The organism is Haloarcula sp. Atlit-47R, assembly GCF_003665985.1.
Lineage (GTDB): Archaea > Halobacteriota > Halobacteria > Halobacteriales > Haloarculaceae > Haloarcula > Haloarcula taiwanensis.
This window is the reverse complement of record NZ_QPLQ01000001.1, coordinates 1,328,199-1,382,041: the sequence shown is the minus strand read 5'-3', so window position 1 is coordinate 1,382,041 and position 53,843 is coordinate 1,328,199. Positions and strand designations below refer to the sequence as shown.

61 protein-coding genes (2 of these 61 cut by a window edge) are annotated in these 53,843 nt (G+C 65.0%); 29 read left to right on the top strand and 32 right to left on the bottom strand.

Translation table 11 applies throughout. From position 1 onward, the window contains the following. On the bottom strand, positions 1-248 hold the start of the coding sequence (locus tag DVK00_RS07220) for an ABC transporter ATP-binding protein (protein WP_121577493.1). The gene continues 844 nt to the left of window position 1, outside the view; only the first 248 of its 1,092 coding nucleotides appear in the window; it begins with the start codon at positions 246-248; the stop codon falls past the left edge of the window. Then, complete coding sequence (locus DVK00_RS07215) at positions 248-1,315, bottom strand: PotD/PotF family extracellular solute-binding protein (protein ID WP_232794500.1); 1,068 nt, start codon at positions 1,313-1,315, stop codon at positions 248-250. The genes DVK00_RS07220 and DVK00_RS07215 overlap by 1 nt, the downstream gene beginning before the upstream one ends. Before the next feature lie 96 nt (positions 1,316-1,411). Between DVK00_RS07215 and DVK00_RS07210 the strand changes: the two genes are divergently transcribed. Then, positions 1,412-2,878: an MATE family efflux transporter gene (locus tag DVK00_RS07210; RefSeq protein ID WP_121536058.1), complete on the top strand. Its 1,467-nt coding sequence runs from the start codon at positions 1,412-1,414 to the stop codon at positions 2,876-2,878. Positions 2,879-2,902: 24 nt separating this feature from the next. Here the strand turns inward: DVK00_RS07210 and DVK00_RS07205 are convergent, their stop codons facing one another. After that, complete coding sequence (locus DVK00_RS07205) at positions 2,903-3,289, bottom strand: RidA family protein (protein WP_101348939.1); 387 nt, start codon at positions 3,287-3,289, stop codon at positions 2,903-2,905. 167 nt (positions 3,290-3,456) lie between these two features. On the opposite strand from DVK00_RS07205, the gene DVK00_RS07200 reads away from it, so the two are divergent. After that, positions 3,457-4,242 (top strand): hypothetical protein, encoded by a 786-nt coding sequence (locus DVK00_RS07200; protein ID WP_121512044.1) that lies wholly within the window; start codon positions 3,457-3,459, stop codon positions 4,240-4,242. 26 nt (positions 4,243-4,268) lie between these two features. Here DVK00_RS07200 and DVK00_RS07195 read toward each other — a convergent pair whose 3' ends face one another. After that, positions 4,269-5,396 carry an ORC1-type DNA replication protein gene (locus DVK00_RS07195; RefSeq protein ID WP_101348936.1) on the bottom strand — a complete coding sequence of 376 codons (1,128 nt, stop codon included), beginning with the start codon at positions 5,394-5,396 and terminating at the stop codon, positions 4,269-4,271. A gap of 93 nt (positions 5,397-5,489) precedes the next feature. Continuing rightward, a complete protein-coding gene (locus DVK00_RS07190) occupies positions 5,490-7,532 on the bottom strand; it encodes a helix-hairpin-helix domain-containing protein (protein WP_121577492.1) in 2,043 nt (680 codons plus the stop codon). A 139-nt stretch (positions 7,533-7,671) separates the two neighbouring features. Between DVK00_RS07190 and larE the strand changes: the two genes are divergently transcribed. Together larE and DVK00_RS07180 are read left to right on the top strand one after the other, a co-directional pair. Then, positions 7,672-8,553 (top strand): ATP-dependent sacrificial sulfur transferase LarE, encoded by an 882-nt coding sequence (gene larE, locus DVK00_RS07185; protein ID WP_101348934.1) that lies wholly within the window; start codon positions 7,672-7,674, stop codon positions 8,551-8,553. 242 nt (positions 8,554-8,795) lie between these two features. Beyond that, positions 8,796-9,062, top strand: a complete 267-nt coding sequence (locus tag DVK00_RS07180; protein ID WP_050037359.1) for a hypothetical protein — start codon at positions 8,796-8,798, stop codon at positions 9,060-9,062. A gap of 116 nt (positions 9,063-9,178) precedes the next feature. Here the strand turns inward: DVK00_RS07180 and DVK00_RS07175 are convergent, their stop codons facing one another. Both DVK00_RS07175 and DVK00_RS07170 read right to left on the bottom strand, forming a co-directional pair. Continuing rightward, positions 9,179-9,808, bottom strand: a complete 630-nt coding sequence (locus DVK00_RS07175) for a histidine phosphatase family protein (RefSeq protein WP_121577491.1) — start codon at positions 9,806-9,808, stop codon at positions 9,179-9,181. Position 9,809: 1 nt separating this feature from the next. Continuing rightward, positions 9,810-11,426 carry a twin-arginine translocase subunit TatC gene (locus DVK00_RS07170; RefSeq protein ID WP_121577490.1) on the bottom strand — a complete coding sequence of 539 codons (1,617 nt, stop codon included), beginning with the start codon at positions 11,424-11,426 and terminating at the stop codon, positions 9,810-9,812. A gap of 104 nt (positions 11,427-11,530) precedes the next feature. On the opposite strand from DVK00_RS07170, the gene DVK00_RS07165 reads away from it, so the two are divergent. The 3 genes from DVK00_RS07165 to DVK00_RS07155 all read left to right on the top strand — a co-directional run bounded on the left by DVK00_RS07165 (position 11,531) and on the right by DVK00_RS07155 (position 14,914). Beyond that, on the top strand, positions 11,531-13,720 hold the full coding sequence (locus tag DVK00_RS07165; RefSeq protein ID WP_121536043.1) for a twin-arginine translocase subunit TatC: 2,190 nt from the start codon (positions 11,531-11,533) through the stop codon (positions 13,718-13,720). Between the two features lie 329 nt (positions 13,721-14,049). Further along, positions 14,050-14,226 carry a ribbon-helix-helix domain-containing protein gene (locus DVK00_RS07160; protein WP_101348929.1) on the top strand — a complete coding sequence of 59 codons (177 nt, stop codon included), beginning with the start codon at positions 14,050-14,052 and terminating at the stop codon, positions 14,224-14,226. Next, positions 14,216-14,914, top strand: coding sequence for a queuosine precursor transporter (locus tag DVK00_RS07155; protein WP_101348928.1), 699 nt, complete (start codon positions 14,216-14,218; stop codon positions 14,912-14,914). The genes DVK00_RS07160 and DVK00_RS07155 overlap by 11 nt, the downstream gene beginning before the upstream one ends. Positions 14,915-14,931: 17 nt before the next feature. Here DVK00_RS07155 and DVK00_RS07150 read toward each other — a convergent pair whose 3' ends face one another. Continuing rightward, positions 14,932-15,723, bottom strand: coding sequence for a 23S rRNA (uridine(2552)-2'-O)-methyltransferase (locus DVK00_RS07150; protein WP_101348927.1), 792 nt, complete (start codon positions 15,721-15,723; stop codon positions 14,932-14,934). A gap of 306 nt (positions 15,724-16,029) precedes the next feature. Between DVK00_RS07150 and nirK the strand changes: the two genes are divergently transcribed. The 4 genes from nirK (at position 16,030) to DVK00_RS07130 (ending at position 19,565) form a co-directional block, all read left to right on the top strand. Next, positions 16,030-17,115 carry a copper-containing nitrite reductase gene (gene nirK / locus DVK00_RS07145; RefSeq protein ID WP_121577489.1) on the top strand — a complete coding sequence of 362 codons (1,086 nt, stop codon included), beginning with the start codon at positions 16,030-16,032 and terminating at the stop codon, positions 17,113-17,115. A gap of 155 nt (positions 17,116-17,270) precedes the next feature. Continuing rightward, positions 17,271-18,014, top strand: a complete 744-nt coding sequence (locus DVK00_RS07140) for a DNA polymerase sliding clamp (RefSeq protein WP_004516027.1) — start codon at positions 17,271-17,273, stop codon at positions 18,012-18,014. A gap of 6 nt (positions 18,015-18,020) precedes the next feature. Further along, positions 18,021-18,917, top strand: coding sequence for an alpha/beta fold hydrolase (locus DVK00_RS07135; RefSeq protein WP_101348925.1), 897 nt, complete (start codon positions 18,021-18,023; stop codon positions 18,915-18,917). A gap of 36 nt (positions 18,918-18,953) precedes the next feature. Next, positions 18,954-19,565 (top strand): hypothetical protein, encoded by a 612-nt coding sequence (locus DVK00_RS07130; RefSeq protein ID WP_121577488.1) that lies wholly within the window; start codon positions 18,954-18,956, stop codon positions 19,563-19,565. A 13-nt stretch (positions 19,566-19,578) separates the two neighbouring features. Here DVK00_RS07130 and DVK00_RS07125 read toward each other — a convergent pair whose 3' ends face one another. Continuing rightward, a complete protein-coding gene (locus DVK00_RS07125) occupies positions 19,579-20,505 on the bottom strand; it encodes a DUF4382 domain-containing protein (RefSeq protein ID WP_198560207.1) in 927 nt (308 codons plus the stop codon). A 194-nt stretch (positions 20,506-20,699) separates the two neighbouring features. On the opposite strand from DVK00_RS07125, the gene hjc reads away from it, so the two are divergent. Beyond that, positions 20,700-21,218 carry a Holliday junction resolvase Hjc gene (hjc, locus tag DVK00_RS07120; RefSeq protein ID WP_101348923.1) on the top strand — a complete coding sequence of 173 codons (519 nt, stop codon included), beginning with the start codon at positions 20,700-20,702 and terminating at the stop codon, positions 21,216-21,218. 18 nt (positions 21,219-21,236) lie between these two features. Here hjc and DVK00_RS07115 read toward each other — a convergent pair whose 3' ends face one another. Beyond that, complete coding sequence (locus tag DVK00_RS07115; RefSeq protein WP_101348922.1) at positions 21,237-21,884, bottom strand: SWIM zinc finger family protein; 648 nt, start codon at positions 21,882-21,884, stop codon at positions 21,237-21,239. A 129-nt stretch (positions 21,885-22,013) separates the two neighbouring features. Here DVK00_RS07115 and DVK00_RS07110 point away from each other — a divergent pair, with 129 nt between their 5' ends. Further along, positions 22,014-22,223 carry a hypothetical protein gene (locus tag DVK00_RS07110; RefSeq protein WP_101348921.1) on the top strand — a complete coding sequence of 70 codons (210 nt, stop codon included), beginning with the start codon at positions 22,014-22,016 and terminating at the stop codon, positions 22,221-22,223. Here the strand turns inward: DVK00_RS07110 and priL are convergent. After that, the gene (gene priL / locus DVK00_RS07105) at positions 22,220-23,296 is read right to left on the bottom strand and encodes a DNA primase regulatory subunit PriL (protein WP_101348920.1); all 1,077 of its coding nucleotides are present in this window, start codon (positions 23,294-23,296) and stop codon (positions 22,220-22,222) included. The two genes, DVK00_RS07110 and priL, sit on opposite strands and share 4 nt — an antisense overlap. A gap of 291 nt (positions 23,297-23,587) precedes the next feature. On the opposite strand from priL, the gene DVK00_RS21630 reads away from it, so the two are divergent. Then, complete coding sequence (locus DVK00_RS21630; RefSeq protein WP_198560206.1) at positions 23,588-23,740, top strand: hypothetical protein; 153 nt, start codon at positions 23,588-23,590, stop codon at positions 23,738-23,740. 160 nt (positions 23,741-23,900) lie between these two features. On the opposite strand, the gene DVK00_RS07100 is transcribed toward DVK00_RS21630, so the two are convergent. The 4 genes from DVK00_RS07100 to DVK00_RS07085 form a co-directional block, all read right to left on the bottom strand. Then, entirely contained in the window at positions 23,901-24,356 is a 456-nt protein-coding gene (locus DVK00_RS07100) for a DapH/DapD/GlmU-related protein (RefSeq protein WP_101348919.1), read from the bottom strand. Between the two features lie 362 nt (positions 24,357-24,718). Beyond that, positions 24,719-25,996, bottom strand: coding sequence for an adenosylhomocysteinase (locus DVK00_RS07095; protein WP_121536037.1), 1,278 nt, complete (start codon positions 25,994-25,996; stop codon positions 24,719-24,721). Positions 25,997-26,040: 44 nt separating this feature from the next. After that, positions 26,041-27,111: a hypothetical protein gene (locus DVK00_RS07090; RefSeq protein WP_121577487.1), complete on the bottom strand. Its 1,071-nt coding sequence runs from the start codon at positions 27,109-27,111 to the stop codon at positions 26,041-26,043. Positions 27,112-27,261: 150 nt separating this feature from the next. Beyond that, a complete protein-coding gene (locus DVK00_RS07085; protein ID WP_121577486.1) occupies positions 27,262-28,560 on the bottom strand; it encodes an amidohydrolase in 1,299 nt (432 codons plus the stop codon). Between the two features lie 213 nt (positions 28,561-28,773). Here DVK00_RS07085 and DVK00_RS07080 point away from each other — a divergent pair, with 213 nt between their 5' ends. Further along, entirely contained in the window at positions 28,774-29,916 is a 1,143-nt protein-coding gene (locus DVK00_RS07080) for an MFS transporter (protein ID WP_101351378.1), read from the top strand. 69 nt (positions 29,917-29,985) lie between these two features. Next, positions 29,986-30,834 (top strand): ATP phosphoribosyltransferase, encoded by an 849-nt coding sequence (gene hisG / locus DVK00_RS07075; RefSeq protein ID WP_121536028.1) that lies wholly within the window; start codon positions 29,986-29,988, stop codon positions 30,832-30,834. Positions 30,835-31,032: 198 nt separating this feature from the next. Here hisG and DVK00_RS07070 read toward each other — a convergent pair whose 3' ends face one another. Then, complete coding sequence (locus DVK00_RS07070; RefSeq protein WP_121577485.1) at positions 31,033-31,422, bottom strand: hypothetical protein; 390 nt, start codon at positions 31,420-31,422, stop codon at positions 31,033-31,035. 87 nt (positions 31,423-31,509) lie between these two features. On the opposite strand from DVK00_RS07070, the gene DVK00_RS07065 reads away from it, so the two are divergent. Together DVK00_RS07065 and DVK00_RS07060 are read left to right on the top strand one after the other, a co-directional pair. After that, positions 31,510-32,541 carry a TIGR01177 family methyltransferase gene (locus tag DVK00_RS07065; protein ID WP_121512104.1) on the top strand — a complete coding sequence of 344 codons (1,032 nt, stop codon included), beginning with the start codon at positions 31,510-31,512 and terminating at the stop codon, positions 32,539-32,541. An 89-nt stretch (positions 32,542-32,630) separates the two neighbouring features. Next, the gene (locus tag DVK00_RS07060) at positions 32,631-32,786 is read left to right on the top strand and encodes a rubrerythrin-like domain-containing protein (RefSeq protein WP_121512028.1); all 156 of its coding nucleotides are present in this window, start codon (positions 32,631-32,633) and stop codon (positions 32,784-32,786) included. Positions 32,787-32,808: 22 nt separating this feature from the next. Here DVK00_RS07060 and DVK00_RS07055 read toward each other — a convergent pair whose 3' ends face one another. The 5 genes from DVK00_RS07055 to DVK00_RS07035 are packed head-to-tail and all read right to left on the bottom strand — an operon-like array spanning position 32,809 to position 35,735. Continuing rightward, positions 32,809-33,348, bottom strand: coding sequence for a GTP-dependent dephospho-CoA kinase family protein (locus DVK00_RS07055; protein WP_101348913.1), 540 nt, complete (start codon positions 33,346-33,348; stop codon positions 32,809-32,811). Between the two features lies 1 nt (position 33,349). Further along, positions 33,350-33,547, bottom strand: a complete 198-nt coding sequence (spt4, locus tag DVK00_RS07050) for a transcription elongation factor subunit Spt4 (RefSeq protein WP_080508795.1) — start codon at positions 33,545-33,547, stop codon at positions 33,350-33,352. Then, the gene (locus DVK00_RS07045) at positions 33,547-34,125 is read right to left on the bottom strand and encodes a DNA-directed RNA polymerase (RefSeq protein ID WP_004516007.1); all 579 of its coding nucleotides are present in this window, start codon (positions 34,123-34,125) and stop codon (positions 33,547-33,549) included. Before DVK00_RS07045 ends, spt4 begins: the two co-directional genes overlap by 1 nt. A 3-nt stretch (positions 34,126-34,128) precedes the next feature. After that, the gene (locus tag DVK00_RS07040; protein ID WP_101348912.1) at positions 34,129-34,506 is read right to left on the bottom strand and encodes a DUF188 domain-containing protein; all 378 of its coding nucleotides are present in this window, start codon (positions 34,504-34,506) and stop codon (positions 34,129-34,131) included. Then, positions 34,506-35,735 (bottom strand): translation initiation factor IF-2 subunit gamma, encoded by a 1,230-nt coding sequence (locus tag DVK00_RS07035; protein ID WP_101348911.1) that lies wholly within the window; start codon positions 35,733-35,735, stop codon positions 34,506-34,508. The genes DVK00_RS07040 and DVK00_RS07035 overlap by 1 nt, the downstream gene beginning before the upstream one ends. A 231-nt stretch (positions 35,736-35,966) precedes the next feature. On the opposite strand from DVK00_RS07035, the gene DVK00_RS07030 reads away from it, so the two are divergent. Further along, positions 35,967-36,917, top strand: coding sequence for a DUF5787 family protein (locus DVK00_RS07030; protein WP_121536022.1), 951 nt, complete (start codon positions 35,967-35,969; stop codon positions 36,915-36,917). Between the two features lie 15 nt (positions 36,918-36,932). Here the strand turns inward: DVK00_RS07030 and DVK00_RS07025 are convergent, their stop codons facing one another. The 4 genes from DVK00_RS07025 to DVK00_RS07010 all read right to left on the bottom strand — a co-directional run bounded on the left by DVK00_RS07025 (position 36,933) and on the right by DVK00_RS07010 (position 39,916). Next, positions 36,933-37,226 carry a hypothetical protein gene (locus DVK00_RS07025; protein ID WP_101348909.1) on the bottom strand — a complete coding sequence of 98 codons (294 nt, stop codon included), beginning with the start codon at positions 37,224-37,226 and terminating at the stop codon, positions 36,933-36,935. Positions 37,227-37,288: 62 nt separating this feature from the next. Further along, entirely contained in the window at positions 37,289-38,164 is an 876-nt protein-coding gene (locus tag DVK00_RS07020) for an MBL fold metallo-hydrolase (RefSeq protein ID WP_101348908.1), read from the bottom strand. Positions 38,165-38,208: 44 nt separating this feature from the next. Further along, the gene (locus DVK00_RS07015; protein ID WP_233560768.1) at positions 38,209-38,421 is read right to left on the bottom strand and encodes a hypothetical protein; all 213 of its coding nucleotides are present in this window, start codon (positions 38,419-38,421) and stop codon (positions 38,209-38,211) included. Between the two features lie 145 nt (positions 38,422-38,566). Continuing rightward, the gene (locus DVK00_RS07010; protein ID WP_101348906.1) at positions 38,567-39,916 is read right to left on the bottom strand and encodes an ATP-binding protein; all 1,350 of its coding nucleotides are present in this window, start codon (positions 39,914-39,916) and stop codon (positions 38,567-38,569) included. Between the two features lie 180 nt (positions 39,917-40,096). Between DVK00_RS07010 and DVK00_RS21965 the strand changes: the two genes are divergently transcribed. The 4 genes from DVK00_RS21965 to DVK00_RS06995 all read left to right on the top strand — a co-directional run bounded on the left by DVK00_RS21965 (position 40,097) and on the right by DVK00_RS06995 (position 42,570). Then, positions 40,097-40,474, top strand: coding sequence for a hypothetical protein (locus tag DVK00_RS21965; protein ID WP_233560767.1), 378 nt, complete (start codon positions 40,097-40,099; stop codon positions 40,472-40,474). 134 nt (positions 40,475-40,608) lie between these two features. After that, entirely contained in the window at positions 40,609-40,767 is a 159-nt protein-coding gene (locus DVK00_RS21960; protein ID WP_232794497.1) for a YegP family protein, read from the top strand. A gap of 88 nt (positions 40,768-40,855) precedes the next feature. After that, positions 40,856-41,326 carry a pyridoxamine 5'-phosphate oxidase family protein gene (locus DVK00_RS07000; RefSeq protein ID WP_101348905.1) on the top strand — a complete coding sequence of 157 codons (471 nt, stop codon included), beginning with the start codon at positions 40,856-40,858 and terminating at the stop codon, positions 41,324-41,326. A 110-nt stretch (positions 41,327-41,436) separates the two neighbouring features. Further along, a complete protein-coding gene (locus tag DVK00_RS06995) occupies positions 41,437-42,570 on the top strand; it encodes a thiolase family protein (RefSeq protein WP_121577484.1) in 1,134 nt (377 codons plus the stop codon). 111 nt (positions 42,571-42,681) lie between these two features. Here DVK00_RS06995 and DVK00_RS06990 read toward each other — a convergent pair whose 3' ends face one another. Further along, the gene (locus DVK00_RS06990; protein WP_101348903.1) at positions 42,682-43,149 is read right to left on the bottom strand and encodes an NUDIX domain-containing protein; all 468 of its coding nucleotides are present in this window, start codon (positions 43,147-43,149) and stop codon (positions 42,682-42,684) included. A 197-nt stretch (positions 43,150-43,346) separates the two neighbouring features. Between DVK00_RS06990 and DVK00_RS06985 the strand changes: the two genes are divergently transcribed. Continuing rightward, positions 43,347-43,799: a PaaI family thioesterase gene (locus DVK00_RS06985; RefSeq protein WP_101348902.1), complete on the top strand. Its 453-nt coding sequence runs from the start codon at positions 43,347-43,349 to the stop codon at positions 43,797-43,799. Here DVK00_RS06985 and DVK00_RS06980 read toward each other — a convergent pair. Both DVK00_RS06980 and DVK00_RS06975 read right to left on the bottom strand, forming a co-directional pair. Next, entirely contained in the window at positions 43,796-45,700 is a 1,905-nt protein-coding gene (locus DVK00_RS06980; RefSeq protein ID WP_101348901.1) for a cation:proton antiporter, read from the bottom strand. The two genes, DVK00_RS06985 and DVK00_RS06980, sit on opposite strands and share 4 nt — an antisense overlap. Positions 45,701-45,807: 107 nt before the next feature. Beyond that, positions 45,808-46,716, bottom strand: coding sequence for an MBL fold metallo-hydrolase (locus DVK00_RS06975; RefSeq protein WP_121577483.1), 909 nt, complete (start codon positions 46,714-46,716; stop codon positions 45,808-45,810). Between the two features lie 107 nt (positions 46,717-46,823). Here DVK00_RS06975 and DVK00_RS06970 point away from each other — a divergent pair, with 107 nt between their 5' ends. The 3 genes from DVK00_RS06970 (at position 46,824) to DVK00_RS06960 (ending at position 49,548) form a co-directional block, all read left to right on the top strand. Continuing rightward, on the top strand, positions 46,824-47,267 hold the full coding sequence (locus DVK00_RS06970; RefSeq protein WP_101348899.1) for a universal stress protein: 444 nt from the start codon (positions 46,824-46,826) through the stop codon (positions 47,265-47,267). 76 nt (positions 47,268-47,343) lie between these two features. After that, a complete protein-coding gene (gene serS / locus DVK00_RS06965) occupies positions 47,344-48,726 on the top strand; it encodes a serine--tRNA ligase (RefSeq protein WP_101348898.1) in 1,383 nt (460 codons plus the stop codon). A gap of 111 nt (positions 48,727-48,837) precedes the next feature. Further along, on the top strand, positions 48,838-49,548 hold the full coding sequence (locus tag DVK00_RS06960; protein WP_101348897.1) for a bifunctional 2-polyprenyl-6-hydroxyphenol methylase/3-demethylubiquinol 3-O-methyltransferase UbiG: 711 nt from the start codon (positions 48,838-48,840) through the stop codon (positions 49,546-49,548). A 26-nt stretch (positions 49,549-49,574) separates the two neighbouring features. Here DVK00_RS06960 and DVK00_RS06955 read toward each other — a convergent pair whose 3' ends face one another. Together DVK00_RS06955 and DVK00_RS06950 are read right to left on the bottom strand one after the other, a co-directional pair. Further along, positions 49,575-49,955 carry a nuclear transport factor 2 family protein gene (locus tag DVK00_RS06955; RefSeq protein ID WP_101348896.1) on the bottom strand — a complete coding sequence of 127 codons (381 nt, stop codon included), beginning with the start codon at positions 49,953-49,955 and terminating at the stop codon, positions 49,575-49,577. Beyond that, positions 49,952-51,598: a redoxin domain-containing protein gene (locus DVK00_RS06950; RefSeq protein WP_121536007.1), complete on the bottom strand. Its 1,647-nt coding sequence runs from the start codon at positions 51,596-51,598 to the stop codon at positions 49,952-49,954. Before DVK00_RS06950 ends, DVK00_RS06955 begins: the two co-directional genes overlap by 4 nt. A gap of 87 nt (positions 51,599-51,685) precedes the next feature. Here DVK00_RS06950 and DVK00_RS06945 point away from each other — a divergent pair, with 87 nt between their 5' ends. Further along, entirely contained in the window at positions 51,686-52,201 is a 516-nt protein-coding gene (locus tag DVK00_RS06945; RefSeq protein ID WP_101348894.1) for a DUF367 family protein, read from the top strand. A 169-nt stretch (positions 52,202-52,370) separates the two neighbouring features. On the opposite strand, the gene DVK00_RS06940 is transcribed toward DVK00_RS06945, so the two are convergent. After that, complete coding sequence (locus DVK00_RS06940) at positions 52,371-53,444, bottom strand: hypothetical protein (protein WP_121577482.1); 1,074 nt, start codon at positions 53,442-53,444, stop codon at positions 52,371-52,373. A gap of 198 nt (positions 53,445-53,642) precedes the next feature. On the opposite strand from DVK00_RS06940, the gene DVK00_RS06935 reads away from it, so the two are divergent. Continuing rightward, a complete protein-coding gene (locus DVK00_RS06935) occupies positions 53,643-53,792 on the top strand; it encodes a 50S ribosomal protein L40e (RefSeq protein ID WP_004515982.1) in 150 nt (49 codons plus the stop codon). Between the two features lie 50 nt (positions 53,793-53,842). Here DVK00_RS06935 and DVK00_RS06930 read toward each other — a convergent pair whose 3' ends face one another. Then, a protein-coding gene (locus DVK00_RS06930; protein ID WP_101348892.1) for a hypothetical protein crosses the window boundary here: on the bottom strand, position 53,843 shows a 1-nt sliver of it. It continues 905 nt past the right edge of the window; a 1-nt sliver of its 906-nt coding sequence is all that appears in the window; its start codon lies off the right edge, out of view — the gene reads right to left on this strand; only part of the stop codon is in view: it crosses the right edge, with 1 base visible at position 53,843.

Genomic DNA, 53,843 nt, shown 5'->3' with positions numbered 1-53,843 from the left:
TCCTGAAACACCATGTTCGTCGCCCGCTCGCGGGCGGGCCGGTCCGTCACGTCCTGCCCGTTGAGCAGCACCCGCCCTGAATCCGGCGTGAGGAGGCCGGCGAGCATTCGGAGCGTCGTCGTCTTGCCGCAGCCGGACGGTCCGATGAGCGAGAAGAACTTCCCCTGCTCGACAGTCAGCGAGACATCGTCGACAGCAGGCGCTCCGTCGAAGGTTTTCGTGAGACCGTCGACAGCGAGCGCATTCACTACAGATCAGCCTCCGTCTTTGCCCGGTTCCACGTCTCGGTGTACTGCTCGATGAGCGACTGTGGCTTCGGTTCCTCGTAGATGAACTGGTCCGGGTCGTCGAGTCCGTACGCCGCCATCTCGACATCGTGTTCGGAGAACACCTGCTCGTTCGGGACGGCGATGTTGCTCGGTTTCATCAGCGACTTGTAGCCCATCTGCGTGTGCCACTCCTGAATGAAGGTGTGTGCCAGTTCTGGGTTCTCCGCACCGTCCCGGATACAGTGCTGGATGAACCACGCTTTCGTTCCTTCGGAGGGGTAGACTCGCTCGACGGGGAGACCATCCGACTGCATCGACTGGATGACGTAGTTCCAGACCGGCTGGACGCCGACCTCCTCACTGCGGAGGAGTTGCTCTGACTCGCCCCCGTTGTTCCAGAGACCGGCGGTGAGTTCCAGCCGGTCGATAAGGTCGGCACGGAGCGAGTCGAAGTCCACGTCGTCGGCACTTGCCGGGTTGAGTGGCTCGCCTTTCGCCGCGTTTCGGTACAGGACCTGCAGGCGCGCGTCGTCGCGACCGCCGACGACACCGGCCAGTGGTTCGGTCCAGAGGTCAGCCAGCGCGGTGACATCCTGCTCAACGATGTCGGTATTGACGGCGAGCGGCGTCTGCCCAAAGCTCCGTGGAATCCCGTACACCTCGCCGTCCTGTTCGAAGTACTCCGCTTTCAGGAAGTCGAACACGTCGTCGTATGCCGGGACCTGATCGAGGTCGAGCGGCTGGAGATAGCCCTCTTCCATCGCCGGCGTCACCGCGTAGTTGCCAAGCGGCACCAGGTCGTAATCGGCGCGACCGGCCCGCAGCTGCGCGAGGGTTTCGGCCGATCCCTGTGCGGCCTGTCGCTCCACCGTTACCCCGTGGCGCTCCTCGAAGGCTTCGATGACGCCGTTACTGTAGACGTACCCCCAGTCAATCATCGTTAGCGTCTGGTCCCCGATCCCGAGGCCAGTACACCCAGCAATCCCAGCGGTGGCAGCAGCCCCAGCGCCGGCCAAAAACGACCGCCTAGAGGGTATTTGATCCATATCTACAGGTAGGGATTTGCATAGATAAGCGCTGTGTGCAACTCTACAGGGGCACGGAGTCGTAAGCTACGTTTGCCTGCCCGCCGTGACACAACTGTGCTCGGCGACGCCCTCCGCCGGCTGGTACGCACCGTCCCAGTCGCGCTCTCCAGATTGGATGCTGTCGACCGGGACCGGGCCATCGAGGCGACAGACCTGGCCGCGCCGGTGATGGTCACCGGAGGTCTGCGAATCCTGTTGCGGCTTGCGGACTTTCTGATGGTCGGTCTGGCGCTGGGTGACGCCGCACTGGCCGGTCTCGAGCTGGGGTTTCAGTACTACTTCGTGGGATTCGGACTTGCGCTCGCTGTCTCCTCCGGGACAATAAGCGTCGTCTCTCGCCTGCAGGGGAGCGGCGAGCCGGAGCGAGCAAATCTGGCTGTCAAGCAGTCGCTGTGGCTCGCAATCGTGCTATCGTTGCCACTGACTGCTATCGCGTGGGTGTATCCGACTGCACTGCTCGATAGTCTCTCCAATGACCCGGCCGCGATCCAGTACGGCGCGACGTATCTCGCAATTGTGATGCTGTCGATGGTGCCGCGGTTCTGGAGTATGGTCGCCGCACGCGCCCTCGCGGGGAGCGCCGACACGCGGACGCCGATGTACGTCCGGTTGCTGACTGTGCCGACCAACGTCGGGCTCAACGGTGTGCTGATATTCGGCCTGGGGCCGGTTGCACCGATGGGAATCGCGGGAGCCGCCTGGGGGACTGTCGCAGCGAACACGCTCGCTGCAGTCATCTTTTTCGTGCTGTTGGCCTCCGGTCGGTACGCGACGGCGCTGCCGCTCGGTGGCAAACAGTTCGACCTCGGACTACTCGCCGAACTCGTCCGTGTCGCACTTCCGCTGTCGGGAATGCGCCTGCTCCAGACCTTTGGCCGGTTTCCGTTTCTGTTCATTCTCGGCGTACTCGGCACCCCGACACTCGCGGCGTACGCCATCGGTCGCCGGGTCATGCTACTCGCGCTGATGCCAGCGTGGGGCTATGCGACCGCCGCGTCGACACTGGTTGGGCAGTCGCTGGGCGCAGATGACCCGAAAGAGGCGACGGCGTACGGCTGGCAGTCGCTCGGGGTTGCACTCGCGGTCCAGCTCACTGTCGCACTACTTCTCGTGGTGTTCGCCCGGCCGATCGTTGCTCTGTTCGGGACCGCCTACCCGGACCTGGCGGCGACGTTTGTCCGCGTCTTCGGGCTGCTCGTCGCCGGCTTCTCCGTGTCGCGGACGATGCGCGGAAGCCTTCGCGGTGCTGGTGACACCCGGTGGCCGCTGTACGGAACGATACTCGGAAGCTACTGTTACCGCCTGCCGGTCGCAGCGCTCGCGTTACCGACGGCGTTCGTCATACCGATCCCCGTGACTGGCGTTTCGTTCTCCCCGGGACTGGGACTCGGCCTTCCGGCTATCTTCGCCGCGCTAATCGGGGATTTCTATTTGAAAGCCGCTGTCAATGTGGGTCGGTTCCGCTCCGGAAAGTGGCGTGCCGTCGCCCACCGTGCGGGTGTCGGCAGGACTGACAAGTAATCAAGACGGCACCCCGGCCCAGCATCACTCGACCTGCGCGACGGCTTCGACCTCGACGGCGGCCTCTGGTGTTGCCAGCCCACTCACCTCGACCATCGTCGCCACGGGACGGACGTCGCCGAAGAATTCGCTGTGGGCCTCGCCGACCTGTTCCTGATCGTCGATGTCAGTGACGTACATTCGGGTCTGGACGACGTCCTCGATGTCGGCGTCGAGAGTCGTCAGTGCATCCGCGACGATACCGAAGGCGTGTTTCGTCTGTTCGTACGGGTCACCCGGCGCGACGACCTCGCCGTCGTCGTCCGTGGCGATGGTGCCGGCAACACGAACAGTGTCACCCGCACGTATCGCCCGCGAGTACCCGACCTGCTGCTCCCAGGCAGTGCCTGTCGAGGTGCGTTCGCGGCGCATACTCGACGAACGCTGTGGACCCAGAAAATCGTTTCTCAAGTTTTAATGTCTGGCCCGGGATACTCATTGACATGAGCAAGGCCACGAAAATCGTCCTCGGAACAATCGGCGTGTCAGCACTGCTGTCGATCGGCATCGTCATCAACCTCGTCCTGTTCTCGGCGTAGATGTTCACCGAGCGTTCACTGACCGGCGAATTGCCGGCAGTACGTGAGGCCTACGCCCCGGAGGCGCTCGTACTGAACTGCGACCGCGACTTCGAGACACTGGACCCCGCAGTCGCCGAAGAACTCCTGCTGGTGACCGACAGCCTCGATCAGATCTCCTACGACGGTGCGTGGCTTCCGACCACAGCGCCAGAGGTGCTACAGGAGTACATCGGTAACAGCCTCACCATCGGGATGCCCGGCGACGGCGGCGTCGCCTGGACGCGCCAGACGGTCCCGCCCTGCGTGTTCGTCAAGCCGCGGCTGGAGACCTCACCGGACGGTTTCGTCTCGTTTCTCGTCGCGGAGGCGCTCGTCGAAGTGAGCCTCGACGAACCCGAGCATTTTCTGGGCTTTTTTGCCGAGCAGTACCCGGCGTTCGTAGCTGCTACAGAGGACCATCTCGATGCAAACGCCCGATACCAGCTCGCAGCTGCCCTCTACGCCGCGTATCTCGGGCTCCAGACCCGTTCGGCGTTTGCCGGCTGGGCCGACGACTTCCCGGACCTGTACGCGGCATGGGACGACGCCGGCGAGCGCCTGCAACCCCGCCTCGAAGACCTCCCCAGCGAAATTGCACAGGGCCAGACGGAGTTCGCTGCGGCCGCCGAACTCGCCTGTAGTGGCGTCAAACACGGTCTGGACTTGCCCGCGCCCTTTGCCGCACTCGACACCGACGCGTATCTGGAGTACGGCGCTGACTACGCCGTCCAGTGGGCCGAGACGACCTTCGAGAAGATGGAATGAGCGCGTAGACGTTTTGATGCGCTGTATTACAGCCGTTCCAGCACCGCGTCAGCGTCGTAGTTGAGCGTCAGCTCCCGCGAGCGGCCCCGGCCCTCGACATCGGTGTACTCGGCATCGATGATGTCAAGCTGGTCGAGCTTGTTGATTATCTCGGAGTAGCGGGTGTACCCCAGGTCCGTCTGCTCGGAGAAGGCGTCGTAGATGTCGCCGGCCTGCTGGCCGTCGTGGGCGGCGATGACCTCCACGAGCGCAGTCTCGGAGTCGGACAGTTCCCGCAGCCGGCGGGACAGGTGAACGTATTTAGACTTGTCGTACGCCGCCTCGACGTCCTCGGTCTCGACGGAGCGGGAGGCGCGCCGTTCGGCGTTCATTCCAGCCCGGCGCAGGAGGTCGATACCGACCCGGAGGTCGCCGCCCTGTTCCTCGGTCAGTTCGGCGACGCGGTCGAGCACCGTGGGACCGACGACGCCTTCGTTGAACCCCCGGTCAGCGCGCTCGCCCAAGATATCTGCGATTTCGGCCTGTCCGTAAGGGTTGAAATACACCTCCTCGGGCCGGAACACGGACTGGACGCGGGTATCGAGCGCGTCGATGACGTCGAGCTCGAGATCAGAGGAGACGCAGATGACGCCGATTTTCGCGCCCGAGTGGGCTTCGTGGGCGCGCAACAGCGAGTACAGCGTGTCGCTGGCCTCGCTCTCGTAGAACAGGTAGTTCACGTCGTCAAGGGCGACGACGAGCACCTCGTCTTCCTCGACCAGTTTGTTGGTGATCTGTGAGAACAATTTCTTGAACGATATTCCAGAGGACGGCGGCTCGTAGTCGAATATCTCGGCGAACAGCCGCGAGAAGACGGCGTAGCGCGTCGAGTCCATCTGGCAGTTCACCCGGACGGTTTTCACGTCCGTCTGTGCGGTGAGTTCGTCGAACAGAATCTGGACGGCCGTCGTCTTCCCCGTCCCCGGCGGCCCGCGGGCGATGACGTTGAGCGGGCGCGACCCCCGGACGGCCGGCCGGAGCGCGTACTTCAGCGTCTCCATCTGTGTGTCCCGGTGTTTGAACGTCTCCGGGAGCCAGTCGATTTCGAAGACGTGTTCGTCCCGAAAGACGGACTCGTCCCAGCCGAGCATCCGGTCCTCGGGGTCGTCGCTCATCACTTTCACCGAGCTTCGCGGCGCACTTAACCATTTGCCACAGCTTCACGAGCAGTGACAGGTGCGCGAGGGGCGCGGTTTCGCCGGCCGTCGCTACTCGAACTTTTCGAGCAGGTCGCCGTAGAAGCCGTCCTTGGTTCCGTCGTCGGCGAGCTTCTCAACGATGAGCTCCGGCGTCGAGCGGGCGAGCTTGCCCTTGACCGGCGAGCGCTCGACGCGCAGTTCGCCGTCCTCCAGCCCCTTTGCCTCGATACCGTCGATGCTGATGTCGGTGTCGGCGGCCTCGCGGATGTCGCGGGCGAGATGCGAGACGAAGATGGCCGTCGCCTGCCGTTCGCCCAGCGCTTCGAGGATACCGGCCATAATCTTCGCGCTGGCCCCCGGCTCAGTTATCGATTCAAGTTCGTCGACCAACACCATCACCGGGCGGTTGTCGGTCCCGGCTACTGGTCCATCAGTATCGCCACCGGCGTCTGGTTCTGAGTTGCGGTGGTCCACGTCCGCGACGAGGTCGCCAAACTCCCGAAGCGTCGCTTCGAACGCGCCGGCGTCGAGCGTCCCCTGCGTCTTGGCGTGGTAGTGGAGTTCAGAAATCCGCCCGACACGGGCTGACTCTGCCGGGACGGGCAGGCCCATGTGGGACAGCGTCGTCACGAGTGCGACGAGGTCCAGCGTCGAGGTCTTCCCGCCGCTGTTGACGCCTGAAAGGACGGTCACACCGTCGACAGCGTAGTCGACTGGCTCGACGGCCTCAAAGGACACGTCGAGCAGTGGCGAGCGTCCGCCCTCGATTGCGACCCCCTCGGACTCGGTAACGTCTGGCATCGTGCAATCGAAATCGTCGGCAAAGCGCGCGATGGCAAGCTCTACGTCGAGTTCCAGCGCGGCGTCGACCAGCGCCGCGGCGTCCTCGCGCATCTCGGCGAGGTCGTCGGCCAGTTCCCGCTTCCGGCGGGTCGCGCGCTGGTCGCGCGCGGCGGTCAGTTCCTCGCGGAGACGGGCGACGACGTCTTCGCTGTGTTCGACGGGATAGGCGGGCTCGTCGGGGAAGGCCCGGCGCGCCGTCGCCTCCATGTCCCGGAGCGCCAGGGCATCGACGAGGTGGTCGCGGGCCTTCTCGACAGCCGCGGCGTACTCGTTGGCGAGTTCACGCTGGAGGAGCGAGTCGACGCCCGCGCCGCGCTCAACCAGCGACAGCAGGTCCGTCCCCTCGATGGTCACATCCTGCTCCTCAATGGCCTCTCGGAGGTGGTCGTTGGCGACGCTCTCGGCGGTTGAGACCGCGGCATCGAGGTCGTCGACCGCAGTGGTCAGGCGGTCGAGTTCCTCGTCACCGCTGACGCCCCCGTCCTCGTCGAGCTGCTCCAGCGCCGACAGGAGCGTCTCCAGGTCACACGGCGCGTTGAGGTCGGCGACGCGGTGGACCTCGGCGGCGGCCCGTATCCGGTCGCAGTTGCGGGCAAAGAAGGTGAGGACTCGCTCGGGCACAACGGATTCGGGCTCCTCCAGTGCGGTCGGCTCCACGCGCACGTCGCCCTCGATGTCGACGCCGGCGAATGCTTCATCCAGCGCGATGACCGTCGAGTACGAACGGGCGAGTTCGGCCAGCTGACGGGCGTCGTCGACGACCTCGACGCTGACCTCCGGAATCGCGGCCTGCGCGTCGGCGTAGCGCTCGGCGTCGCGGGTCGCCAGACACCGGTCCCGCACCCGCACATCGCCGGGTTCGGCAAGCGGTTCGACGGCAGAGAGAGCGTCGAGAACCGCTGGGTCTGGGTCGCGGGTCATCGCCGACTCGGCGAACGAGCGGACTTCCTCGATACGGCTGCGGACGCCACTGGGGTAAATCGTTTCCAGGCGCTTCGCGGCGTAGTCAGTCACTGTCCGGTCAGTCAGCAGCGCCAGCGCGTCCGCGTAGACCTCGCGGGCGCGTTTCGTCGCGGTGAACCCACCGGGGTCGTCGTGTTCAGCCCGGATCGCACCGCGAGCGATGCGGGCGGCCCGGCCCTCGCTGATACCCGGTGCGCGTGCGAGCGACGCCACGTCGCCGTCCCGGAGTGCCGCCTCCGGATCGTCTAATTCCCGGAGCGCCGCGGCTGTTTTCGCCCCGACGCCCGGAACCGATTCGAGCTCCATCTGCCCGCCCATTCGACGCCAGCGAGAAAAAACCCGTTGCCAGCGGCTCCGGCGGCAGCGGAGCGGTCAACCGCCCCGGCTCAGTCAGTCGAACACCGAACGCGAAGGCGTTTTTGTGCTCCACCGAGAAAGACGTTCCATGTCTGCTGTTTCGGAGAAGCTAGCGGCCGCCCGCGAAGACCTCAAGTCGCGAGACGGCGTGCTGATCGCCTTCTCCGGTGGTGTCGATTCGAGTGTCGTCGCCGCGCTGGCGCACGACGCCCTCGGCGACGACGCCATCGCCTGTACCGCCAAGTCTGAGACGCTCCCCGCCGCCGAGCTTACCGACGCCACCCGCGTCGCCGAGGAGATCGGCATCCGACACGAGATCGTGGAGTTCTCCGAGCTCGACAGCGAGGAGTTCATACAGAACGACGACATGCGGTGTTACCACTGCCGGTCGATGCGCCTGGGCGCGATGTACGACCGCGCCCGCGAACTCGGTATTGACGTGGTGTGTGATGGGACGAACGCCTCAGACGTGGGCGAGGGCCACCGGCCCGGCCTCCGTGCCGTCGAGGAACTTGACGCCTACTCCCCGCTGCTGGAACACGACATCGAGAAAGAGGAGGTCCGAGAGATCGCCCGCGAGTATGACCTCTCCGTGGCCGACAAGCCCTCGATGGCGTGTCTCTCCTCGCGGATTCCGACTGGCCTCGAAGTGACGGAGGAACGCCTCTCCCGCGTCGAGAAGGCTGAGCGTCTCCTGCGAACGTGGGGCTTCGAGCAGTTCCGTGTGCGCGACCACGACGGCCTCGCCCGCATCGAGGTCGGCGAAGAAGAACTCGAAACCGCGCTCGACCCCGACTTCGTCCGCACCGCCCGCGACCACATCGAGGACTGTGGCTTCGACCACGTGACGCTCGACCTCCACGGGTACGAAACCGGCAGTGTGAGCCCAGAAACGGAGGAGCCAGCGGAAGAAGAGACGGAGGACGTGGTCAGCAACGTCTTCGACGCCGACTACCCGTCCGTCGACTGACGACGCTATCTTCTCTGACGAGTACGTCAGTCAGCCATCGTTGCTCCGCGAGACGATCAGGCACGTAGAGTGGCACTTTCATTGTGATTGGGAGTGTACGATAACACACAAGTACTGGGATGCCGTCGAGGTGAGTGTCTCAGACGGCAGCAGACCGCGGCAGGTCTGGAATCGATTCGGAACCAGTTTCGGCCATCCGTGCGGCCAGCTACCCAAACACCGCAGGTATACCACGCTACCACATGGAACTCGCCCTCCTCATTGATTCGGCGCTTCTCGTACTCGGTGTCGGCTCGTTGCTCGCTATCCCGTGGGTTCTCGCACAATCGACCGAAGACGCGGAATCCGAGTACAAGTTGGAGCGTATTGCACCACTATTGATTGTTATTGCGTACGTGCTCTCGAAACTCGTTCCGGGACGGTTCGTTACGGTGACACCGGCCGTTGACAGTGCTATCGGGGCAGTAGTACTGACACTCGTTGCCCTCTATCTTCTGTTAATAAGATAATCAGAGCCACGGCGCGTCGACCATCCGCAGTCGCTGGTACTTGCAGTGGTCACCGGTGGGAGCACAGAATGATACTTCTGGTCGGGATAGCATCGAGAAACGGCGACACCACGCAGTCAGTCAAGCAGCGCCTGCCAGCCGGTCAGTTCCTCGCCGACCAGTTCCGGCTCGTCACCGTCGAGCCGAATCTCGTTGACGGCGCAGTTCAGCTGTGAGTCCTCGGCCAGCGCCGCGTCGGGGTCTCTGTCCGTGAGCTTCGCCAGCAAGACCTTGATGACGCCGCCGTGGGTAACCACCAGCGTCGTCTCGCCAGCATCGGTCGTCGCGATTGCCCGGTCCCAGGCCGACTCGACCCGTCCGCGGAAGGTCGGGATGCCCTCGCCGCCTTCCGGGGCCGCATCGAGTGAGATGACGCTCGCGTCCCGGTCGTGGTCGGGGAACTCATCGAGCAGTTCGTCGGCGTACAGGCCCTGCATGATTCCGAAGCCGCGCTCGCGCCAGTCGGTGTCGAACGCGCAGTCGGGCAGGCCGCCGTAGCCGTCACCGACCGCAGCGGCCGTCTCGCGGGTGCGCCGGAGGTCCGAGGCGAAGACGCGGTCGACGCCGTAGCGCTCATCGAGCCATGTTCCGAGCGCCGTGGCCTGCTTCTGTCCTTGGTCGGTCAGCCGACTCGGGGCCCACCCCTGAATACGACCGTCGCGGTTCCAGGTGGTCTCCCCGTGCCGGGCGACAAGTAGGGTCCTCATCTTATTCACCCCGGTTTCGCCAGCGCGCGACGGCGATGGTCCCCTCGTAGAGGAGGACAAGGCCGGCGGCGGCGGCGATGGCGGCGTTTCGCGGGAGGCTGAACTGGTTCACGAGCCGGAACAGCGTCGGGTCAGGGCTGCCGAGGTAGCCGACGACGATGGCGACAGCCCACACCGGCAGGCGGGCGGCCCGGAACCCGCGCCAGAGCTTGACCGAGCCGTAGTAGTTCTTGTTCACGTAGGCTAGCGCCTCGAACAGGACGATCATCCCGCCGCCGACGAGCATCGGCGTGGCGTTGCCGAGGCCGACGGCTGCGAGCGTCTCAGTCACTGTGGCTGGCAATTGCTCGTAGTAGCCCGTCGGGACCGGTGCGGGGCTGAGGATGTAGCCGGCGATGCCGGCTGTCAGCCACGCGGCCGGACGGCGCGCGGCGAGGTCGTCCGCCGTCGGGACCGGTGACGTGCTGCCGGTCCACCGCAGGAGCAACAGGGTCCCCTCGAACAGGCCGATCATCGTCACCGCGACCATCAGCGGGGCCATCCCGGTCGGGTCGGGACTGAACAGGAACGCCACGGCGGCGAAGCCACCCCAGAAGTACAGCCGCCGGTCCTGAAGCCACTGGCGCGTCGTCACGCCCATCATCACCGCGAGCATCACGAACAGCGGAATCTGGAAGATGAGCGCGAACAGCCCGAGCATCAGGATGATGAGGTTGAACGTCTCGCTGAGGCCAAAGGCGAGGTCGGCCGCGCGGTCGGAGTAGGTGATGAAGTAATCGAACATCGCCCGCAGGACCGCGAAGTACGCGAAGCCGACGCCGACGGCCGCGAGCACGAGACTCGTCGGGACCGCCGCGAGGTAGTAGCGCCGCTCGCGGGGGTACAGCCCCGGTCGCATGAACAGGTACGTCTGGTAGACGAACACCGGGAGCGCGACGATAAAGCCGACCAGTGACGACACTTTCAGCCGCGCCAAGATGAGCGCGAGCGGATTGTATACGTTCGGGCAGTCCGCACCCTCGACGACGCTGCCCTCGGCGTTGGTCGCGACCTGTCCGCAGGCCTCAGCCGGCCCGTCGAGGAAGGAGTACCACAGGAAGTTGATGAGTTCGTCGGAGTACGGCAGGGCGATGACGGCGACGACGGCCATCACGCCGACGACGACGAACAGCCGCATCGCCATCTCCTCGACGTGGTCGGCGAGGGGCATCTCCTCGTCGTCGGGCGCGCCCTCGTCGACGATGTCCTCATCCGGGTCGTAGGTGGGCGCGTTCCCGCCGCCGTGGGTCGGTGTGGCACTGCCACCAGCCGGTGACGGCGTCGACTTGCCCCAGTCGGTCGGAACGTCCGCCGGGACGGCGGCGGCGATATCCGACGCATCCCGGTCGAACAGCCCATCGCTGGATTCGGCTTCGGTCGGCGCGGCGTGCGAGCCAACAGTGTCCTCGTCACCGCCGGCCGGCGCGGGACCCGGGCCTGTCACCTCGGCCGTCTCCCGGTTGGCATCGGCCTCGGCCACCGGGTCGGTGGGGACCGCCGACTCGTCGGCCTCGTCGTCGGACGGTAGTGGCGGCTCATCGGGCCTGCGCCGCTCGTCGTCTGCGTCACCGTCCTCCATCTGTCCCCGGCTTAGACGGTGGGTGTTGTAAACTTTCTTTTCGAGCAGTGGCTGTCACCGGGATGAATAAATTGATAACGCCCACTGGGCTAGGCACAGAGAAGATGGCGAGTGCTATCGACGAGGACACCGTCCAGACGGTCCAGAGCGGGCGGGCGACGCTCGGTGCGATGCTTCGCTCGGCGCAGGTGCACCTCCAGAAGGTGTTCGTCGTCTTCGTCATCGGGATGATCGGCACGATCATGGGACTGCAGTACGGCGTCTGGGACACGCTGCGCGCCGATCTCCTGTACTCGCAGATGGACCTCACCACGCAGGAAGCCACGAGTATCGTCGCGGTCACACCGTTCGATGTCATCCTCCTGCAGGTGAAAATCGGAGCCGTCATCGGAATTCTCATGTCGCTGCCGCTGTTGATATACTTCGGCCGCGATGGGCTCCGCCAGCGGGGCTGGTGGCCGGCCGAGCACATCCCGACCTGGAAGGGCGCGCTGTTCGTCACGATCAGCTTAGGGCTGTTTTTCGGCGGTGTCGCCTACGCCTACGAGCTGTTCTTCCCGCTGATGTTCAACTTCCTCGCCGGGGACGCGTTCAAGGCCGGCTTCACGCCACAGTACTCCATCGTCAAGTGGTTTCAGTTCGTCTTTCTGCTGGCCATCTCTTTCGGCCTCGCCGCCCAGCTGCCGCTCGTGATGACGGTGCTTTCATACACCGAAATCGTCCCCTACGAGACGTTCCGTGACAAGTGGCGCTACGCGGTGATGGGTATCTTCGCCTTCGGCGCGCTGTTCTCGCCGCCGGACCCGTTCACCCAGATTATGTGGGCCGCGCCGCTGTGTGGCCTCTACGGTATCAGCCTCGCGCTGGCGAAGCTTGCAATGTTGGTCAGACGCTCCGGTGACCTCGTCAGTACCAGTGCCGTCGCCCGAGAGCACTGGAACACGATTCTCGGCGGTGCAGTGCTTGGCGGCGGTGTGGTGTACTACGTCCTAGCGACGCCGGCGTTCCAGTACATCCAGCAGTTCGCTGAAGTGTTCCCGTCCGACCGGCTCACTGGTGACATCCAGCCGCCGGCACTATTCGGCCTCCCGGTCGAGAGTACAGCAGTACTTCTCGCCGTCGGGTTCGGTGTCATCGGTGCTGTCGTCGTCCTGTACTACCACGTCCTGACCGCGCTCTCGGAGAAGGCCGGTCCCGGTCAGGTGGGCGACCCGACGGCCATCGACATCAGCGAACTCAACGCCTCGGCCGTCGAGGTCGCACCGCCCGAAGTGTTCGAGGAGATGAGCGAGGACGAGGCGCTTGCCCACGCCGACCGCGCGCTTGCGGACGACAACAAGGAGAAAGCGCAGGCCGTCCTCGACCGCTGGGACATGGCCCACGAAGACGACCCGGGAAGCGAGACCGGCGATACCGCGGACGGGGCCGCTGAATCGGAGGAAGAAGCGGGCGTGTTCACCTCGACGACCGCTGGCATGGTCGACGCGTTCACCGAGGACGAAACAACCGAAGACGAGATCGGCGGCTACTACTACGACATCCAGTTCATCCTCAGCGCCTTAGCCTCCCGGGCGTTCGTGATTCTGGGCATCTTCGGGGCGGTGCTTGCCGCCGCGTTCCTGTTCCTCTATCAGGGTGGCATCGGGACGATTCAGCGGACGTTCGTTAGCCGGCTCCCGCCGGAGATGGCCGCCGACGTGAGCATCGTCACGCTCCACCCCGTGGAGCACCTCGTGTTCATCGTCAAGTTCTCGACGATACTCGGGGCCGTTGCAGTCATTCCCGTGGTGCTGTACTTCGCGTGGCCGGCGATGCGCGAGCGCGGCCTGGTCATCGGGAACCGCAACATCCTGGGTATCTGGGGCGGGACGCTGTTTGCCGCACTCATCGGCGGAAGCCTGCTCGGGTTCCTCTACGTGGCCCCGATGACCATCTCCTGGATCGCCTACGACCAATTGAACTCGAACATGGTCATCGCCTATCGGGTGAGCAACTTCGGCTGGCTCGTGTTCTTCCTCACCATCGGCATCGGCCTGCTGGCCGAGATTCCAGTGACGATGTTCCTCTTCCACAAGGGCGGTATCATTCCGTTCCGGCTGATGTACGAGCGCTGGCGAGAGGTCGTCATCGCCATCGTCGCCCTCTCGGCGATCCTCTCGCCCAGCGGCATCTTCACGATGTTCATCGTCGGTATTCCAACCGCGCTTGCGTACCTGCTCGGACTCGGCGTCCTCTGGGTGTACACGCTCGGCGGCCGGCGGACGTCGAACCGCCGCAGCGAACCCGCCGACTGAGAGTCGTACTCAGCTACAGGTCACGGGACGTTATTCGACGATATTTGTGCCACCGTCGCGGTCGTCAACTGCGCGTCTGTCGCACTGCGACGCTCGGTCGGCGGTATCGTCTTGGTCAGCACCGTTCTCACTGCTACAGCCCGACATCTCGAGTGCCAGCGGAACGCTCAAAGTACGGTACGTCGTTTCAATGTATTCATATTTCAGATATTAAATGAGAGGATGAAAATATATCAGGTAGTTGTCTCGGTATATATTATCTACGGAGGGCGATACGCCCGGTCGGCAAACCACAGTGGCTAAGCATATGCTCGATATATTCTCCAGATATGCCCAAGATAAGCGTCGAAGTCCCGGCCGAGCTGCTGAACGACATCGACAAGCACGTCGGCGAAGACGGGAAGTTCGTCAACCGGAGCGAGGCTATCCGCGCTTCGGTGCGAAAGACGCTTGACATGCTCGACGACATCGATGAACGGCAGGGACGACTCGACGATGACCAGTGAGCGGTCGGAGGCGGTGCGCGTCGGTCTCGTCGCGCTGTTCGTGACGGCGCTGGTCACCTCGCAGGTGACCGCCTCGAAGCTTCTGGCGTTCTCGCTGCCGTTTTCGCTCCCGCTTGCGGGGTCGACGCTCGTCCTGCCGGGGGCCGCGCTGGCGTACGCGCTGACGTTCTTCGCTTCTGACTGCTACGCCGAACTGTACGGCCGGCGGGCCGCGACGGTCGTCGTCAACGTCGGGTTCGCGATGAACTTCGTCCTGCTGGCGCTGGTCTGGAGCACCATCTTCGCGCCCGGCCTCCCGCAGTCGGCACAGCCAGTCGACCTCGCGGCCTTCCGGAACGTCCTCGGGGCCAGCACAGCCATCGTCGTTGCCAGCCTGTCGGCCTACGTCGTGAGCCAGAACTGGGACGTGTTCGTCTTCCACTGGCTTCGGGACCGAACCGACGGCGAGAAGCTCTGGCTCCGCAACATCGGTTCGACGGCCTCCAGCCAGCTTATCGATACGGTCATCTTCGTCGGCGTCGGCTTCGTCCTGTTTCAGGGCGTCCCACCGGCCGAGGCGCTGGCGCTCATCGTCGGCCAGTACCTGTTAAAGCTCGCTATCGCTGTCGTCGACACGCCGTTCGTCTACGCTGTCGTCGGCTTCGCCCGCCGAAACGACGTCGTTACGGCCCCGGCGAGCGCCGACTGAAAACAGCTGCAAGCGGCTTATTCGACCGGTTCAGCGAACGCGTACCGGGGCTTCACGTCGTCGATGCGGACCTCGACTGTTTCGCCCTCTTCGACACCGCTGACGAAGACGGTGAAGTTCTCGACTTTGGCGATACCGTCGCCCTCCTCGCCGATGTCGTCGATGGTGACGTCGATGATATCACCCTCGCGGACCGGCCCGGTCAGGCGGTGTTTCGCCACCAGATACAGCTCCGAGGAGGAGTCCCGCGAGGCGTCGGGACGGACCTCGCGGACGTACTCGAACTCCGGTTCGATGTCGGCGATGAGGTCGTCTAGGTCCTGCCCGTCGAACACTTTCGCACAGAAGTCCCCGCCGGCATCGAGCAGGTCCGTCGCGACCTCGAAGGCCTGCCGGACCAGATGGACGGACCGGGCGTGGTCGAGGTCGTACTGCCCGGTCATGTTCGGAGCCATGTCGGAGATGACCACGTCGACCGGGCCGCCCTCGCCGTCGCTCTCGCCGACTATGTCCCGGATTTCGTCTTTCGTGCTGTCCTCAGTCATGTCGCCGCGGACGTACTCGACGGTCGGTTCGGGGTCCTCCAAATCGTCGATGGTCTGGCGGTCGACACCGACCAGCGTCCCGCGCTCGCCGATGCGCTCGGCCGCGACCTGCATCCAGCCGCCCGGGGCGGCCCCGAGGTCGACGACGGTCCGTCCCTCGCCGAGCAGGCCGGCCGTGTCGTCCAGTTGCTGGAGCTTGTAGGCTGACCGCGCGCGATACCCCTCCTGCTTCGCTCTGTTGTAGTAGTCGTCTTTGCCCGACATGGTTACCACACATCGCGTGCGTCTCGACCGTCGAAAGATGGCGAAATCGCAGTCATAGTACCACGGAAGCGGTCAGCGCTCAAATGGATGCCGACTCGGAGTTTTCGGTCACCACTGCACGACGGCCGCTATCAGTTGCTCGGAAGCGGACCGGGATGTCGGCAGTTTCCGGGACTACATTACCACCAACCCGAACACGTTCAGTGCCGTTCTTACCGCATAAGAACGCGTCTCAACGGCTGAGATTCGCCGGCCCCATATATACAGGTCACGCGCCGAGTCCCATCTGTAGGAAGTGACCCCCCGATGTCAACTATTCCGACGGCGACGCGGAGGCGGGTGTTAGAAGCCCTGGGCGTCGGCACGGCCGCCCTTGCGGGCTGTGCCAGCGCACCGGGTGCAAAAGAACAATCGACCGAAGCGGAGACGACCCCACAGGAGCCAGCTATGAACGCCGCACAGCAGACCGACGTCGACCGTATTGCCGCGGACCCGACCGACATCCCGGACCCCATCGACCGCTCACAGCCGAAGACGGTGTCGGTGGAGATGACCACCAAAGAGCAGGTCGCGGAAATCGAGCCGGGCGTCACCTACACGTACATGACCTTCGACGGGCAGATTCCCGGCCCGATGGTCCGGGTCCGTCGGGGCGACACCGTCGAACTCACCATCACGAACGAGGAGGGCAACTCGATGCCCCACAACATCGACCTCCACGCCGTCCGCGGCCCCGGGGGCGGTGCTGAGGCGTCGATGGTCACGCCCGGCCAGACCGAGACGTTCCGGTTCAAGGCGACCTACCCCGGCGCGTTCATCTACCACTGTGCGGTCCCGAACCTCGATATGCACATCTCCTCGGGGATGTTCGGGATGATCCTCGTCGAGCCGAAAGACGGGCTCCCCGAAGTAGACCACGAGTTCTACTTCGGCCAGCACGAGCTGTACACCACCGGCGAGGCCGGCGAGAAGGGCCACCACGACTTCGACATGGACGCGATGGCGGCCGAGGACCCGACCTACGTCCTGATGAACGGCGAGAAGTACGCTATCACGCCGGACCGGTACGGCGCGCCGAGCATCTCGGTCGGCGACACCGCTCGCGTGTACTTCGTGGCCGGCGGGCCGAACCTCGACTCCAGTTTCCACCCCATCGGGTCCGTCTGGGACGAGGTCTGGCAGCAGGGATCTATCGCCGGGCCGCCGAACAAGTTCGTCCAGACCACGCCGGTCAAGCCCGGGTCCTGTGCCATCGCGACGCTCCACGCCGAGGTGCCCGGCCCGATCAAACTGGTCGACCACGCGCTCTCCCGGGTCGCCCGCAAGGGCATGATGGCCGTCATCAACCGCGAGGGTTCGGCAAACCCTGACGTGTTCGAACCGGAAGCCTGAGCGCTTCGCCGGAGTAGCGCTGCGAACTGCCGCGTCGCGTTCTAATCACCCTGCTGACAGTATCGCTCGCGAACGCCGTTCCACTCGCGGTCGCTCGCGCGCACGCGGTTTCAATGAGGGACTTTTTAATGGATGGGGGCATAGTCCGGTTCAAGATGTTCAACGCCATCGTGAGCGCAGACACGCTCCAGGCGACTCTCGACTCTGTGAGCGTGCTGGTGGACGAGTGCAAGATCCACCTCGAAGAAGACGGGCTGGAAATCCGGGCAGTCGACCCGGCAAACGTTGGAATGGTCGACCTGCGGCTCGACGCGGCGGCGTTCGAGTCCTACGAGACTGACGGTGGGCTCATCGGCGTCAATCTCTCCCGCCTCGAAGACATCGCTGGCATGGCCGACGCCGGCCAGCTCGTCCACCTCGATCTGGACGAGGAGACGCGGAAACTCCACATCTCTATCGACGGTCTCGAATACACCCTCGCGCTGATCGACCCCGACTCCATCCGGCAGGAGCCCGACCTCCCGGATCTGGACCTCTCGGCGAATATCGTCATCGAGGGCAAAGACATCGACCGGTCGGTCACCGCCGCGGACATGGTCAGCGACCACATCGCGCTGGGCGTCGACGCGACCGAGGAACTGTTCTACGTCGACGCCGAGGGCGACACCGACGATGTCCACCTCGAACTCACTCGCGACGACCTCATCGACCTCACCCCTGGTGACGCCCACTCGCTGTTCTCGCTGGATTACCTGAAGAACATGAACAAGGCCATCCCGAAAGACGCCGAGGTCGAGATGGAACTCGGCGAGGAGTTCCCGGTCAAGATGCACTTCAGCTTCGCCGAGGGGCAGGGCAGGGTCACGTACATGCTCGCGCCGCGCATCCAGAGCGAATAAGGACAAATGCCGTCCACGCCGCCAATTCCAGCCACTGACTGGCTGCCCGACGACGCCGAGACGGAGACGCTCTCGCTCCCAGACGGCCGGCGGCTGGCCTACGCCACCTACGGCGACACCGACGGCTATCCGGTCCTCTTTTGTCACGGTACCCCCGGGTCACACGTCGCCGCACGGCTGCTTGCCGCACCGGCCCGCGAACGCGGCGTCCACCTCATCGCCCCGGACCGGCCGGGTATCGGGAATTCCGAAGACGCGTCTGTCACGCTCGAAGATTGGCCAGACGACGCCGCACACCTCCTGTCCCACCTCGATGTCGACGCGGCTGGTGCCGTCGGCTTCTCCGGCGGCGGCCCGTTCGCGCTGGCCTGCCATCGATTACCCGAGATAGAGCGACTCGCACTGCTGGGCAGCAGCGGCCCGCCGTCAGTCGGCACAACAGGGCGCGTCCAGCAGTTTGTCGGGGCACTGTCCCGGCACGCTCCGTGGGCGCTCGGGCGGCTGTTCCGGCTGCAGCGATGGTTCGCCCTTCGCCGGGGCCCGTCCTACGCTGTCGGGTTCGTTGCCGAGGAGACACCGGAGACGGACGCCCTGGCAGCCGACGAGGTGGCACGAATCGTCCGTGCGGATATGCTCACGTCGATGGCACGCGGTCCGAGCGGAATCATCCGCGAGCAGCGACTGCTTTCACAGCCATGGCCGTTTGCCCTCGAAGAGATTTCGGTCCCGGTGAGCGTGTTCCAGGGGCAAAACGACGCCAACGTTGCCCCGTCGACGGGGAAAGCTCTCGCACAGCGGCTTCCGGACGCCTCGTTTGAATCGGTCGACGGCGACCATCTCGGGACGTTGACAACTGCTGGCGACGACGCGCTGGCCACCGTACAGCGTCGCACGCGCGTCTGACGTACCGTTTTGTAGGTCTGGTGCTAACGGGTCGGTATGGAGAACCTCGGGGACGCGTACAGCAACCGGCGTTGGGAGGGGCGTGACCCTCGCCGTGTCGTTGCCGGTGCGACCCTGGGGGGTGTCGGCGCGCTGACGGTGGTCGTCGCAATACTGCTGGTAACGACGCCGCTGTCGGCAGTTGTTGGCGCAACTGAGCCCCACGCTGCCGAGAAACTCGGTGGGACACTGGGCGGCCTTGGTATTCCCGCAATGTTCCTGAGTGTCGTTGCCGTACTTCCCTCAAGCCGCCGGGAACAGAGCGGCGTCGCCGTCGGCGCGGTCCTCTGTTTGGTCGGCATCGGGCTGTTCCAGATGGCTTACCCGTACAACTGGACGGTCGGCGAGCAGACGCTGGCGTTCGAAACGACCATGGCGTATTTCATCGGGGCGTGCGTGGCGTTCTGGTTCGTCTTCACCGCGATGGCGAGCTTCCGGCGGCGGAACAATCCACAGGGTACGGTGAAACTTGAGATTTCTCACAAAGGCGAAACCAAGACTGTTGAGGTGTCCCCACAGGAGTACAAGCGCTACACGCAGGCGGTTCGCGGCGACGGCGGTACGACCGACGAGGTCATTCAGGAACTGGAGTCGCGAATCGAAGACTAAGCGTAAGTGAGCGTTACTCGGCGGTCGTCGTTTCGTTGCCGCCCCGGTCCGAGTCCGTCATCGAGTCGCGCTCTGTTTCCTCGTCATCGGCGGTATCGTCGCTGTTCTCCTTCTCATCGTCAGCCGCGTCTTCTACACTGTTGCTATCGACCTCCTCGATCTCAACGTCCTTGCCAGCGACTCCGCTTTCCGAGATAACCGGCAAGAGATTGTAGCCGCCGGTACCCTTCTTGACGACGTTGATGTCGAAGACGAACTCGACCGATTCACCGGCGACGACTTCGAACGGCTTGGTGAGCTGGAGCTTCTCGCTCGGGATCTTCACGTCGACAGACTCACCGTCGACGACCCCGTCGACGGATTCGGCGTACAGTTCGATCTTGCTGTAGCGGCCCGCTTCGAGTTCACCGTCGAGAACGCCGATGGCCTTGTCCCCGACGACCTCGGTGAGGTCAACAGTTGCGCCGTCGAGGTCGCGAACCTCGAAGCCACCCTCGTCCTCATCGGCTTCCTCGTCCATGTCCTCGCCATCTTCGGCCTCGTCCTCGGCGTCGTCGTCCGCCGTGTCCATCTCGGTCGACTCGGCCGTCTCCGTCTCAGTTGCCTCGGCCGTCGCCGCTTCCGTCGCTTCAGTCTTGGTCGCGTCTGCGCGTTCGTCCGTCTCCTCGCTGTCTTTGGCCCGGAAGATGCGAGCCTTGGAGAATGACACATCGAGCGAGTCGAAATCGCCGATAGCTGCGGGCTGGTCGCTGATCAGCAACCGGAACGTCCCGACGGTTCCGCCGTCGTCCGTCATCGCGTCCTCGTCGGTGGAGCCGCCGGCACTGGTTCCGTCACCGCTGGTCCCGTCAGACCCCCCGGAGTCGCTCGACCCGGAACAGCCGGCGAGGAGACCGACCCCGACGCCCGCGCCCGTGGCGATGAACCGTCGTCGTCTCATCGGCCACATCCCATCTGCGCTGTCGTCGCTGTCGATTCTATCGCTGCTGTTACGTAGGTACTCATTCCATGACGTGGGATGGGACTGGTGCGTATATGCCCCGCGATAGGTCAAACCATGTACGCATCTTTGAACGGAATGAACGGTCTGTCCGTATCTGAACGGTTTTACCCCCGTCGCTCCACGTCCCGATAATGGCAAACTCGAACGCGAAGGGCGACCGCCGCGAGCGCGAACTGGTCAACGCACTCGACGAGGCGGGCTTTGCGGTGATGCGCGCGCCGGCGAGCGGCAGCGCGACCGAGCGGGAGCTGCCGGACGTGCTCTCGGGCGACGGCGAGACGTTCTACGCTATCGAGGCGAAATCCAGCGCCGGCGACCCCATCTATCTCACCGGTGAGGAGGTCGAGGCGCTGCTGTTTTTCGCCCGGAACTTCGGCGCGAAACCCCGCATCGGCGTCCGATTCGACCGCGAGGACTGGTACTTCTTTCACCCGGCAGACCTCCACACGACCGACGGCGGCAACTACCGCGTTAAAAAGGAGAAAGCCCTCTCCGACGGGACTGACTTCGATGAGTTCGTGGGCAACTCAGAGAAGGTCACGCTAGACGAGGTGGGCGACAACGGCCCCGACCAGAGCGTGCTGGACGTGCTGTCGGCCTTCGAACGCGGCGACCTCGACAAGGAGGACGCCGCGGCAATGCTGGAGTAGCGGTTCGCAGGCGTTCGGTTACTGGCTCCCGCCGCCGACGAGTTCGGCGTCCTCGACGCGGCGGAGCTGTGACAGGGGAAAGGCGTATTCTCGCGGTTCGGACGCGCTGACGGCGTCTGAAAGATATGCAGCCAGCACCACGAGGTCATCGGGCGGGTAGCCGTTGTTGGTGTCGTAGTCGGCGACTGTCTCGTCGGTCGCCTCGATGGTCCAGTCGTCGGCCGCCGTGTCGGTGACAGCCGTAACGACGAGCCTGTCGCCCGTCTCGCGGTCCCGCACGATGTCGCCGGTTTCTAGCCGACAGCTGCCACAGAGGTGGGGTGGCCCCGCGTCCGCGGCGACGAACGTGACGGTCCCACAGGCGTCACAGACCGCCCGTTGCTTGCCGGGCGGTGCGACCCGTCGTGCGGTGATTTCGATAGCGACGCGCCGGAGGTGTTTGCAGCGCTCGCCGCGGATACGGTTGTCGGGGCAGGAGCAGGACCGACGTGCGATGTCGACGAGGTACGTGCTGTCGCTCTCCGTCGTCACGGCGTACGTGCTGCCCGCCCGTGGTCGGACAGCCATGCGCTCGGTCCACGCGCGGGCGGCCCGGTCCGGGAGGGATCGGAGGTCCGGTGCAAGTGCGGTACTCTGCCGGTCGGCTGCTGATTCGATGAGCGTCATAGGTGCGGACGCGGCTGTATTTTCCAATGCGTCCAGTTGAAACGTAGGTGCTACACGCTGGTAAATCGCTCGGCCAGCGGGCTCCGGCGCTTCGATACCCTTTTTGCCGGCCCTGTGAAACCGCAGAGCATGGATATCGAGCGGGAGACGCTCCTGCAAATCGTCATCTCGGCGGTCGCCGTCGTGCTGTTCGTCGGCGCAACTGTTACCGTCTCACAGATGTATCTCAGTGGGTCAACCGTAGAGGCAACGGGCGGCTACGCGCTCATCGGCGCAATCGGGCTGTTCGTCGTGTTTATGACCGCTGCCGGCCTCTGGCTCGAACGCCAGCAGTTCTAGGCGTCGGCCTCTTCGTCGCCCTCGTCTTCGCGCCAGTCGACCAGTTCCTCCTCGTCGGTGTCGTCTAACTTCTGCTCGTAGTAGCCCATAGGGTGGGAAATCGCCTCACAGAGGTCGTCCATGTTGACACAGTCGCCGTAGGACTGCATGGTCGAACACGCCGGCGTCGAGTACTCCGTCGGGCTGGTCTCCCCGCGAATGTGGTCGACCTGATAACGGGTGGCTTCCTCACCGAAGCCAGGGTTGACCTGGAACAGGTCGACGATCTCGTCCGTCGTCATCCCGATGCCGACGAGGAAGGTCGCGATGGCAAACCGGGAGTGGTGTTCGAGATGCTCGCCCTTCTGGACCCGGTCGAGAAGCGATTTCATGCAGGGCGGAAACAGCTCCGGGACGACGGTGTCGATCTCGCGGGTGAGTTCCAGTTCCGAGAGGACTTCCTCTAACCGGTCGACCTCCGCTGTCAGTTCGTCGGCGATGGCGTCGGGGACGTTGAACGGCAGGCCCTCAGTGACGCGGTGACGGATCGCCTGTTTCAGCAGGACGTGCAGTTCCTCGGCGGTGATCCTAACCTGGCCGTCTGCCAGTGGCCGATTGACCAGCCGCCAGGAATCGCCCCGCTGGTCGGCTGCCAGGTCGAGATACGCGCCGACCTCGACGCGGTAGCCGTCGCCGGCGTCCCGGACAGCGCTCGCGAGGTCGAACTCCGCAAGCAGTTCCGTGCGGTCCAGCGTCTCGCGCTGGGTCGATTTCAGCTCTGTGGTCGTTTCGAACTCCTCGGTGAACCGGTCGTACGCTGCCTCGGCTTCCGCCTGCGCGTACTTCCGGGTACAGATGTGGACGTCGACGAGCGAGACGAGCACGCGGGCGACCGGGTACGAAAGCAGTTCGACGCGAGTCCGCCGGTGTGGCTCTCCGACGGTCCCGTCAGTGATTGCCGACTCGACCCGCTCCAGCGCGCGCGCCGTGACCGTCTCGTCCGTGGCGACAATCTCGCCTAGGTCCACCGCCGCGGCTTCGACGGCCTCCCGCGACCGCGCCAGAAAGGGGTAGCGTGCGTGGAGCGGTTCCATTGCCACCACCTTTCGGATGGGAGCGAATAAAATTGCCGTCACCGAGATAGATAGTGTCAGGTTCCCAAAAGGTAGTCCGGCAGCGAAGGCGGCTAGACTGTGGGGCTATACACATAGACCCGGACCGGCGACAAGTGAATACAGCTAGTAGACAAGCAAATACCTGCAATCCCCTACTGACAGGGTGTGGTAAGGACGCGGGTCGGCGACGACACTTGGTCCGGTCGAGGAACCGGACCAGTGCAGTCACTTGCGACGCGGTAGCTGCCAAACGACACACTGAACACACCGATGACGCACGAACACGACGCCAATTCACAAGAGGGTATCAGAGCGACGTTCGAAGAGTACGACGTCGGCGCGGACACGGTCGCCCACATCGGCGACCCCGAGAACCCGTCTGCGTGGATTCAGTCGACGGTCTTCGTTGACGTAACTGAGTAGCGCCAGTCCGCAGTCGGTCGGCGACACCAACGTGTCAAGCGGTTTTGCGTCTGTATAGGACGAATATCCCCACGACCCTGAGATATTATATCACTTCTCAAATATTATTTGCGCCACGGGAGCGAGCGTCTGCTTCTTGGACGGCTGCTAGCTTAGCGATTCAGAGGGAGCGGCGGACCGTTTCCGTGGCGCTCCGGACCACAGTCTCGGACGGAACGTCTTCAGCTACAGTGGTCCCGGCTCCTACGACGGCGTTTTCGCCGACCGTGACGCCGGGGAGGACCACCGCGCCAGCGCCGACGAAAGCCCCGTTCTCGATGACTATCCCGTCGAACGTGTCGTTCTGGAACTCCATGCCTGTGTCGGTGAGGTCGTGGGTTACACCGACGATAGAGGCGTTGGGTCCGATCTGGACGGACTCGCCGACTGTGGCGTTCTCGACGTAGGCGTTTGCGTTGATATCGGTCGGTCCGTGGATAGTCGCCTTCTTGATCGAAGTCCCCTCGTAAATCTGGACGCCGTCGTCTATGTCGGCGTCGTGGATCGTCACGTATTCTCGAATCTCGACCGTGCCCAGCGTCGCATTCTCAATCTGCGCGGTCTCGTGGACAGCCATATGCAGCCATCAGCCCCGACCGTAATCATCGTGGTGTCGAACGGTGGGTGTTTGCATCCCGACTCAGGGAGGCCGGCCGTCCGGGTATCGCGTGTCACACCCACCAGTCAGAAAACCCTACCACCCTCGATCTCTCGGTCGGCTGTTCGGTCCTCGCGTCCGGGGCGAGAACGGATCTCCTCTACAGCTCGCTCCGCTCGCCGTTCCGGTCGGAGGTTCTTCGCTGCGCTCAGACCGCTCTACGTCCCTCGTGGGTCGTCCCTCCCCGCTCTGGTATCCGAGGCCTCCCTCCGGTCGGCTTCACTATGTCTCGCGGCTTCGCCGCTCGGCTGATAAGTGGTCTTCGCTGCGCTCAGACCACTCTACGTCCCGTGCTGCCAGGAATCCATATACTCGGCCTGTGCGTCGGTTAGCGAGTCGAAGTCGACGCCTTCGGCGTCCAGTTTGATTTCGGCGACCTCTTTGTCGAGTTCGTCCGGGACGGCGTGGACGCCGGCGTCGTAGTCGTCGCCGTTCTCGACCAGTTCGCGGACGCAGACGGCCTGCACGCCGAAGCTCTGGTCCATGACTTCGACCGGGTGACCCAGCGCGATGGGGGTCGCGAGGTTGACCAGGCGGCCCTCGGCTAGCACGTTCAGGCGGCGGCCGTCGGCCATCTCGTAGGTCTGGACGCCGTCGCGAGCCTCGTAGGTGTCGACGGCGAGGTCGGACAGCGCGTCGAGGTCAACCTCGACGTCGAAGTGACCGGCGTTGGCGAGCAGGACGCCGTCCTGCATCGCTTCGAAGTGCTCCTCGACGATGACGTCGCGGTTGCCGGTGGTCGTGATGAACACGTCCCCCTCGGCGGCGGCCTCGGCCATCGGCTTCACTTCGTAGCCCTCCATGTGCGCTTCGAGCGCGCGGCGAGGTTCGACTTCGGTGACAATCACGTCGGCGTTCTGGCCGCTGGCTTTCTTCGCGACACCTTTGCCGCAGTCACCGTACCCGGAGACGACGACGGTCTTGCCGGCCCACGAGAGGTTCGTCGTCATCGCAATCGAGGCCAGCGCGGACTCGCCGGTGCCGTGGACGTTGTCGAACAGACGCTTCATCGGCGTGTCGTTGACCGCGAACACCGGGTAGTCGAGTTCGCCGTCCTCGTCCATCGCGCGCAGCCGGTGGACGCCGGTAGTCGTCTCCTCCGCGCCGCCGATGATTGTGTCGATGAGTTCGGGGTAGTCCTCGTGGATGGCCGCGACGAGGTCCATGCCGTCGTCGACAGTGATGGTCGGCTCGTGGTCGATGACGGCCTCGATAGCCGCGTAGTACTCCTCGTCGTCGACGCCGCGCTCGGCGTAAGAGGTGATGCCGTCGACGGCGTCGAGTGCGGCGCTCACGTCGTCGTGTGTCGAAAGCGGGTTACAGCCGGTGATAGCGACCTCCGCGCCGCCGACCGCGAGGATCTCCGCAAGGACAGCGGTCTTGGCTTCCACGTGCATCGCCATGCCGATGCGTTCACCGGCGAAGGGCTGGTCAGCCTCGAACTGCTCGCGGAGCGCGCCGCAGATGGGCATATGCTGGATGGCCCAGTCCATCTTTCGGCGGCCGGAATCGCGTGCCTCGTCGAGGTCGTCAAGTCGCTCGGAAATAGGCGTCGTCATGGCACGATAGAGGAAGAGAACTCCTAAAACGCTACCGAAGCCGCTCAGTTGCCGCGGTCAGCGGGCGGACCGGCGTCGTCCGGTCGGCCGCGGTCGCCGCCGTCGTCATCGTCGCTGTCGTCGCTATCGTCGCCGTCATCGCCGTCGTCCCCTGACTCCTTGGAGTCGCTGTCCTCGTCGTCTTCAGCGCTCTCTTCGTCGTCGGACTCGTCCTCCGATTCCTCGTCTTCAGTTTCGCTCTCTACGTCTTCGCCGTCGTCCTCGTCTTCGGTCTCGTTCTCTTCGTCTTCCTCCTCGGATTCCTCGTCGTCGTTACCGCGGTCCTCGGGCGGCCCAGCGTCTTCCGGGGGACGACGGCGGTCGTCGTCCGTCTCGGTCTCGTCTTCAGTTTCGTTCTCATCCTCAGCGCTGTCCGGACCGCGGTCCTCGGGCGGGCCGGCGTTCTCGGGCGGACCGCGTTGGTCCTCCGTCTCGTTCTCGTCTCCGGTCTCATTCTCGTCGTCACCGAAGATATCGGCCGGCGGACCCTGCCGGTCGCTGGGGTGAGTCTCGTTGTCGGCAGACTCGTTCTCACCGGTGACGTGTGCGGGCGGGCCGGCGTGGTCCGGCGCGTTGCCGGGGTTGTTCGCCGTCACGAAACTGGCGACTGCCGGGCCGATGCCGCCGGTCCGGTTCTCGTCACTCAGCAGGTCGTTGACGTAGGCCGATACCCGGAGGCCGAAGGTGTCGAACTCCGTGACGTTCGCGGCCGCGACGGTCAGGTCCGCCGTCGTCGTCGCGGTGTGGTTGTCCGCCGTCGCCGTCACCTCGACCGTGACGTTCTGCTCGGGTGCTGACAGCCCGACCGTGCCGTCGTCGTCGGTCGTGTAGTTGCCCGTTCCGGCGTAGGAGGCGTTGTCAACCGTCTCGACAGCTACCGAGGCGTTCTCGACGCCCGTCTCGTTCGCCGTGACCGATACCGTCGCCGTGCCGTCGTCGGCCTGTGTGACGCCGACCGCGAGCGTGTTGCCCGCGGCGGTGTTGCCGGCCGAGTCCGCCCCGGCGGCCAGTCCCGGCCCGGCGGCCAGCACGACCAGTCCGACAGCGGCGTACAGTGCGAAGAGTTTGGTGCGCATCGTGCCCGATAGGTTCGCCGAGAGGGCGATAAACACCCCCTCCCGTTCAACTCGTTCACCCCGTTCGCGGCCGCGGCGAGACCGTCCAAAAATCGTCGATATCGTTTATGCGCTGTTCTCGTCGTTTAGTTACCACTTCACTTCGATTGGCTAAGAGTCGGCCCGTTCAACCAGCGCGGCGGCGTGTTCGCTCGCCCGCTCCCGCACCGCCGCCTCGTCGAACACCTCGACAGTGCGGTCCCGCATGAGCACCTCGCCGTCACAGACCGTGTGTCGCACATCGCTCCCGTTGACGGCGTAGGCCAGGTGCGAGACGAGGTCGTGGGCCGGGGTCAGGTGCGGCGCGGCAAGGTCGATGACGGCCAAATCAGCGTTCGCACCGGCCTCGATGCGCCCGCTGTCGAAGCCCAGCAGGGCCGCGCCGTTTGCCGTCGCCATCTCGACGACCGTGCCCGCGTCGACCGCGCTGGCGTCGTCGGCCGTGAGCTTGCCGAGCATCGCCGCGTCGCGCATCTCGTCGAACATGTCGAGGTCGTTGTTCGAGGCCGCGCCGTCGGTCCCGATGCCGACGGTGACGCCGGCGTCGAGCAGGTCCTGTACCGGAGCCATCCCGCTGGCGAGTTTCATATTCGAGGCCGGGCAGTGGGCGACGCCGGTGCCCGTCTCGGCCAGCAGGTCGATTTCGCTGTCGTCGACGTGGACGCCGTGTGCCACGTACGTGTCGCCGTCGAGCAGGCCGATGTCGTCGGCGTAGGCGAGCGGACGCTGGCCGTGTTCGTCGACGATGGGGGTCACCTCGTCGCGCGTCTCGTTGGCGTGCAGGTGAATCGAGAGGTCGTCGTCGAGGGCCCGCGGGACGAACTCCCGGAGGTATTCCTCGCCAACGGTCGTGAGCGAGTGCGGCTGGAACGTCGTCCGAACCCGGCCGTCGGCCGCGCCGTCGAGGTTTCGAGCCACGTCGAGGCTCTCTTCGAGGTCAGCCCGCGCGCCCTCGGCGTCCTTGCCGACCGTGACCGCCGTGAACCCGAGCACCGCCCGCATCCCGGCCTGGTCGACGGCCTCAGCGATTTCCTCGACCGCGAAGTACATGTCCGAGAGGCTGGTCGTCCCCGAACGAATCATCTCGACCAGCCCGAGTTCCGCGCCGGCACGGATGTCCTCGGGCGTCAGTTCCGCCTCGACCGGCCAGACATCCTCCTGGAGCCACGCGTCGAGGGGCTTGTCGTCCGCGAGGCCGCGCAGTAACGTCATAGCGACGTGTGTATGAGCGTTGACCAGCCCGGGAATGACGAGGCCGTCGCTGGCGTCGAGTTCGTCATCACCGTCCAGTGTTCCCGGTTCGTCGACCGCCACGATGTCGCCGCTGTCCTGTGAAACCAGTACGTCCGCACGCTCAACGGTCATGTCTGTCCGGAGGACCTGCCCGCCGGTGACGAGGAGTTCACTCATGCCGATGGCTTCGCAACCGCGGGTCTTAGTTCGCCGGGTCGACAGCGCCGCCGTGTGTCGTATTACCACGCCTTTCTGCGAGGTAGCGGTGACAGCAGTGCCTGTTCCGCAGAGGTCTTTCGGCTCCGGCGCGTTCAAGCGGGCAAGAGAATGGCGGCGGCAGAGCAACTCCGGCAGCGGGTCAGCGCGATTCGGCACGGGAGCCCAGTCCGAATGCTGCTTGCCGTCGCCGCCGGCTGGTTCCTCGTCCTCGGGATGCGGTTTGTCGTGCCCGCGGTTCTGCCGACGATACGAGAGGAGTTCGTCATCTCGAACGCGCAGGCGGGGCTCGCGGTCACGGTGCTCTGGCTCACGTACGCGGCGGTTCAGTTTCCCGCTGGGGTGCTGATCGACCGAATCGGGGAGCGGACGCTGCTGGTGGCCGCGGCGTTGCTGTCCGGCGTCGGGCTGCTGGGCTACTTTTTCGCGCCGGTGTTCTCGCTGTTCCTCATCGCGACGGGCGCGTTCGGGTTCGGGACGGGACTGTACGGCCCCACCCGGGGGACCGCCCTCTCGCGGACGTTCGACGCCCGCGAGGGGACCGCCTTCGGTATCGTGATGGCCGCCGGCTCCCTCGGAGCGGCCGCACTGCCCGCCGTCGCCGCGTTCGTCACCACACGGTACGGGTGGCGGCTGGCACTTGCCAGCGCCGCCCCCCTGTTCATGCTTGTCGCCGGCGCGCTCTGGCTCTCGGTGTCGGACCGTCCGACCGGCGAGTCCGAACGGAGCCTCCGGCGGGACCTCCGAACGGTTCTCACCGGCTTTCGCAACCGCCGGCTCGTGCTGTCGGTTTCAGGCAAGACACTGATGCTGTTCGCCTTTCAGGCTGTGACAGCGTTTCTCACCACGTACCTAGTCACGGTCCGGGGTATCTCACAGGGGACCGCCGGGGCGCTCCTTTCGGTGCTGTTCGTCGGTGGCGCGCTCTCACAGACAGCCACTGGCCGGCTCGCCGACCGATACGGAACGCCCAGTGTCCTGACCGCTGTCGCACTCGTCAGTACCGTTCCACTCGTGCTCATTCCGTCCGTCCGCGGCGTCGTGCCGCTGGCCGTCGTCTCCGGCCTCATCGGGGTTCGGATGAGCGTCGGCCCGCTGGCAAACGCCTACATCGTCGACACGCTGCCTGACGCTGCCGAAGGGACCGGCTGGGGGCTGCTCCGGACCGGTTTCTTCGCGATCAGTTCACTGGGCTCGACGGCTGTCGGCCTGCTCGCCGACCAGAACCTGTTTGCCGTCGCGTTCTACGGTCTCGCTGGCCTGACGCTGCTGGCTGCGGGGACCTTCGTTGCCCTCCCACGCCGGGACCGCCTGTAGCGGCTCCGCCCACAGGCCCCGGCCAGCCTGAGGGGAAAGACAGTTGCCCCACGGCCTGCCAGTAGGCGTATGCGAATCGCCGTCCCCAACAAGGGCCGCCTGCACGAACCAAGCGAGGAACTGCTCGAACGGGCCGGCCTCCATCTGGTCGACGGGGCCGACCGCCAACTGCACGCCGACACCGTTGACCCGGACGTGACCGTCCTGTACGCCCGCGCCGCCGACATCCCCGAATACGTCGCGGACGGCGCTGCCGACGTGGGTATCACCGGTCTCGACCAGGTCCGAGAGTCCGACGCCGACGACCTCGTCGAACTCCGGGACCTCGATTTCGGCCGCTGTCGCCTCGTCCTCGCCGCACCAGAGGACAGCCACGTCGAGACAGTCTACGACTTCGAGGGGGGCCGTATCGCCACGGAGTTCCCGACCATCACCCGCCGATACTTCGACCGCGTCGACGTGGACGTGGACGTGACTGAGGTGTCCGGTGCGACGGAGCTGACCCCCCATGTCGACATCGCCGACGGTATCGTCGACATCACTTCGACCGGGACGACGCTCCGGATGAACCGGCTGGCCGTCGTCGACGAGGTGCTCGAAAGCTCCGTGCGCCTGTTCGCCCGCGAGGACACCGCCGACGATGAGAAAGTAAAGCAAGTCGACACCGCGCTCGGCTCGGTCCTCGCCGCCGAAGACAAACGCTATCTGATGATGAACGCCCCCGAAGACGCCCTCGATGACGTGAAAGACGTGCTTCCGGGGATGGGCGGCCCCACCGTGATGGACATCGCCGGCTCCGACCAGCTCGCCGTCCACGCCGTCGTCGAGGAACGCGCCGTCTTCGAGACGATTAGCTCACTCAAGGACGTGGGCGCGAGCGACATCCTCGTGACGGAGATAGAGCGGCTGGTGGAATAGTACTTTTTTACTGCGGAGGGAATCCTCGGCCGCCTTGCGGCCTGCGGGCACCCCCGCCGCAAAAACCTACGTTAAAAAGGCTCCGAGTCGCGGCCTGTGGCCGCGCTCAGAGTAAAACCGCGCCTCCGGCGCGGTATGCAAGCCACGCTCTGCGCCCACATTCGACAGTCGAGCCCACCTCATTCCCAGCTCAGAAGCTCAGAAGAACCCGAAGATGTTGTTCAGCGCAAATCCGAGCACCGCCGCAAACGCCAGGTGGAGCGCCACAAGCGGCGCGGTCGAGCGGGTCGACAGCCGGTAGGAGAGGCTGATGGCAATGCCGTCGGCGACGAGAGTGAGAAACAGAACGACTGCGACGCCGAGGTCGGCCGAGACGACGCCGGACTCGACGCCCCAGCGCTGAAGGATGAGCGAAACGAGTGCCGGCGCGAGGGCGGCCTTGGCGGCGAGTTGGCTCGGCACGTCGCCGATAAAGAACGTCGCAGCCAGATGGAGGGTGACGGCGTAAAAGAGCCAGGTGACGAGGACGGTCACGAGGACCGCGAGGATACCACCGCCGGTGAGGCTGGAGAACCCGGACTGGAGCATACTCCGGGTTCGGCGGCTGGTCGTTTGTGCGTTTTGTTCCCGGCCGCGACCGGCACGCTCATAGCCGCTCGCCCACACCGCTCGGGCGTGTACGTCCTCGAACTCGGCGGGCAGGACGACGCGTTCGCGCGGCGGGAAGCCGCAAGCGCCGCGAGCGCCGTCGACGTGCTCGCCCCCGGACTGGCGACAGCGCGCGGTATCAGCGACCGCGTTCGCCACCTCGCGTTTGCCCACCGAGCCTGTGCCCTGCTCGGTACCTCGGACCCGAACATCGAAAGCGCCGCCACGTTGCTGTCGGCCGCGACAATCGACCGCGAGGGGAGCGTCGCCGTGCGTGCCGTCGACGTGCGAGCAAGCACCGGCGTCGATACCCAACAGGCCGAGCGGACGCTGGGCGGCGTCCTAACCGATCGCGGCTTCGCCGTCGACCTCGACAACCCTGACCACGTTCTCTATGCCTACTTCTCGGACCCCGCCGGCGACGAGGAGGGCGGGACCGGCAAGCGCTGCTGTGCACTGGGCTGGCTCGCCGCCGAGAGCGTCCGCGACTTCGGGGACCGCCAGCCAACAGACCGTCCGTTCTTCCAGCCCGGCAGCATGGACCCGCTCGAAGCCCGCGCACTGGTCAACATCGCCGGGGCTGGCCCGGACGCCACGATACTGGACCCGATGTGTGGCACCGGCGGTCTCCTGCTGGAGGCGGGGCTGGTCGGGGCCGACGTGGTCGGTGGTGACGCACAAAAAAAGATGGTCTCGGGGACACACGAGAACCTCACATACGCACTCGACGGGAGCGGCCACCCCGACAGAGACGCCTATCCTGAGCCGGGCGAGTGGGAGGTGTTCCGGTCCGACGCGTCCGCGCTGCCGGTGGCCGACGACGCCGTCGACGCCGCCGTCTTCGACGCTCCCTATGGCCGCCAGTCCCGTATCGAAGGGGAACTGGCACCCCTCGTGGCCGGTGCACTCGGCGAAGCCAATCGCGTCGCAAGACGGTGCGTACTGGTCGCCGACCGCGACTGGCGCGATGCGGGGACCAGTGCGGGCTGGACCGTCACCGACTACTTCCGGCGTCGCGTCCATCGCTCGCTTGTCAGACACGTCCACGTGCTTGAGTGAACATACGTCCACTTTCTTTGGACAATCGTCGTAAGTTATTCCGGTATGAGCAAGGTTTATGCCATGACAAATGCTAATTAGTACCAAGTATGCCAACGTGGTCAGACCCCGCCCCATGCGACGACGATGAACAGCTGTTCGAATGTCCAGACTGCGGAAAGCGGCTCTGTAGCGACCGCTCGACAGTCTCCTGTGACCGGTGTGAGACGGAAATGCAGAATCTCAGCGTTCCACGGCCGGAATAAAACCGGTCTGCGTTTTTTGCGGCTAGCTCGACACGAGTGCAATCGCTCGCTCGGCGTCACCGTCCATCCGCTCCAGTAGCGACCGAACCCGGTCCCGGGCCGCGTCGTCGCAGTCGGCCAGCACCATCCCCTCGTCGGGCTGGCCGTACACCACACTGGCTCCTGCGGGCGCAGCGAGCACCGCAGGGAGCGTGGCGAGGTCCTCCTCGCCGTCGACATCCAGAAGTGTCGTTCCATCGCTGTCGATACCGTCCCTGAGTGCAGTAAGCAGTTCAGCGGTGAGCGTCGCGGCCGGGTTCGCCACGGCGAGTTCCCGGTCGAAGCCGCCGATGGCCGCCGTCACGTCCGCGTCGACGGCCGAGCGCTTGGTCCGTTCGTCGATCAGCGCGAGGTCCGGCACGCGGCCGGCCTCGACGAGGTGGTAGGTGACCATGTCGCCGACGGCGATAATCGGGTCGCCGGCGTCGCCCAGCAGCGCCGCTGTGTCGGTGTAGATGCGTCCGAGCGGCTCTTTCAGTTCCGTTCGCAGGCCGCTCGGGAGTTCGAGAACGACGTCGGACACGTTAGCGGACTTTCAGCGCGTACTTGCCCGGCTCGGTCACTTCCATCTCGGCGGCGATGTCGGAGCGCTCCGGGTGCGCGATGACGACGTAGCCGGCCCAGTCCTCGGTCAGTGCGGTGCCGCCACAGGCCTCACACTGGCTTTCGATCTCCGCACTCTGGACACGGTGACAGTCGCGACAGACGAGGCGGTCCGCCATCAGCTATCACCGGCTTCCGCCGTGCCTTCGCGGCGCTCGCGCTCCTCCTGAAGCCAGCCGTGCTTGCCCAGGCCGACCTGTTTCGCCGTCAGGCCGATCTTGGAGTCGCGGGGATTGCGCTCGTCGATGCTCTTGGTGACGATACGCGCCCGGACGGCGTCGCCGACGGTGAGCGTGCGGTTGGACTCGCGAGAGGCGAGTTGCTGGTTCTCCTCGTCGTATGCCAGATACTCGTCGGATATCTGGGAGACGTGCAGCAGGCCGTCGACCGGCCCGATGCCGATGAAGGCCCCGAAGTTGACGACTTCGACGACCTCCCCGTCGACCACTTCCTGCATCTGCGGGTCGAACGTGAGCGCGTCGAACTCGGCCTCGTAGTAGACGCCGGGCTTGTTCGGCAACACGGCACCGGTACCGATGTCGTGGACCTCGATGACCGAGACGACGCTGCCGACGTCCTCGTCCATCCGACCTTCGAGCTTCTCTTGCAGGAGCCGTTTGACCAGCCCCGGACTGACCTCCGCCAGAAAGCGTGGCGGGACTTCGACCGTATCGCGTAGGCGTACCCGTTTATACATGTGTTATGGTTGAGTGATACCCAGTTTGTTCCGGCCCCTTAAACTAATTACTGGAACGCCCGCGTCCAGCAGGCGTCGTTTGAGGGGGGCGTCGTTCGTGACCGCGTGTGTCGCATCGTCTGTCTGTGCCAGTTCGAGGACGGCGTCGTCCGCGTAGTCCGCCGTCGTCTCCCGAACCGTGCACCGATCCAGCAGGTCCTGTCCGACCGAAGCGGCGGTCGCTTCCGCGCCAGCCCCGTCGGCCAGTTTCGCTAGCTCGTCGCGGACGGCGGCGGGCGCGACGTAGTCCGTCGCGTCTGGCAGCACTCTGTCGAGTTCCTCGAACAGTCGCACGTTGCATTCGACCGGCATCATCAGCGCGTTCGTGTCCAGCACAATCATCACCGCAGCGTGCCGACACCGATGAGCCGCCACCGAGCACCGACGCGGCGGTTGATGGCGATTTTCGAGCCCGAGGCCGCACAGACCGGGCGCTTGAGCGCGACCTCGCACTCGTCGTCCCGGGCGCTCGTGACCGACCCGACCGTGGTGGCGGTGCCGATAGTCAGCATGAGCGGTTCGCCGGTCGATATCTCGTCGACCTCGCCGCCATCGTCACCGACGATGCGTTCCAGCAAGTCTACGTCCATCGTGAACGTCTCGTGGACCGGCGGGAGGCTTCCGGGCGGCCCGGCGACCTGCCCGGCGAGCGCGTCGCCTTTCGTGATTGCGGGGTCGAGACCGGTCCCGACGCCCAGCAGGCCGCCCGGCGTGACCGTGTCCACGAAGTCACCGCCCGACTGGAGCGACCGGACCGTCGTCGTGACGGGCTGCCACTCCGTCTGGCCGCCTTCCTCGACCTCGCGACCGGGACGGAGTTCAATCTCGTCATCGACGTCCAGTTGCCCGCTCACGAGCGAGCCGCCCAGCACGCCGCCCATCAGGTCCTCCCAGGTCGTTCCGGGTCGGTTGATGTCGAACGAGCGTGCGACCATCATGCGGGCGTCCTCGTCTGGGTCCCGTTCCGGCGTCGGAATCTCAGACTGGATGGCCTCGATGAGCAGGTCGATGTTGGCCTCCTGACCCGCGCTGATGGGGACAATCGGTGCGCCTTCAGCGACGGTGCCTTCGACGAACTCCTGAATCTGCTCGTAGTTCTGCATCGCCCGCTCCTCGTCGACGAGGTCGACCTTGTTCTGGGCGATGACGATGTTGTCGATGCCGATGATATCGAGCGCGCTCAGGTGTTCCTCGGTCTGGGCCTGCGGGACAGGCTCCGTCGCCGAGATGACGAGGACGGCCCCGTCCATGATGGCCGCACCGGACAGCATGGTAGCCATGAGCGTCTCGTGGCCGGGCGCATCCACGAACGACACCGTCCGGAGGTGGTCGGTGTCGACGTCGTGGTCATCGCAGTGTTCGTCGACAGTAAAGGCCTCCGGCTCCTCGGCCTCCGGGCAGCGACGGAAGGTCGCGTCGGCGTAGCCGAGTCGGATAGAGATTCCGCGCTTCATCTCCTCGGAGTGCTGGTCGGTCCATTCGCCGGACAGCGCCTGTACGAGCGTCGTCTTTCCGTGGTCGACGTGCCCGACGAGTCCGATGTTCACCTCCGGTTGTTTGTTTGATGTCATTTCGAGAGTAATCTTGGTGGAGTTTCGCCGCGTGCAACTGATAAACCTACTGTTTGCGCCCCGACGGCCCCCGTTCAATCGCCGATCTGGTCCCTGCTGGCGGCGTACCTCGGCCCCCTGTGGACGCCCTCGCTGACTCCGGTACTCGCGCTGGTGGCGCTGGCCCGCCGCCTCGTCGGCGCGCGGGAGCCGGGCGCGGTGCTTTTGCCCGTCCCGGCCCTGCCTCCAGTCGTGCGGGAGTTCGACTTCGAACTGGCGCTGTGTGCCCACCTCGAACGCGAGGGCCGGCTGGTGAGCCGCCAGCTCGGCGGCGCTGTCCACGGCCGGCGCGTCCTCGACACCGTCGTTGTCGAGCCGGGACCCGAGTTCGACGAGCGAGCAGCCATCACTCCCGAACGGCTGCCGACGGCGGCCATCGAAAGCAGCGTCGGCCCGGGTCGGGCGCGGTACTGGAAGGACGCCTTCGACTGCCATCCCGACCGCGCCGAGCGCGCCGTCGAACTGGCGGTCGAGCGCGGGTTCTTCGAACGCGAGCGCCGCGGCGGCCGGACCTACGTCCGCCAGACGACGCGGTACCCCAACTGGGTCGGCGAAATCGTCGCCATCGAGAACAAGCCGGACCTGGGCCGGCCCGGCGACTTGGAATCGCAGTTGCGGACCGATGTCTCTCTCGCGCTCGCCGACCGCGTCGTACTGGCGACGGCCTCTTACGTTACCGGAGCGCACCTCAACCGAATTCCAGAGGAAGTCGGCGTCTGGCGGTTCGACGCCGACAGCAGAACGATAGATGTCCGTCGGGAGGCGACACCACTGCCGACAGACGACGCCGGTGTCGAACTCCTCGACGAGCGTCCGGTTCGGGCGGACGTGCGCGTGGTCAGCGCCGCTGAGAAGGCCCGCACGCGCCGGCAGTTGGCCGAGCGAGCCTACGGCAAGGGGTGGCGGAGTTTCGACTACCCCTCGTGCGAGCGATGCTCGCCGGATAGCGACGGGATTCCGTACTGTCAGTGGAAGGACCGCGCGGTCCGGGAGAGCGACGAGTGCGGACCGGACTGCGGGGGGTACGAAGCGGCCGACCCGCCGGCCATCGACGGCGACGCGCTCCGGGCCGACCGGACGCCGTGGCGGGCAGACCCCGACGGACGCAGGCGACGCCAGTCGGGACTAGATCGGTTCGGCTAGAAGAAGTCGGCAAGGCTACCGTTCGTCGCCTGATTGCGCGTCATCGGGCGGGACACCGCCGTCGCCGGCGGTCGGGCGGCCGTGCTGTTCGTAGTTGTCTTCGGTCACCGCCGGGGCTTCGGTGGCGACCTTGGCTGCGTGTTTCGTTCTGGCCTGATAGTTCGCTGCGGCCGCAATCCCGACACAGGCTACCAGCCCCACGACAAACACCCAGTCGATGCTGTTCGCGATGATCTGCTGACCGGCGATTGCGAGGACGCCGCCGGCCAGCGACAGCCCACCGATCTCCGCGATGCCACGCCTGTCCATACAGCCGGATCATGCGCCAGTGCCTATAAGCTACGGCCTGTTTCATCCAGCCGAGCGCGACATTAGAGCGTGAACCGCTCGCCGTCGAGTCCGATATCGTCGGCGAAGGCTCGGTCCGCGGGGACGTAATGGGCGGTGTGGACGATACGGTAGTCGTCGGCCGCGATGTCGTCGGCGAAGTCCCGCGCACCGGGCAAGGTCATGTGTTTCGTGCCAAAGGTCCGCGGCACACCGTCCGCGTCGTGGTGAGCGCCGCCTTTCGGGTGGTACTCGCAGGCCTCCGGGTGGACGATGCCCTCGACGAGCGCGAGGTCGGCACCGGTCAGCGCGGATTTCGAGCGCTCGGGCACGTCGTAACAGGTGTCCCCGGATATCGACAGTACCGCGCCGGTCTGGGGCTCCTCGATGCGTAGACCGTAACACAGCAGCGGCGGGTGCGTGACCGGGACGAGGGTCACCTCGAAGCCCGCGACGGTGAACGGCTCGAACGGCGTCTGTGCGTGGACCGAGACCGTATCGAGGTAATCATAGCGGCTCCGGACACTCTCGGCGACGCTCTCGTCGGTCACCGGGTCCGTCTCGTCAGCGGCGTGGACCGGCAGGTCGTCGAACAGACGGTAGGCGTTCCCGAGACCGTCGAGGTGGTCGAAGTGGACATGCGTGACGATGGCCGCGTCCGGTAGCGGGACCGACTCACGGAGGAACTGGTGACGGAAGTCCGGACTCAGATCGATCAGCAGCGACTCGCCGGTTTCGTCGTTCGCCACGGCGACGGAGAAGCGCGACCGTTCGACGCCCCCCGTCGGGTCGATGCCGCGTTCGCGGACGCGGGCCCGGAGTTCCTCGTCGGGGTCGCGCGCCCGTTCGCACGTGTCACAGTTGCACTGGACAGTCGGCGTCCCAGTCGTGTCGCCGGTCCCAAGCAGCGTGACCTCCATTACCTATGGGTCAGAGGGCGACCCGCGTAAGCCCCTCGCTTTCGTTACTCCTCGTCGACGAGCATCGCAGGGTCGATATCCTGTCGCTCTATCGTCGCCGCCAGCAGGGACCGAGCGCGCTCGTCCGAGAGGTCGTCGAACAGACACTCGAAGAATCCCTCAAGTAACTCCGGCCGGATGCGCAGGTCGACGTACTCGACTTGCTTCTCGGCGATAACCACGTCTACGTCCCACTCGCCTTCCTGCGGATCAGTCATGCGAACGTCAACCTACGACTCGGCGGGGTCGTCTATCTCAGTGAACACGGGGTCGTCAGCCATGGCTGCAGAGAATGGTTTCTGTAGTGATAAGTAAATCGCTCATACCGACAGCCGGAACGGGTTCCTGCGCTGATAAGCCGCCTCAGTGGTCGTGATCGTGGTCGTGATCACTGCCGCCGTCGCCGGAGAAGCCGCCGCTCCCGGCGACTAGCGCGTCGGCGTCGCCGTCCATCATGTCCATGTTTTTGAGGTTGTCACGCTCCTCGAAGTCGATAATTGCGTCTTCGAGGTCCTGCTGAGTGAGGGTGGTCCGCTCCTCAGTCAGGGCGTTGAGGACGGCCTCGCGGAGCACGAGCCGGAGGTCGCTGCCGGTCAGCCCCTCGGTCAGCTCCGCCAGCGTCTCCGGGTCGAAGTCGTCGATCTCCATCTGCTGGGTGACGATGCGGAGGATGTCCGCGCGCATCCCGTGGTCGGGCTTGGGGAAATTGACGATTTCGTCGAAGCGCCGCCAGGCGGCGGCGTCGAGCTGGTCGGGGTGGTTCGTCGCGCCGATGAGCAACACCTCGTCCTGGATGAGCGAAATCTCGTCGATGCTCTTGAGCAGGGTGTTGACGGCGCGTTTGATGGCGGCGTGTTCGTCCGACGAGCGGGTCTTGGCGACGAAGTCGAACTCGTCCATAAAGAGGATACACGGCGAGAGCCGCTTTGCGACCTCGAACACCTTCTCGACGTTCTTGGCCGTCTCGCCGAGGTACTGGCTGGTAATCATCGACAGTTTCACCTCGACGAAGGGCAGGTCGAGGTCGTGGGCCAGCGCGCGGGCGACGCTCGTCTTGCCGGTCCCCGGCGGGCCGACGAAGAGGAGTTTCCCTATCTCCCGCAGGCCGATGCGGGCGAGGTAGTCGCGGTGTTCGATGGCCTTGACTATCTTCTGAATCTCGTCTTCCTGGTCGGTGGTCAACACCAGGTCGTCCAGCGTCATCTCCACCTCCTCGGGGGCGCGCACGTCCACGAGGTCGAGCATCTCCTCGTCGTCCTCGTCGTCGGTGTCGAAGGCCTCCTCCAGTTTGGCGTCGATGAACGCGCGGTCGGCCCGCGAGGGCCGGTTCTGCTCGCGGGCCCGCTCGTAGTCGGCCCCCTCGACCTGGTCCTCGTAGGCTTTCGTCAGAACCGGGTTGTCTTCGAGGGCCGCGGCGTCGACCCGTTCGAGGAACCACTCCTCGGCGAGGTCGCGGTCGGTCAGCGAGATGCTCCCCGAGAAGTCGTCGCGGTCGGTGAACATCAGGCCGGAGATGGCCGCCCAGGGGCGCTCGACGCCGGTGGCCTCGCTCGCGGTCGTGTTGGTGATCGACAGGGGCCGCTCGATCTCGCCGTCGCTCCAGAAGACGGACCGGTACGAGGCCGGCAAATCGTCCGGCTCGAGGTCCCGCCGCTCGCTGTAGATAGTGGCCGTCAGCAGAAACTCAACGACATCCAGTTCCGGATTGCTCATTCCCACTGATGTTACCACGCGACCGGTATAAGTCACTCGAAGCCCCGGTGGCCGACACCAAGGTAATATATCACCCCAGTGCACCCTTATCGTGGCAACTAATAACACACTACTCTCGGCGTACCGGGACCGCATCGGTGACCAACGACCGACGACGAGGCCTACGGGTACTGGCTGTTCGTGTTCGGCATCGTGCTGTGTATCGTCGGCCTTCTCCTGTTTTACCTGACAGGCTCGCGGAGCACGCCCCGGCAGTTGGCCTATCTCCTCGGTGCTATCGGGCACATCTCGCTGTTTGCGGGCCCGACCACCAGACTGCCGCTGACACGCCGGGGCCTGATACTCACGTACGTCGGTGCCGTGGTCGGACTGGTCGCAATCGTGTGGTTCACCACGTTCTACCCGTCGAACTGGACCGGTCTAGAGGGGAATCCGGCGGTGACGCTGTACATCGTCGGTCTCGGCCTGATGGCAGTCGGCGCGGTCGTTTCTCCGCTGCTGACCGGCCGGAAAGAGGTCTATGCCGAGGCCATACGGACGGGACAGCGACGGAAGTAGCCGAACAGGCTACCCGGGAGGCCGAGACGGCCGCGCGGGAAGCGACACAGCAGTCCCAGGCCGCCGAACAGGCGAGCCGCGAGCGGGTCCAGTCCTACGCCGACCTGCTTGAGACCGGGAGTGCGGCCTTCGAAGTGTACGAGGACCGGGGTGCGGAGTGGCGCTGGCGGCTCCGCCACCACAACGGCGAAATCGTCGCCGACTCCGGCGAGGGGTACGCCGAGCGCAACAAGGCCGTCGCCGCAATCAAGCGGGTCAAGCGCCACCCACCCGGTGCGCCGCAGACGGAGTAGCGTCGCCGGAGCGCCCCTCGGACCGGGATTCTCCGTCAGGAAGAATAGCCGAATTAATTAAGCAGTTTTCGGTCGAAGTTACACTCATATGACAGTAGAGACGCTCGAAGCGGCCGGACTCAGGCGCATGGACGACGACAACATCGGGGCGTTCCTGTCGAACCAGCGGGTCGGCGTGCTCGGCCTGCCGACCGAGAGCGGCCCGTACATGATTCCCCTGTCGTTTGGCTACGACGGCGACAGCGCGCTGTATTTCACCTTCGTCGGCGGGTCGGCGAGCCGCAAGCAACAGTTGACCGAAGCGGCAGCGGACGCGACCGTGCTCGTGTACAAAGTCGAGTCGATGTTCCACTGGGAGAGCGTCCTGTTGCAGGGCAGTATCGAGGCCGTCCCCGAGTCCGAGTGGGACGACCTCGCGGGCGTGCTCGATACGGCATGGCGGCCGGAACTGTTCAGGGACGCTATCGAAGACGGCGACATCACAGTCTACCGCTTCCATATCGACGAGCGGGAAGGACTCAGACACGCTGGCCTCCCACCGGGGTTCGAGCCAGAGTGACCCCGTCGCCCGACCGCGACGGGTAGCGGTCGGACCGGGCAGACGACAACGGTTCCCCCACTGTGTCGAGTTTGTCAGGATTTAACACAGGCCGAAACGTTCCGTTGTCCATGCCCACACCTGTCATCGTGGACGCAGTCAGAACGCCACAAGGAAAGGAGGACGGCGCACTCGCCGGCGTCCGGAGCGAAGACCTCTCGGTGCCGCTTATCAACCAGTTGCTCGCGTCGACCGGCGTCGAGGCCGACGAGGTCGACGACCTGCTGTGGGGGTGTGCCCAGCAGCGCGGGGAACAGGGCAACAACATGGCCCGAGTCATCGCGCTGTTGTCCGACCTCGGCGAGAGCGTCCCCGCATCGACGATCAACCGCTGGTGTGCGTCCTCCGCCGAGGCGCTGATGCGGGCTGCCGACGCTATCGCGGCCGGCCAGCGCGACGTGCTCATCGCCGGCGGCGTCGAGTCGATGTCCCGCGTGCAGATGGACGAGAACACCCACAACGTCCACCCGCGACTGGCCGAACACTACAACATCGGCGAACTCCAGATGGGAATGACCGCCGAAAAGGTCGCCAGCAAGATGGAAGTCACCCGTCAGGAACAAGACGAGTACGCACTCCGGAGCCACCAGCGCGCCGCCGACGCGACGGAGTCCGGTCGCTTCGACGACGAGATTGTCCCTGTCGATACCGATGACGGGCAACTCGAAGCAGACGAGGGTATCCGTCCCGACACCACGTTGGAAAAGCTGTCCCAGCTTCCGACGGTGTTCAAATCGGACGGGACGGTCACACCCGGCAACGCCTCGCAAGTTTCCGACGGCGCGGCGGGGCTGATGGTCACGTCACGCGAGTTCGCGGAGGATCGCGGACTCGACATCTTGGCGGAAATCGGTTCCCACGAAGTCGCCGGCGTCGACCCGACGGTAATGGGTATCGGGCCAGTCCCCGCCGTTCGCAAACTCACCGAACGGACGGACCGTGAGACGGGCGACTACGACCTCGTGGAACTCAACGAGGCCTTCGCCTCCCAGTGTCTGTACTGCCAGCGCGAACTCGGCTTCGACGACGACATCTACAACGTCAACGGCGGCGCAATCGCCATCGGCCACCCGCTCGGGGCCTCCGGCGCGCGCCTTCCAGTGACGCTCGTCCACGAAATGAACCGCCGCGACGCGGAGCTGGGCCTAGCAACGGAGTGTGTCGGCTTCGGTCAGGGTGCGGCCATCGAGTTCCGGCTACCCTGAACGGCCGCTGTCGGCGCGGGTGCAGTACGCTACCGCAGTCCGTCGCTTGTGGCTCCGTGATTTGCGACCGTTGCGACGCTCGCGTGACCACTATTTGAGAGAAGACTGTCGCTAATCGGCAGCCACATCGCCAGCTGTCGTCGCCTTGGCGGGACTCGTCAGCGAGTGGAGATAGTCGTCAAGGTCGAGTGCGAAGGTGGCATCGGTCGGGAGGTCAACCCACGAGAACTCGAACTCCGCGCCGCGCTCCTCGCCCGTCCCGGTGACGGTGTGGACCCAGTGGTCCCGGGACTCGTGAACGGGAAGATGGTAGAACGACCGCACGTACCGCTTCGGCGGGGACTGGCGACGCGTCCAGACGTCGGTGGCGATATGTCGCAGGTGCTCGAAGGAGGCTAGACCGCTCTCCTCGACGGCCTCGCGCTGGACGGCGACCCGCGGTTCCTCGCCCGGTTCAACAGTTCCTTTTGGTATCTGTAGCCCGTCGTGGCCCGGCCCGTCGAACACCAGAAGTTCCGACCCGTTTCTGGTGATGTAGGCACAGGCTTTCTTTACGTACGTCGCCCGCTGTGGTTGCATAGCATCCGGTTGCGACGGGGAACATATAGTAGTACCCACATATCTGCCTAAAATCATATTAGGTCATCAGGGGCCAAAGAGGGACAGTGATTGGGAGTAAACGACTGACAGCAGAGCGGATCCGGGTAAACGCCCACACCTGACCCGTTGTTGTCCGTTCTCGGAGGCTTATCAGACTCGATTCCGTGGGGACAGCTATGAGTCTCAAATCGATGTTCAACGACATCCCGTTTGTCAAGCAGTTAGGGATGGAGATCACGGCTGTCGATGACGGGTATGCGGCGGGCGAACTCCCGCTGGAGGACGGCCACTCCTCGAACCCCGAATCGATAATCGCACACGGTGGCGTCACGTACTCGCTCGTCGACACTGTCGGCGGGGCGGCCGTCGTCTCGCAATCCGGCACGGTCTCACCGACGGTCGACATGCGGATCGATTACCTCGCGCCGGCGACCGCCGATTTACGGACTGAGGCGGAGGTCATCCGAAGCGGCGGGAGCGTCTCCGTCGTCGACGCAGAAGTGTACGACACCGACGGCCATCACATCGCGAGCGCTCGCGGAACGTACAAAACTGACGGCGACCGCGGTGAGTCGCCGTGGACGGAAGGCGTCGACGAATCAGAGGTCACCCACCTGACCGACGACTAATCGCCACTGACCATCTTCATTCCGTCGCGCACGGACTCTCGGCGGCCCAGCAGCGTCACCATGTCGCCTTCTTCGAGGACGTAGTCGGCCGTGGGTACCTCGGCATTCTCGTGGAGGTCCCCGCTGACGAGCGCGACCAGACAGGCGTCGGGCAGCATCGGCCCGATCTCGCGGATCGGCTTGCCGATGAGTTCCCGGTTCTTGACCTCAACCTCCTGAACATCGCCGCTCCGACCGACATCAGTCATCCAGTGAGCGATAGCCGGGCGCTCGATCTGGTTGTCGATGGCCCATGCCGTCGCCATCGCCGAGGAGATGGTCCGGACGCCGAGGTCCTCGAAGGCTTCGACGTTGTCCGGATTGTTCGCGCGGGCTATCACTCGGTCGACGCTGAACTTCGAACTCGCCAGCTGAGACACCAGCAGATTCGCGTCGTCGTCACCGGTCGCCGCGACGACGGTCTTGGCGTTCTCGGCCCCGGCCGACCGCAACACGTCGGTGTCGGTGCCGTCGCCGATCTCGACGGCGTATCCCTCGTTTCGGGCTCGTTCGACGGTCTCTTCGTCCTGTTCGATGATGACGACGTTCTCGCCCCGGTCTTCGAGGCGTGCGGCGAGCGCTCGGCCCACCTGTCCGCCGCCGACGATGATGACTCGCATTGGTATCACATCCAGTTTTTCCGCAATGTAGCGCGCCAGTCCGCCCTCAAACAGGGCGGTCGCAAAAATAACGAGGAAGACGGTGCCCAGCAGGATATCCGCCTGCGTCCCCAGCAGTTCGGCCTGTGCCCCGGTGACCTCCTCGGCCGCGGCGTTCAGTTCAACGGCAAACAGCGTCGCGACGGACGCCGGAATAATACCGCGCGGCCCCACGAAGCTGACGAACAGCTTCTCGTTGGTCGTAAACCGGTCACCGACAGTCGAGACGAACACCAGCAGCGGGCGGATGAGCAGAGCGACCGCGAGGACGACGATGATGCCCGCTAGCCCGACATCAATGAGCGAGGCCAGTTCCAGTTGCGCCGCCAGGGCGATGAACACGAACGACAGCACCAGCAACGTGATGTCGCCTTTGAACTCCTCGATATCTTCCTCGTACGGGTGGTCGACGTTCCCGAGCGCCATCCCCGCCGTGGCGGCGGCGGCGACGCCGGCCTCGGTCGCTATCGTGTTCGCGCCCGCGTATGCGATGAGCGCCCCGGCGAGGACGAGCAGTCGGGAGTTCCGCGGTGCGTCACCGGGCGAGAGGTCGACGTACTGGAGGAGGTAGTACACCACGCCAGCGACGATGAGGCCAACCAGTAGCCCCGTCCCCAGTCGAAGGGCAAATCCCCGGAGGAGGTTCTCACTGGCGACGGCCGGATTGACCGTCTCGAAGATGACGACAGCGATGATGGCCGCGGTCACGTCGTTGACGATCCCTTCCGTCTCCAGCGCGGCGGCAACGCGGTCTCGAACCGGGACAACATCGAGAATCGGCGTGATGACCGTCGGCCCGGTCGCGACCAGCAACGCACCGATAAGGAACGCGAGGTTCCAGGAGACGGCCGCGGAACTGAACGCGAACTTGACGGCGATAGCGGTGCCGACGAGTGCGATAGCCGCACCGACGGTTACGAGCCTGAACGTGGCGGCCGGGGCCTCGCGCAGACGGTCAAATCGGAGGTGATAGGCCCCCTCGAAAACGATGATTGCGACTGCTAAGCCGACGATTGCCGACAGCGCCCCGCCAAAGGTACCATCACCGATGATGTCCAGTCCAGGCTGGCCGATGATGACACCCACCAGCAGGTAGAAGATGATACTGGGGACGCGCAGGCGTGCGGCGAGGACCTGTGCAAGGACGCCAAGTCCGATGATGCCGGCGACGAGCGGAATCAGTAGCCCCGAACTACCAGCCACAGTTGGCCTCCATCTGTCCGGGCTATCGCGTCGCCACCGTATAAGCGCATTCACTCACCGGCAGACGGGGGCACCATCACCCAGTTTCAGGCCCGTTATGACACTGACTATTCTTTCCGGTTATCGAGCGCCACGAGGACGCCGCGGACGTTCAGGCGCATCTCGGCGCGGCCCTTTCGCTCGCCCCAGGTATCGGTGTCGGCCCGCTCGACGAAGTAATCGATGACTGCCTCGTCGTCGTCCAGTTCCTCGCGTTTTCGCTCGACCTCGGCGACCCATTCAGGTAGTATCTCGGTGTATGTTTCCAGCTTATCGCCGGTTTCGACGGCACCGAAGTGGCCGAACATGAGGATGTCCGGGTCGAGGTCCTGTATCATCGCCACGTCGTCGAGCGCCTGGTCGAGCGTGAAGTTGACCGGCGGGGTCGTGACGTGCATCTCGTCGGTCGACGGGTTGTAGATGCCGGCGGCGTCGGCGGTGAACACACCGTCGATGGCAGGGTCGTAGAAGACGACCTGATGTGGCGCATGGCCCGGCGCGTGCAGAGTTTCGAGGGAGTGGTCACCCAGGTCGATCACGTCGCCGTCGGTTAGCGTCTCGATACGGTCTTCGGCGACCGGGACCGGCTTCCCGTAGAACTCGATCTGGTCACCGACGGCGTGTTTGGTCCCCTCCCAGAGCCGCTCGGGGTCGACGAGGTGGCGCTTGCCGGATTCGTGGACGTAGACCGTCGCGTTCGGGCAGTCCTCGGCGAGGTAGCCGGCCCCGCCAGCGTGGTCCAGATGGACGTGGGTCGCCGCAATGACTTCCAGGTCCTCAGGCGCGATGCCGACTGACTCCATGGCTGAAAGGATGTTCTCGTGTCGCGCACCGATACCAGTGTCGACCAGTGCCGGTCGCTCGGCGTCGATGATGTAGACGGAACCGTACTCGGCTACGTCGTACATCCCGGTGTCGACGTAGTGGACGTCCGTGCAGTCCCCGACCGTCACCTCGTAAACGTCACCGATTCCCATACAGTTCCTCGTGACCGGCGGGGGCAAAACCGTTGTGCTGCGGCTGTCCTGACAACTGGTAGTTAGGAAGGGCAAAGCCATTTACCCGGACTCAGAAACACCACTGTATGTACGACGCCGTACTCGTTCCGACCGACGGCTCCGACGGGTCTGCCACTGCAGCCGAACACGCCATCGACCTCGCACAGCGCCACGACGCGAGTCTGCACGCGCTACACGTCCTCGAAACCGAACAGGTAGTCGACCAGATTCCCGACTTCGAGGACAGCAGCATCTACGACCGCCTCGCCGACGCTGGGCAGCAGGCTGTCGACGACCTGCGTGCACAGGCCGAAGACGCCGGTATCGACGCAGTGACGACAGCGGTTGAACAGGGCGTGCCCCACGAGGAAGTCGTGGCGTACGTCGAGCGCCACGACATCGACATCATCGTAATGGCGACGGAGGGCCGGACCGGACCGTCCCGGGAACTCATCGGCAGCGTTACCGAGTCGGTCGTTCGGGCCTCGCCGGTCCCGGTACTTGCGACCAAGGTCGGCGGCGAGTCGTAGCGGGACGGGCCGACAGCCGGGGTCGCTCTGCCGCGGGACCGACACGACTAATTTCTGCCGTCGAGAACCGTCGGCCATGTTATCGAGACAGTTCGTCCGGGAGAACCCCGAGACGGTTCGTGACGCTATCGAGCGGAAGGGCGTCACGGGCGTCGACCTCGACGAAATCCTCGAAATAGACGAGGAGTGGCGGGAACTGAAAGCCGAAGGCGACGGTCTGCGACAGGAACGCAACGAAGTGTCGAGCAAAATCGGCCAGCTCAAACAGGAGGGCAAGGACGAGGAGGCACAGGAGGCCATCGACCGCTCGCAGGAACTCAAAGACGAACTGCAGGATATCGAGGAGCGGGCCGACGAACTTGAGTCCCAGTTGGAAGACGCCCTGCTTGAACTGCCGAACATCCCTCACGAGTCAGTCCCGACCGGCGAGGACGAGGCAGACAACGTCGAGCGCTACCGCGAGGGATTCGACGACCTGCGGGACCTGCCCGACGAGGTCGTCCCGCATTACGACCTCGGCGAGGAGCTGGACCTGCTCGACTTCGAGCGTGGCGCGAAGGTGTCCGGCGGCGGCTACCAGTTCGTCAAGGGCGAGGGCGCGCGCCTAGAGCACGCGCTCGTCCAGTTCATGCTCGATGTCCACCGCGAGCAGGAGTACGTCGACGTACTCCCGCCGATTCCCGTCAACTCCGATTCGATGGAAGGGACCGGCCAGCTCCCCAAATTTGCCGAGGACGCCTACCGCGTCGGAGCCAGACAGGACGACGACTACGACAGCGACGACCTGTGGCTGCTCCCGACAGCGGAGGTACCGGTCACCAACATGTACCGCGGCGAGATTCTACTGGACGACGACCTCCCGGTCAAACATCAGGCGTTCTCACCGAACTTCCGCCGTGAGGCCGGCGAACACGGGACCGAGACGCGAGGATACGTCCGCGTCCACCAGTTCCACAAGGTCGAACTCGTCAACTTCGTCCGCCCGGAGAACAGCTACGACCGGCTTGAGAGCCTGCTTGACGAGGCTGCCGAAGTGCTCGACCGCCTCGAACTCCCCTACCGCGTCCTCGACATGTGTACCGGCGATATGGGCTTTACGCAGGCCAAGAAGTACGATATCGAGGTGTGGGCTCCCGGCGACGACATGGAGGACGGTCCCGACCGCGGTGGCCGCTGGCTCGAGGTCTCCTCGGTATCGAACTTCGAGGACTTCCAGGCGCGCCGCGCCGGCCTGCGGTACCGCCCCGAGCGCCACGAGTCCGCCGACTACCTCCACACGCTGAACGGGTCCGGACTGGCCGTGCCCCGCGTCCTTGTCGCCATCATGGAGTACTACCAGAACGACGACGGGACCATCACTGTGCCCGAACCCCTCCGCCCGTACATGGGCGGTCAGGAAGTCATCGAAGGCTCCGAGAAAATCGGCGAGAGCGCCGTCGGAGCGGGCGAGAAAGAGTAGGCTGCCGCGGTCCGTTGCACTCGGCCGGTCTCCCGCTTTCTCGTACGGGGCGTGTTACACGGAGCCATATTTCAATACAGTATTACATTCGTTCGCCGGCACTGCCGAAGTATGCCGGACGACGCTTTCGGGCAGATGGTACTGGACTTCCACCGCGGGGACCTCGCCGAACGGCCCCGCTATCGCCGCGACGACGACGATGTGACCGAGGCACATCTGGCAGGCTACTTCGAGCGGCCGTCGGAATGGCATCCTATCGAGCGGGATCTGTTCTCGGACGTGACGGGACGTGTCCTCGACGCCGGCTGTGGCGTCGGCCGGCACACGCTCCCACTGCAGGAGCGCGGCCACAGCGTGCTGGCGGTCGATCGGAGTCCGGGAGCCGTCACTGTCGCCCGCGAGTGCGGGGTCACGGATGCAGTGGTCGGCGGCCTTCGACAGCCACCCGGTGACGGGTTCGATACCGTCGTCGCCCTGGGCAAGCAACTCGGCCTCGGCAGTTCGCTGGCCGACCTCCGGACGACGCTCACCGAACTGGCGGCGGTGACGCGGCCCGGTGGTCGTCTCGTTGCCGACATGGATACACTCGACCGGGCAGACCCGGAGACTGACGCGGCCCACCTCGTCCAGCCCGGTGTCGCCTACCGGACCTTCCGCGTCGAGTACGACGGGCTGGCCGGCCCGTGGACCGACCTGTTGGTGGTCACGCCGTCAGGGTTCCGCGACGCGGTCAGCGAGACCCCGTGGACCGTGGACGCGCTCGTCGGAACCGAAGCCGACGGGTCGATGTACGGCGTTCGGCTGTCGCTACCGGGAGGGTGAACTAATAACGCCGCGAGCGGGCAGCATCAGCGCGTGTACGTCTCGATGCGCTCGATGTCGCCCCCGGCGAAGGTGAACACGTCGACGAACCCGACGATACGCTCACCGTCAGCATCGAGTAGGCGACCGCGAGCGATGACTTCCGCCGTCGCCGTGTCGTCGCCGTCTATCGACTCGGCCGCGCTGTCTTTCTGCCGACAGTAGAGGCCGTCCAGCGGATGCGTGGTGTCCATCTGGGGCCGTCCCTCACGCATGAACTGTACGAACTGGTCCCGGCCGTCGATGGTCCGGTCGGGGCGGTCGTGGACGAACGACGGGGTGAGCAGCGAGGCCAACTGGTCGTAGTCGTCGCCGTCGATGGCGTCGTAGTAGGCCCGTGTCCGCCGAAGAAGCGCGGGTCGCATCACAGGTCTGCTTCGTGGTCGTCAGGCGTGTCTCTATCGCTCTCCGCATCGGACGGCTCGTCAGCTGCGTCCGGGACAGCATCGTCAGTGTGTCCCGGTTCGGCTGCTTCTCCCGTGTCGCCGTCGTCGCCCGTCGGGTCGGCTAGGTCCAGCTCAACTGCGTCGTCGGTCTCCGTCCCTGAGGCGGTGGCGGCGTCCGGCGACGAGCCGGCGGTCGACTGCTCGCCGTCCGGCGCATCCTGTGTGGGAGCGTCGTCCCCGCGACCGACTGTGTCTGGAGGCGCTTCGACCATCGCGGTCGGGGTCTCGTCCAGCGGCTCCGTCGGCTCGTTCTCGGCGTCGCTGGCGGCCAGTTCGGCCTGAATCTCCTCGATATCGGTGTCATCAACGTCCGAAAGCTCACCGTCCCCGTCCGGCGGCGACACCGACTCCGGCGGGCCGTCGTCGGCCGACGAAGCATCAGATTCCGCCGCTGTCGACTGGTCCGCAAGAGCGGTCGCGTCGCTGGTCGAAGTCTCCGCCGAATTCGGTGGCTGGTCAGCTGTCCCCGCCGTCGTCTCCTCGGCTGCTTCTATCGTCGGCCCATCGGCACCATCTCGCGTGTCATCGGCCGCATCGGCGTCCTCAGGCGGCGGCGCTGTCTCAGACAGTTCGCGGTCCGTCTGTTCGACTTCCTCGTCGATATCTACGTCGAGCGAAGTATCCACAGCCGTCTCGTCCTGTGTGAGGAAGGCTGGTCGGTCGTCGTCTGCCTCTGTTTCCAGCGTCTCCACATCTGGCGGCCACGGACCGTCAGGGTCCGGGGGTTCCTCGTAGCCGCGGGCGGTTTCAAGCGGCCGCTCCGCGTCGTCGCGGAGTTGCTGGCCCTCGGCACCGTTCCCGCTAGAGTAGGCACGGGCGGCCTGTGTGAGCCAGTCGCTGGCCTGCCACAGCGAGTTCGCCTTCGTCTTTGCGTCCTCGTAAATCGGTCTCAGAGACTCGTCGTCGACGAACCGAACAGCGGTGTCGAAGTGGTCTTCGGCGTCGGCGAACTCGTCGCGTGCCTGCTGGAAGTCGCCCTGTGCGACCATCCACTCCGATTCGCCGAAGGCACTCATCGCCGACGTGAATGCGCGCCGCCCCTCCGTGTAGTGGGCGTGGCCGACGCGGTAGCGGGCGAACGCAGTGTCGTCACCGCCGGTGTCCGCGATAGCGTCTTTGATTTCTCCGACACGGGGAAGTGCCTGAAGGTCGTCGGTACTCCAGGCGTACTGCACGTCGCCGTCGTGGTCGATGACGACAACGGCGCGCTCGATGAGCTGCTGGCCGATATCGTCGATAAAGTCGAGTCCGTACTCGCGGGCGACCTCGTGGTCAGTGTCGGACAGCAGCGGAATTTTCAGGCCGTAGCGGTCGGCAAAAGCCCGGTGGCTGTACACCGAATCCGGGCTGATCCCCAGAATAGTCACGTCTTTCTGCATCGTAAAGAGGTCGAGTTCGTCCAGATCACAGGACGTCTCGTCACAGGCCGGATTGAAATCCGCCGGATAGAACACGAGGATGACGACATCCTCGCCGAGATAGTCTGCCAGTCCGACTCGCTGGCAGTCGCCATCAACGAGCGCCGGTAGTTCGAACAGTGGTGCCGCTGTCCCCTCTGAAAGCACACGTTGTACAACTGAGGCCGGCTATAACAGTGTTTGCACACTATCGCAGAGCGAGGCGTTTTTATCGGCCACGGTGGTACCGTTCGTGTGGAACTGCACGTCCGGTATGAGGGTGACGACGACCCCGACAAATGTAGCGCGCGGAAGCTGGCCCGAATGGACGAGGCCGAACTCCACCGCGCGACGCGGTCGACGCCGCCCGGAATCGTGCTCAACCCCTTCGCCGAGCAGGCGCTGTCCCCGGCCGACCGGCCGACCGCCGGCGACGGCGCTCGCCACAGCCGCCTGGTCGCGCTCGATTGCTCCTGGGAGACCGCCGAACGGGAGGCGTTCGACCTCGAGGGGATACACCGCTCGCTCCCGTTTCTCGTCGCCGGCAATCCGGTCAACTACGGGACGGCCTTCCAGCTCAATACCGTCGAAGCGTTCGCCGGCGCACTCGTCATTCTCGGGGAGCGCGACCACGCCGAACGGATTCTGTCGACGTTCTCCTGGGGCCACACGTTTCTGGAACTGAACGAGGAGCCGCTGGGACGGTACGCGAACTGCGAGGATTCGAGCGACGTCATCGACGTACAGGACGACTACCTCGCCGAGGAGTAGTCACTGTGGCGTTGCTGGCTTTTCGAGGAGCGGCGCATCACAGTGTGGACAGGCCTGCCGTGCGTGTGCCTCCAGCACGTCGTCGATGCGTTCTCCGCAGACTTGACACCGCATAACAATAGTTAGTATGCGTACAATAATGTAACTTCGGCTTCATATCTAAGGTCGCCTACGAGAACCCGGTCCCGATTCCGGCCGGCTCGTCAGGTGGCGTAAGTGGACTCGTCGGTAGGTCCGCATTCGGCTCGGGGTCGTTGTATCCGCCGGGCGCGACGTCGTTCGGCCCGTCAGGGTAACACAGCGACGCCAGCGCCTGTATGTGGTCGCGGCCGACGCCGAGTTCGAACTGGCCGCCGCCGTACAGGTCGATGCCGTGTTCCTCGCAGTAGTCGATGGTCGCAAGCACCGACTCGACGGTCCCGCAACGGGACGGTTTCATGTTGAGCCACTCCGGTTCGAACGGCAGCGCCTCGATGCTCTCGACGCCGGTGATAGGCACGTCCCAGGTGACGCGCGCCTCTTGTCCGTCGAAAACCGGCCGAGTCGCGTCGGTCAGGTCGGGGTCCTCAATCAGCGCGTCCGGGAGGCCGTCGACGACGCGGCGGTAGAACTCGGGGTCTGCCTCTACGTCGACATCCGTCCCCTCGTACAGCCCTTTCAGGTCCAGCACCCGAACGTCGTAGTCCGTCAGCTCGTCAATGAGGGCGTCGCTCCAGGACGGCGTGGGGTCGAGTTTGAACGAAAGGTCGCCGTAACGCTTACACAGCATCGCCAGTCTGTCAGCCGTCGGTGGCGTGTCGTCGTCCGCGTTCGAGAGCCGCGTCGAGACGACGAAGTTCACCGGGTTGTACTGCCGTCCGAGCGCCGACCCGAGGTCCGTGTCGGCCTGCTTCAGGGCCAGGTCGAGCGCCGCGCTCTCGAACCCCCAGCGCCGGTAGTGACGGAAGCGCTCCTCGTCTGGGGGTTCGGGCCACAGGTCGGCCTCGGCCAGCGCCGTCGAAAAGGAATCGACGGTGTACTCGCCGACCAGCGGGAAGTCCGCGCCCTGCAACGCGTCGGCATCCTGCAGTGCATCGTGGGCCTCTGTCGTGTACGTCACGTCCTCCCCACTGCCGGTTTTCCCCGCGCCGGAGAGTCGGATACCGGTCGTCACCCGGTCGAATCCGCTGGACGTCGCCCGTTCTCGGCGCTCGAACGCACAGCGCTCGACGGTGACCGGGAAGTCTGCGACCTGCTCGTACATACCCCGGCTTCGCCGCTTGGGCATCTAAAGCCAGCGACGACTGGCGGTGACCGCCTGTGTTCAGACAGCCAGAAGTGCCATCCGGTGCCTGTCTGTGCAGCCGAGACGGGAGACGGTCCGGCTCTCGGTGTCGTTTCACGCGGATTGGACCCGACCCGAAACTCAAAGCTTAAACGCGCGCACCGGAAATAATCGCGCATGGCTAGCTTCGAGACAGCGTCCGATCGACTCCTCAACAAGCAGATCTGCATGCGGTGTAACGCTCGGAACCCAGAGCGCGCCCAACAGTGCCGGAAGTGTGGCTACGGCAACCTGCGTCCGAAGGCGAAAGAAACCCGCAGCGCCTAATTTTCGGATCAGTTGCCGCCGGTATCCGGTGGCACTTCGTCGGCAGCTCGC

Coding starts and splice junctions, on each gene's coding strand:
- DVK00_RS07215 (WP_232794500.1), bottom strand. CDS start 1,315: ATGGATCAAATACCCTCTAGGCGGTCGTTTTTGGCCGGCGCTGGGGCT.
- DVK00_RS07205 (WP_101348939.1), bottom strand. CDS start 3,289: ATGCGCCGCGAACGCACCTCGACAGGCACTGCCTGGGAGCAGCAGGTC.
- DVK00_RS07200 (WP_121512044.1), top strand. CDS start 3,457: ATGTTCACCGAGCGTTCACTGACCGGCGAATTGCCGGCAGTACGTGAG.
- DVK00_RS07195 (WP_101348936.1), bottom strand. CDS start 5,396: ATGAGCGACGACCCCGAGGACCGGATGCTCGGCTGGGACGAGTCCGTC.
- DVK00_RS07190 (WP_121577492.1), bottom strand. CDS start 7,532: ATGGAGCTCGAATCGGTTCCGGGCGTCGGGGCGAAAACAGCCGCGGCG.
- larE (WP_101348934.1), top strand. CDS start 7,672: ATGTCTGCTGTTTCGGAGAAGCTAGCGGCCGCCCGCGAAGACCTCAAG.
- DVK00_RS07180 (WP_050037359.1), top strand. CDS start 8,796: ATGGAACTCGCCCTCCTCATTGATTCGGCGCTTCTCGTACTCGGTGTC.
- DVK00_RS07175 (WP_121577491.1), bottom strand. CDS start 9,808: ATGAGGACCCTACTTGTCGCCCGGCACGGGGAGACCACCTGGAACCGC.
- DVK00_RS07170 (WP_121577490.1), bottom strand. CDS start 11,426: ATGGAGGACGGTGACGCAGACGACGAGCGGCGCAGGCCCGATGAGCCG.
- DVK00_RS07165 (WP_121536043.1), top strand. CDS start 11,531: ATGGCGAGTGCTATCGACGAGGACACCGTCCAGACGGTCCAGAGCGGG.
- DVK00_RS07160 (WP_101348929.1), top strand. CDS start 14,050: ATGCCCAAGATAAGCGTCGAAGTCCCGGCCGAGCTGCTGAACGACATC.
- DVK00_RS07155 (WP_101348928.1), top strand. CDS start 14,216: ATGACCAGTGAGCGGTCGGAGGCGGTGCGCGTCGGTCTCGTCGCGCTG.
- DVK00_RS07150 (WP_101348927.1), bottom strand. CDS start 15,723: ATGTCGGGCAAAGACGACTACTACAACAGAGCGAAGCAGGAGGGGTAT.
- nirK (WP_121577489.1), top strand. CDS start 16,030: ATGTCAACTATTCCGACGGCGACGCGGAGGCGGGTGTTAGAAGCCCTG.
- DVK00_RS07140 (WP_004516027.1), top strand. CDS start 17,271: ATGTTCAACGCCATCGTGAGCGCAGACACGCTCCAGGCGACTCTCGAC.
- DVK00_RS07135 (WP_101348925.1), top strand. CDS start 18,021: ATGCCGTCCACGCCGCCAATTCCAGCCACTGACTGGCTGCCCGACGAC.
- DVK00_RS07130 (WP_121577488.1), top strand. CDS start 18,954: ATGGAGAACCTCGGGGACGCGTACAGCAACCGGCGTTGGGAGGGGCGT.
- DVK00_RS07125 (WP_198560207.1), bottom strand. CDS start 20,505: ATGAGACGACGACGGTTCATCGCCACGGGCGCGGGCGTCGGGGTCGGT.
- hjc (WP_101348923.1), top strand. CDS start 20,700: ATGGCAAACTCGAACGCGAAGGGCGACCGCCGCGAGCGCGAACTGGTC.
- DVK00_RS07115 (WP_101348922.1), bottom strand. CDS start 21,884: ATGACGCTCATCGAATCAGCAGCCGACCGGCAGAGTACCGCACTTGCA.
- DVK00_RS07110 (WP_101348921.1), top strand. CDS start 22,014: ATGGATATCGAGCGGGAGACGCTCCTGCAAATCGTCATCTCGGCGGTC.
- priL (WP_101348920.1), bottom strand. CDS start 23,296: ATGGAACCGCTCCACGCACGCTACCCCTTTCTGGCGCGGTCGCGGGAG.
- DVK00_RS21630 (WP_198560206.1), top strand. CDS start 23,588: ATGACGCACGAACACGACGCCAATTCACAAGAGGGTATCAGAGCGACG.
- DVK00_RS07100 (WP_101348919.1), bottom strand. CDS start 24,356: ATGGCTGTCCACGAGACCGCGCAGATTGAGAATGCGACGCTGGGCACG.
- DVK00_RS07095 (WP_121536037.1), bottom strand. CDS start 25,996: ATGACGACGCCTATTTCCGAGCGACTTGACGACCTCGACGAGGCACGC.
- DVK00_RS07090 (WP_121577487.1), bottom strand. CDS start 27,111: ATGCGCACCAAACTCTTCGCACTGTACGCCGCTGTCGGACTGGTCGTG.
- DVK00_RS07085 (WP_121577486.1), bottom strand. CDS start 28,560: ATGAGTGAACTCCTCGTCACCGGCGGGCAGGTCCTCCGGACAGACATG.
- DVK00_RS07080 (WP_101351378.1), top strand. CDS start 28,774: ATGCTGCTTGCCGTCGCCGCCGGCTGGTTCCTCGTCCTCGGGATGCGG.
- hisG (WP_121536028.1), top strand. CDS start 29,986: ATGCGAATCGCCGTCCCCAACAAGGGCCGCCTGCACGAACCAAGCGAG.
- DVK00_RS07070 (WP_121577485.1), bottom strand. CDS start 31,422: ATGCTCCAGTCCGGGTTCTCCAGCCTCACCGGCGGTGGTATCCTCGCG.
- DVK00_RS07060 (WP_121512028.1), top strand. CDS start 32,631: ATGCCAACGTGGTCAGACCCCGCCCCATGCGACGACGATGAACAGCTG.
- spt4 (WP_080508795.1), bottom strand. CDS start 33,547: ATGGCGGACCGCCTCGTCTGTCGCGACTGTCACCGTGTCCAGAGTGCG.
- DVK00_RS07045 (WP_004516007.1), bottom strand. CDS start 34,125: ATGTATAAACGGGTACGCCTACGCGATACGGTCGAAGTCCCGCCACGC.
- DVK00_RS07040 (WP_101348912.1), bottom strand. CDS start 34,506: ATGATTGTGCTGGACACGAACGCGCTGATGATGCCGGTCGAATGCAAC.
- DVK00_RS07035 (WP_101348911.1), bottom strand. CDS start 35,735: ATGACATCAAACAAACAACCGGAGGTGAACATCGGACTCGTCGGGCAC.
- DVK00_RS07025 (WP_101348909.1), bottom strand. CDS start 37,226: ATGGACAGGCGTGGCATCGCGGAGATCGGTGGGCTGTCGCTGGCCGGC.
- DVK00_RS07020 (WP_101348908.1), bottom strand. CDS start 38,164: ATGGAGGTCACGCTGCTTGGGACCGGCGACACGACTGGGACGCCGACT.
- DVK00_RS07015 (WP_233560768.1), bottom strand. CDS start 38,421: ATGACTGATCCGCAGGAAGGCGAGTGGGACGTAGACGTGGTTATCGCC.
- DVK00_RS07010 (WP_101348906.1), bottom strand. CDS start 39,916: ATGAGCAATCCGGAACTGGATGTCGTTGAGTTTCTGCTGACGGCCACT.
- DVK00_RS07000 (WP_101348905.1), top strand. CDS start 40,856: ATGACAGTAGAGACGCTCGAAGCGGCCGGACTCAGGCGCATGGACGAC.
- DVK00_RS06995 (WP_121577484.1), top strand. CDS start 41,437: ATGCCCACACCTGTCATCGTGGACGCAGTCAGAACGCCACAAGGAAAG.
- DVK00_RS06990 (WP_101348903.1), bottom strand. CDS start 43,149: ATGCAACCACAGCGGGCGACGTACGTAAAGAAAGCCTGTGCCTACATC.
- DVK00_RS06985 (WP_101348902.1), top strand. CDS start 43,347: ATGAGTCTCAAATCGATGTTCAACGACATCCCGTTTGTCAAGCAGTTA.
- DVK00_RS06975 (WP_121577483.1), bottom strand. CDS start 46,716: ATGGGAATCGGTGACGTTTACGAGGTGACGGTCGGGGACTGCACGGAC.
- DVK00_RS06970 (WP_101348899.1), top strand. CDS start 46,824: ATGTACGACGCCGTACTCGTTCCGACCGACGGCTCCGACGGGTCTGCC.
- serS (WP_101348898.1), top strand. CDS start 47,344: ATGTTATCGAGACAGTTCGTCCGGGAGAACCCCGAGACGGTTCGTGAC.
- DVK00_RS06960 (WP_101348897.1), top strand. CDS start 48,838: ATGCCGGACGACGCTTTCGGGCAGATGGTACTGGACTTCCACCGCGGG.
- DVK00_RS06940 (WP_121577482.1), bottom strand. CDS start 53,444: ATGTACGAGCAGGTCGCAGACTTCCCGGTCACCGTCGAGCGCTGTGCG.
- DVK00_RS06935 (WP_004515982.1), top strand. CDS start 53,643: ATGGCTAGCTTCGAGACAGCGTCCGATCGACTCCTCAACAAGCAGATC.